At 66.9% G+C, this 54868-nt stretch carries 54 protein-coding genes and 1 pseudogene (1 of these 55 running past the window's edge); 28 read left to right on the plus strand and 27 right to left on the minus strand.

The features are described from left to right. A pseudogene (locus F3K02_RS27690) lies at window positions 1-167 on the minus strand (SAM-dependent methyltransferase); the annotation flags it as partial. 198 nt (window positions 168-365) lie between these two features. Between F3K02_RS27690 and F3K02_RS21710 the strand changes: the two are divergent. Further along, window positions 366-1370, plus strand: coding sequence for an AraC family transcriptional regulator (locus F3K02_RS21710; protein ID WP_177137806.1), 1005 nt, complete (start codon window positions 366-368; stop codon window positions 1368-1370). A gap of 12 nt (window positions 1371-1382) precedes the next feature. Here the strand turns inward: F3K02_RS21710 and F3K02_RS21715 are convergent, their stop codons facing one another. Next, on the minus strand, window positions 1383-2126 hold the full coding sequence (locus tag F3K02_RS21715) for a 2OG-Fe dioxygenase family protein (protein WP_177137808.1): 744 nt from the start codon (window positions 2124-2126) through the stop codon (window positions 1383-1385). Window positions 2127-2267: 141 nt separating this feature from the next. On the opposite strand from F3K02_RS21715, the gene F3K02_RS21720 reads away from it, so the two are divergent. Beyond that, window positions 2268-2714: a bacteriohemerythrin gene (locus F3K02_RS21720; protein ID WP_177137810.1), complete on the plus strand. Its 447-nt coding sequence runs from the start codon at window positions 2268-2270 to the stop codon at window positions 2712-2714. A gap of 128 nt (window positions 2715-2842) precedes the next feature. Beyond that, window positions 2843-3703 carry a DUF2189 domain-containing protein gene (locus F3K02_RS21725; protein WP_177137812.1) on the plus strand — a complete coding sequence of 287 codons (861 nt, stop codon included), beginning with the start codon at window positions 2843-2845 and terminating at the stop codon, window positions 3701-3703. Window positions 3704-3706: 3 nt separating this feature from the next. Here the strand turns inward: F3K02_RS21725 and acuI are convergent, their stop codons facing one another. The 3 genes from acuI to F3K02_RS21740 are packed head-to-tail and all read right to left on the minus strand — an operon-like array spanning window position 3707 to window position 6716. After that, window positions 3707-4708 (minus strand): acrylyl-CoA reductase (NADPH), encoded by a 1002-nt coding sequence (gene acuI / locus F3K02_RS21730; protein WP_177137815.1) that lies wholly within the window; start codon window positions 4706-4708, stop codon window positions 3707-3709. Next, window positions 4674-4946: a hypothetical protein gene (locus F3K02_RS21735; protein WP_177137817.1), complete on the minus strand. Its 273-nt coding sequence runs from the start codon at window positions 4944-4946 to the stop codon at window positions 4674-4676. Before F3K02_RS21735 ends, acuI begins: the two co-directional genes overlap by 35 nt. Window positions 4947-4994: 48 nt before the next feature. Then, the gene (locus tag F3K02_RS21740) at window positions 4995-6716 is read right to left on the minus strand and encodes a long-chain fatty acid--CoA ligase (protein ID WP_177137818.1); all 1722 of its coding nucleotides are present in this window, start codon (window positions 6714-6716) and stop codon (window positions 4995-4997) included. A gap of 337 nt (window positions 6717-7053) precedes the next feature. On the opposite strand from F3K02_RS21740, the gene F3K02_RS21745 reads away from it, so the two are divergent. The 5 genes from F3K02_RS21745 (at window position 7054) to F3K02_RS21765 (ending at window position 11392) form a co-directional block, all read left to right on the plus strand. Next, window positions 7054-8052 (plus strand): amino acid ABC transporter substrate-binding protein, encoded by a 999-nt coding sequence (locus tag F3K02_RS21745; protein ID WP_246309711.1) that lies wholly within the window; start codon window positions 7054-7056, stop codon window positions 8050-8052. Window positions 8053-8159: 107 nt separating this feature from the next. Continuing rightward, window positions 8160-9359, plus strand: coding sequence for an amino acid ABC transporter permease (locus tag F3K02_RS21750; RefSeq protein WP_246309709.1), 1200 nt, complete (start codon window positions 8160-8162; stop codon window positions 9357-9359). Window positions 9360-9361: 2 nt separating this feature from the next. Next, a complete protein-coding gene (locus tag F3K02_RS21755) occupies window positions 9362-9499 on the plus strand; it encodes a hypothetical protein (protein WP_177137822.1) in 138 nt (45 codons plus the stop codon). Between the two features lies 1 nt (window position 9500). Then, window positions 9501-10604 (plus strand): amino acid ABC transporter permease, encoded by a 1104-nt coding sequence (locus tag F3K02_RS21760; protein WP_177137823.1) that lies wholly within the window; start codon window positions 9501-9503, stop codon window positions 10602-10604. Between the two features lie 32 nt (window positions 10605-10636). Next, window positions 10637-11392, plus strand: a complete 756-nt coding sequence (locus tag F3K02_RS21765; protein WP_177137826.1) for an amino acid ABC transporter ATP-binding protein — start codon at window positions 10637-10639, stop codon at window positions 11390-11392. 57 nt (window positions 11393-11449) lie between these two features. On the opposite strand, the gene F3K02_RS21770 is transcribed toward F3K02_RS21765, so the two are convergent. From F3K02_RS21770 to F3K02_RS21785, 4 genes are all read right to left on the minus strand, one after another. Further along, window positions 11450-11995: a hypothetical protein gene (locus F3K02_RS21770; RefSeq protein WP_177137828.1), complete on the minus strand. Its 546-nt coding sequence runs from the start codon at window positions 11993-11995 to the stop codon at window positions 11450-11452. A 7-nt stretch (window positions 11996-12002) separates the two neighbouring features. Then, on the minus strand, window positions 12003-12626 hold the full coding sequence (locus F3K02_RS21775; protein WP_177137830.1) for a hypothetical protein: 624 nt from the start codon (window positions 12624-12626) through the stop codon (window positions 12003-12005). Window positions 12627-12807: 181 nt separating this feature from the next. Next, window positions 12808-13212 carry a hypothetical protein gene (locus F3K02_RS21780; protein WP_177137832.1) on the minus strand — a complete coding sequence of 135 codons (405 nt, stop codon included), beginning with the start codon at window positions 13210-13212 and terminating at the stop codon, window positions 12808-12810. Between the two features lie 126 nt (window positions 13213-13338). Further along, window positions 13339-13809, minus strand: a complete 471-nt coding sequence (locus F3K02_RS21785) for a Cd(II)/Pb(II)-responsive transcriptional regulator (RefSeq protein ID WP_177137833.1) — start codon at window positions 13807-13809, stop codon at window positions 13339-13341. A 75-nt stretch (window positions 13810-13884) separates the two neighbouring features. Here F3K02_RS21785 and F3K02_RS21790 point away from each other — a divergent pair, with 75 nt between their 5' ends. From F3K02_RS21790 to F3K02_RS21835, 10 genes are all read left to right on the plus strand, one after another. Continuing rightward, window positions 13885-14550 (plus strand): cation efflux transmembrane domain-containing protein, encoded by a 666-nt coding sequence (locus tag F3K02_RS21790; protein WP_177137834.1) that lies wholly within the window; start codon window positions 13885-13887, stop codon window positions 14548-14550. Window positions 14551-14597: 47 nt separating this feature from the next. Then, window positions 14598-15380, plus strand: coding sequence for a DUF1223 domain-containing protein (locus F3K02_RS21795; RefSeq protein ID WP_177137835.1), 783 nt, complete (start codon window positions 14598-14600; stop codon window positions 15378-15380). Window positions 15381-15447: 67 nt separating this feature from the next. After that, entirely contained in the window at window positions 15448-15831 is a 384-nt protein-coding gene (locus F3K02_RS21800) for a hypothetical protein (RefSeq protein ID WP_177137836.1), read from the plus strand. Window positions 15832-15912: 81 nt separating this feature from the next. Further along, window positions 15913-17319, plus strand: coding sequence for a TolC family protein (locus F3K02_RS21805; RefSeq protein ID WP_177137837.1), 1407 nt, complete (start codon window positions 15913-15915; stop codon window positions 17317-17319). A gap of 2 nt (window positions 17320-17321) precedes the next feature. Next, entirely contained in the window at window positions 17322-18731 is a 1410-nt protein-coding gene (locus F3K02_RS21810) for a multicopper oxidase family protein (protein WP_177137838.1), read from the plus strand. Window positions 18732-18763: 32 nt separating this feature from the next. Beyond that, window positions 18764-19291, plus strand: a complete 528-nt coding sequence (locus tag F3K02_RS21815; protein WP_177137839.1) for a cupredoxin domain-containing protein — start codon at window positions 18764-18766, stop codon at window positions 19289-19291. 28 nt (window positions 19292-19319) lie between these two features. Beyond that, window positions 19320-19796 carry a DUF411 domain-containing protein gene (locus tag F3K02_RS21820; RefSeq protein ID WP_177137840.1) on the plus strand — a complete coding sequence of 159 codons (477 nt, stop codon included), beginning with the start codon at window positions 19320-19322 and terminating at the stop codon, window positions 19794-19796. Window positions 19797-19821: 25 nt separating this feature from the next. After that, a complete protein-coding gene (locus tag F3K02_RS21825; protein WP_177137842.1) occupies window positions 19822-20187 on the plus strand; it encodes a copper-binding protein in 366 nt (121 codons plus the stop codon). A 196-nt stretch (window positions 20188-20383) separates the two neighbouring features. Then, the gene (locus tag F3K02_RS21830) at window positions 20384-21970 is read left to right on the plus strand and encodes a methyl-accepting chemotaxis protein (RefSeq protein WP_177137852.1); all 1587 of its coding nucleotides are present in this window, start codon (window positions 20384-20386) and stop codon (window positions 21968-21970) included. A gap of 43 nt (window positions 21971-22013) precedes the next feature. Then, window positions 22014-23345: a TAXI family TRAP transporter solute-binding subunit gene (locus F3K02_RS21835; RefSeq protein WP_177137855.1), complete on the plus strand. Its 1332-nt coding sequence runs from the start codon at window positions 22014-22016 to the stop codon at window positions 23343-23345. Between the two features lie 10 nt (window positions 23346-23355). On the opposite strand, the gene F3K02_RS21840 is transcribed toward F3K02_RS21835, so the two are convergent. The 6 genes from F3K02_RS21840 to F3K02_RS21865 form a co-directional block, all read right to left on the minus strand. Further along, complete coding sequence (locus F3K02_RS21840; RefSeq protein ID WP_177137857.1) at window positions 23356-25440, minus strand: DUF1631 family protein; 2085 nt, start codon at window positions 25438-25440, stop codon at window positions 23356-23358. Window positions 25441-25545: 105 nt separating this feature from the next. Then, window positions 25546-26100 carry a DUF1415 domain-containing protein gene (locus tag F3K02_RS21845; protein WP_177137859.1) on the minus strand — a complete coding sequence of 185 codons (555 nt, stop codon included), beginning with the start codon at window positions 26098-26100 and terminating at the stop codon, window positions 25546-25548. Between the two features lie 199 nt (window positions 26101-26299). After that, window positions 26300-26731, minus strand: coding sequence for a GNAT family N-acetyltransferase (locus F3K02_RS21850; RefSeq protein ID WP_177137861.1), 432 nt, complete (start codon window positions 26729-26731; stop codon window positions 26300-26302). A 207-nt stretch (window positions 26732-26938) separates the two neighbouring features. Further along, the gene (ettA, locus tag F3K02_RS21855) at window positions 26939-28600 is read right to left on the minus strand and encodes an energy-dependent translational throttle protein EttA (RefSeq protein ID WP_177137863.1); all 1662 of its coding nucleotides are present in this window, start codon (window positions 28598-28600) and stop codon (window positions 26939-26941) included. Between the two features lie 55 nt (window positions 28601-28655). After that, window positions 28656-29201: a hypothetical protein gene (locus F3K02_RS21860; protein ID WP_177137865.1), complete on the minus strand. Its 546-nt coding sequence runs from the start codon at window positions 29199-29201 to the stop codon at window positions 28656-28658. A 55-nt stretch (window positions 29202-29256) separates the two neighbouring features. Then, window positions 29257-31383, minus strand: a complete 2127-nt coding sequence (locus F3K02_RS21865; RefSeq protein ID WP_177137867.1) for a DUF1631 family protein — start codon at window positions 31381-31383, stop codon at window positions 29257-29259. Window positions 31384-31711: 328 nt separating this feature from the next. On the opposite strand from F3K02_RS21865, the gene F3K02_RS21870 reads away from it, so the two are divergent. Then, a complete protein-coding gene (locus tag F3K02_RS21870; RefSeq protein WP_177137869.1) occupies window positions 31712-33520 on the plus strand; it encodes a DEAD/DEAH box helicase in 1809 nt (602 codons plus the stop codon). Between the two features lie 92 nt (window positions 33521-33612). Here F3K02_RS21870 and fdhF read toward each other — a convergent pair whose 3' ends face one another. Next, a complete protein-coding gene (gene fdhF / locus F3K02_RS21875) occupies window positions 33613-36459 on the minus strand; it encodes a formate dehydrogenase subunit alpha (RefSeq protein ID WP_177137872.1) in 2847 nt (948 codons plus the stop codon). Then, window positions 36456-38276 (minus strand): NADH-ubiquinone oxidoreductase-F iron-sulfur binding region domain-containing protein, encoded by a 1821-nt coding sequence (locus tag F3K02_RS21880; RefSeq protein WP_177137874.1) that lies wholly within the window; start codon window positions 38274-38276, stop codon window positions 36456-36458. The genes fdhF and F3K02_RS21880 overlap by 4 nt, the downstream gene beginning before the upstream one ends. 125 nt (window positions 38277-38401) lie before the next feature. Here F3K02_RS21880 and F3K02_RS21885 point away from each other — a divergent pair, with 125 nt between their 5' ends. The 4 genes from F3K02_RS21885 to F3K02_RS21900 are packed head-to-tail and all read left to right on the plus strand — an operon-like array spanning window position 38402 to window position 42635. Then, entirely contained in the window at window positions 38402-39472 is a 1071-nt protein-coding gene (locus tag F3K02_RS21885; protein ID WP_177137876.1) for a substrate-binding domain-containing protein, read from the plus strand. A gap of 34 nt (window positions 39473-39506) precedes the next feature. Continuing rightward, the gene (locus tag F3K02_RS21890; protein ID WP_177137878.1) at window positions 39507-40625 is read left to right on the plus strand and encodes an endonuclease/exonuclease/phosphatase family protein; all 1119 of its coding nucleotides are present in this window, start codon (window positions 39507-39509) and stop codon (window positions 40623-40625) included. Next, window positions 40606-41268, plus strand: a complete 663-nt coding sequence (locus tag F3K02_RS21895) for a response regulator (protein WP_177137880.1) — start codon at window positions 40606-40608, stop codon at window positions 41266-41268. Before F3K02_RS21890 ends, F3K02_RS21895 begins: the two co-directional genes overlap by 20 nt. Next, complete coding sequence (locus tag F3K02_RS21900) at window positions 41265-42635, plus strand: sensor histidine kinase (RefSeq protein WP_177137882.1); 1371 nt, start codon at window positions 41265-41267, stop codon at window positions 42633-42635. The genes F3K02_RS21895 and F3K02_RS21900 overlap by 4 nt, the downstream gene beginning before the upstream one ends. Window positions 42636-42668: 33 nt before the next feature. Here F3K02_RS21900 and F3K02_RS21905 read toward each other — a convergent pair whose 3' ends face one another. From F3K02_RS21905 to F3K02_RS21925, 5 genes are all read right to left on the minus strand, one after another. Further along, window positions 42669-43583: a 2OG-Fe(II) oxygenase gene (locus tag F3K02_RS21905; protein WP_218179546.1), complete on the minus strand. Its 915-nt coding sequence runs from the start codon at window positions 43581-43583 to the stop codon at window positions 42669-42671. Window positions 43584-43761: 178 nt separating this feature from the next. Continuing rightward, complete coding sequence (locus F3K02_RS21910) at window positions 43762-44856, minus strand: WD40/YVTN/BNR-like repeat-containing protein (protein ID WP_177137884.1); 1095 nt, start codon at window positions 44854-44856, stop codon at window positions 43762-43764. A gap of 28 nt (window positions 44857-44884) precedes the next feature. Then, on the minus strand, window positions 44885-45154 hold the full coding sequence (locus F3K02_RS21915; protein ID WP_177137885.1) for a MoaD/ThiS family protein: 270 nt from the start codon (window positions 45152-45154) through the stop codon (window positions 44885-44887). A 102-nt stretch (window positions 45155-45256) separates the two neighbouring features. After that, entirely contained in the window at window positions 45257-45640 is a 384-nt protein-coding gene (locus F3K02_RS21920; RefSeq protein ID WP_177137886.1) for a cupin domain-containing protein, read from the minus strand. A 136-nt stretch (window positions 45641-45776) separates the two neighbouring features. Next, window positions 45777-46409 (minus strand): DUF4148 domain-containing protein, encoded by a 633-nt coding sequence (locus F3K02_RS21925; RefSeq protein ID WP_177137887.1) that lies wholly within the window; start codon window positions 46407-46409, stop codon window positions 45777-45779. A 290-nt stretch (window positions 46410-46699) separates the two neighbouring features. On the opposite strand from F3K02_RS21925, the gene F3K02_RS21930 reads away from it, so the two are divergent. The 4 genes from F3K02_RS21930 to F3K02_RS21945 all read left to right on the plus strand — a co-directional run bounded on the left by F3K02_RS21930 (window position 46700) and on the right by F3K02_RS21945 (window position 50541). Further along, the gene (locus F3K02_RS21930) at window positions 46700-47632 is read left to right on the plus strand and encodes a LysR family transcriptional regulator (RefSeq protein ID WP_177137888.1); all 933 of its coding nucleotides are present in this window, start codon (window positions 46700-46702) and stop codon (window positions 47630-47632) included. Between the two features lie 103 nt (window positions 47633-47735). Next, complete coding sequence (locus tag F3K02_RS21935) at window positions 47736-48635, plus strand: hypothetical protein (RefSeq protein WP_177137889.1); 900 nt, start codon at window positions 47736-47738, stop codon at window positions 48633-48635. Window positions 48636-48949: 314 nt separating this feature from the next. Next, a complete protein-coding gene (locus F3K02_RS21940) occupies window positions 48950-49489 on the plus strand; it encodes a sigma-70 family RNA polymerase sigma factor (protein ID WP_177137936.1) in 540 nt (179 codons plus the stop codon). Beyond that, the gene (locus F3K02_RS21945; RefSeq protein ID WP_177137890.1) at window positions 49486-50541 is read left to right on the plus strand and encodes an ankyrin repeat domain-containing protein; all 1056 of its coding nucleotides are present in this window, start codon (window positions 49486-49488) and stop codon (window positions 50539-50541) included. Before F3K02_RS21940 ends, F3K02_RS21945 begins: the two co-directional genes overlap by 4 nt. Before the next feature lie 13 nt (window positions 50542-50554). On the opposite strand, the gene F3K02_RS21950 is transcribed toward F3K02_RS21945, so the two are convergent. Both F3K02_RS21950 and F3K02_RS21955 read right to left on the minus strand, forming a co-directional pair. Then, window positions 50555-51544 (minus strand): 2-hydroxyacid dehydrogenase, encoded by a 990-nt coding sequence (locus F3K02_RS21950; RefSeq protein WP_177137891.1) that lies wholly within the window; start codon window positions 51542-51544, stop codon window positions 50555-50557. A gap of 148 nt (window positions 51545-51692) precedes the next feature. Then, a complete protein-coding gene (locus F3K02_RS21955; protein WP_177137893.1) occupies window positions 51693-52040 on the minus strand; it encodes an FKBP-type peptidyl-prolyl cis-trans isomerase in 348 nt (115 codons plus the stop codon). Window positions 52041-52229: 189 nt separating this feature from the next. Here F3K02_RS21955 and F3K02_RS21960 point away from each other — a divergent pair, with 189 nt between their 5' ends. After that, window positions 52230-53036 (plus strand): hypothetical protein, encoded by an 807-nt coding sequence (locus tag F3K02_RS21960; RefSeq protein ID WP_177137896.1) that lies wholly within the window; start codon window positions 52230-52232, stop codon window positions 53034-53036. Between the two features lie 116 nt (window positions 53037-53152). On the opposite strand, the gene F3K02_RS21965 is transcribed toward F3K02_RS21960, so the two are convergent. The 3 genes from F3K02_RS21965 to F3K02_RS21975 all read right to left on the minus strand — a co-directional run. Then, on the minus strand, window positions 53153-53887 hold the full coding sequence (locus F3K02_RS21965; protein ID WP_177137898.1) for a nitroreductase: 735 nt from the start codon (window positions 53885-53887) through the stop codon (window positions 53153-53155). Between the two features lie 81 nt (window positions 53888-53968). Continuing rightward, a complete protein-coding gene (locus F3K02_RS21970; protein ID WP_177137899.1) occupies window positions 53969-54412 on the minus strand; it encodes an acyl-CoA thioesterase in 444 nt (147 codons plus the stop codon). Beyond that, window positions 54409-54868: the end of an arginase family protein gene (locus tag F3K02_RS21975; RefSeq protein WP_177137901.1), read on the minus strand. The gene runs 542 nt beyond the window's last position; 460 of the gene's 1002 nt are visible here — the last part of the coding sequence; its start codon lies off the right edge, out of view; it ends in the stop codon at window positions 54409-54411. The genes F3K02_RS21970 and F3K02_RS21975 overlap by 4 nt, the downstream gene beginning before the upstream one ends.

Consider the following 54868-nt stretch of genomic DNA (forward strand, 5'->3'; position numbering starts at 1 on the left):
TCGAGCACGCGCTCGCCGGCGCGCACGTCGGCCGCTTCGGCCAGCGTTTCGCCGACGATCTGCAAGGTGGTGCCGATGGCGGCGTAGTCGCCGCTGGCCCAGGTGGCCTGCTGGCGCTGTTTGATGGCGGCGTAGTCGGGAACGGGTTTGTCGAGCACGGTGTTCATGGGCTTGTCTCCTGTGGAAGTGGGGGGCATCGGCGCGGGTTTGCGGCGACGGGCCCATTCTTCGGAAAGCGGGGCATTGACGCTTCTCCGGGCGTCCTTCAGACTTGTCTGTTCGTCCTGGAATGCGTCTGGTCAACCGCGACCCTGGCCGGGAATCCACCCCGCTTGATCGCGGCTCCGGATGTGGAGGCCCTGTCCATGCACCACGATCCCTTGTCCGACGTGCTGCGCAGCGTGCGCCTGCGCGGAGCGGTCTTCTACTACGTGAGTTTTGGCGACGAGTGGGCCGCGGAAACGCCGGCCTCACCCGATCTGGCGCGCGCCCTGATGCCGGGTGCCGAACACGTGCTGGCCTACCACCTCATCGTCCGGGGCGCGGGCTGGGCCGCCACCGACGGCGAACCGCCGGTGCGGCTGGCGCAAGGCGACATCGTGATGTTCCCGCGCGGCGACGGACACGTCATCTCCAGCGCGCCGGGCATGCATGCGCAGGAAGACCGCAGCGACTGGCGCTTCACCACCCGCAACGACCCCAAGCCCATCGCGGTGGCCTACCACCGCGGCGTGTTGCGCCCGGGTGCCGCGATCCCGGCCGAGGAGGCGAAGTCGGTCGTCGTGTGCGGGTTCATCGCCTGCGACCTGCTGCCCTTCAACCCCTTGATTTCGGCGTTGCCCCGCCTGCTGCATCTCGAATCCAACGGCCTGGGTGCCTGGGTGGTGCATCTGCTGGACCAGGCGGTGGCGGAATCGCGCGAGAGCCGTGCCGGCAGCGCCGCGGTGCTGGAGCGGGTCAGCGAAATGGTGTTTGTCGACGCGGCGCGGCGCCACCTCGAATCCTTGCCCAGTGGCGCCTCGGGCTGGTTCGCTGCGCTGCGCGATCGCCATGTGGGGCGGGCGATCCACCTCATGCACGAGAAGCCGGCCCATCCGTGGACGATCGACGAACTGGGGCGCGAGGCCGGGCTGTCGCGTTCGGCGCTGCACGAACGTTTCGTCGAACTCGCCGGGCAACCGCCGATGCAATACCTCACGGGCTGGCGCATGCAGCTGGGCGCCGGCCTGCTGCGCAACAGCGACACCAAGGTCGCAACGATCGCGCAGGAGGTGGGCTACGACTCCGAGGCCGCCTTCTCCCGTGCGTTCAAACGCAGCGTGGGCCACCCGCCGGCGGCGTGGCGGCGCAAGCAGCGCGTGGGTGCCTGAGGCGGCGCGGTTTCATTCGCCCTGGAAGCCGCCCGAGCGGTAGGTCAGCACCAGTGTGTCGCGCCAGCCCAGTTCGCCGTTCACCAGCGGCTGGATCGGCGTGGTCTCGTGGATCACGCGCGCATCGTCCAGCAGCAGCAGCGACCAGGGTTCGGTGAGCGTGAAGCGCTGACCGCTGGGGCCGTCGGCCTCGAACACCCGGCTCTCGCCGCCCTTGACGCGGTGGCGCCCAAGCATGAACACCGCCACCAGATCGACGCCGTCGCGGTGCGCGCCTTCGGGCGTGGGCCGGCCAATGCCGTCGGTGGTGTCGATGCGAAACGGATGCGCCTCGACAAACCAGGGCTGCGTTCCGCGCAGGGCACACACCGCCTCGCCCACCCGCGTCAGCAGGCGGCTCCACACCGGCAGTGCCACGAGCTCGGGCTGCATGGGCTCGAACATCCGCTGCATGCCGCCGTGCAGCGCGTTGTATTCCAGCGGTTGCCAGTGGGCGCGGTGCGGCGCCTGCTGCACCGACTGGCCATCGACCACGAAGCAGCTGTGGCGCCGGCGCCGGTAGTGCCCGCCGTCCTTCAGGAAGGCGTCAGCCGGCAGGTGATCCCAGCCGGCGTGCAGCGCATCGAGCTCGGCCACGTCGGCCGGCAGCCACCGCCGCACATCGGCGGCTGCGATCAGCGCAAAGCCCTGCGATTGCAGGGCGGCATCAAGCCCGTCAAGGGGCACACAGGGAGGAGGGAAAGCACTGGTGGTCATGGCGGGGCAGTGTAACGGTGCCGGCTGTGCCCGCATCCGCATCCGGGTTCACCCGCGGTGGGCCCTGCGGAGTTTCTGCGCTGGATCAAAACGCGGCCGTTTGCACGCTGTCAAGCTGTTGGCAAAGTCAAGGAGGTTGATATGAATATTGTTGAATGGTCCGACGCTTTGCTGCTGGATTTTGAGCCCATGGACGGCGTGCACCGCGAGTTTGTGGACCTGCTGGCGCTGGCACAAAGCGCACCCGACGCCACCCTGCCGCAGGCCTGGGCCGCGGTCGTGGATCACACCGTGGAGCATTTCGGTCGGGAGGACGACTGGATGCGAAAAACCCGCTTCTCCGCGGCCGAGAACCACATCATCCAGCACCGGGTGGTGCTCAACGTGCTGCGGGAAGGCCTGGCGATGGCGCGCGCTGGCCAGATGGATGCAGTCCGTGAAATGGCCGGTGAACTGGCGGTCTGGTTCGCCAAACACACCCAGTCGCTGGACGCCGCCCTGGCGCTGCACATGCGCCGCGAGCCCGCTGGCGGCGGAGCGCCCAGACACGCCCGGGGTGGCGGCACGACCGCCCACGCGCACCTCTAGGAGGCCCCTCGGGCGTGGCCATGGCGGGTGATGCGGACAGAACCCGAACGACCCTACCGCGCATGGGGTAAACCATGTAAGAACAATATTCGGCCTTGTTTATATTGTTTCCACTACAGGAGACAACCATGGCCGAAGCCATTCAAGCGAGCGCTATCGAAGGCGAGGATCGGGCGCGCGAGAACCCGGACGCTGATCAGCGCCAGAAAGACGCCGAACGCGGACCTTCGGTGTTCGCCCTCCCGCTCGCCACCCTGCGCCCATCCGACCCGATCCGCTGGCTCCAGCTGGGGTGGCAAGACTTCCAGCGCTGCACGCGCATCGGCCTGTTCTACGGTCTGTGTTTCTTCGCCATGGGGCACGCGCTGCTGGCGGTGTTCCAGAACGCACCGGCCTACGTGCTGGCGCTGAGCGCCGGCTTCCTGCTGATGGGACCGTTCCTGTGCCTGGGTCTGTACGACGCCAGCAAGGCCATGCAGACCCACGACCACCGCCCCTCGCTGCGCGCCTCCCTGCAGGCCTGGCGACCGACCAAGGGCACGATGGGCATCTTTGCCGGCGTGCTGCTGATACTGGAACTGCTCTGGGGCCGGGCTTCGCTGGTGGTGTTTGCCGTCACCTTCAACACCATGCCCTCGACCGAGAAGCTGCTGCCGCAGCTGATCAACCCCGAGAACATCGGCTTCCTGATCACCTACACCATCGTCGGCGGCCTCTTCGCCGGCCTGATCTTCATCACCAGCGTGATCTCGATCCCGATGATCATGGACCGCAAGACCGACGCCGTCTCGGCCGGTCTCACCAGCATCCGCGCCTGCCTGCAGAACCCCGGTGTGATGCTGATCTGGGGCGCGCTCATCACGGTGCTGATCGGCCTGGCCATGCTGCCGGTGTTCCTCGGCCTGCTGATCGTGGGCCCGGTGATCGGACACGCCACCTGGCACGCCTACCGGCACATCGTGCCCGAGCAGACCGAAGGCAGCGCCTGATCCTCAGGCGTTGACGTTCACCACCAGCCGCCCGCGCACCTGGCCCGCCAGGATCTCGCTGGCCGCACCGATCGCATCAGCCAGACCGATTTCGTGCGTGATCGCGGCGAGCTTGCCGCGGTCCAGGCCGGTGGCCAGTTGTGCCCAGGCGGCCTCGCGCCGGGCCAGTGGCGCCATCACGCTGTCGATGCCGTAGAGCGTCACACCGCGCAGGATGAACGGGGCCACCGACGCCGGCAGGTCCATGCCCTGCGCCAGACCGCAGGCCGCCACCGCGCCACCGTAGCGTGTGCTGGCACAGGCGTTCGCCAGCGTGTGGCTGCCCACCGAATCGACCACGCCGATCCAGCGTTCCTTCTGCAGCGGCTTGCCCGCGGCGCTCAGCGTGCTGCGGTCGATGACCTCGGCCGCACCGAGGGCCTTGAGAAAGTCCGCCTCGCCCAGCCGGCCGGTGGACGCCACCACCGTGTGGCCCAGGCCCGCGAGCAACGCGATGGCGATGCTGCCCACACCGCCGTTGGCGCCGGTCACGAGCACCTCGCCGCTGCCGGGTTTCACGCCCGCCTCGGCCCAGTGCCGCTGCAGCGCCATCACGCACAACATGGCGGTGTAGCCCGCGGTGCCGATGGCCATGGCGTCGCGCGCATCCAGACCGTCGGGCAGGGCCACCAGCCAGTCGCCCTTGACGCGCGCCATTTGCGCCAGGCCGCCCCAGTGCGACTCACCGACGCCGAAGCCGTTGAGAATGACGCGGTCGCCGGCCTTCCAGCGTGGGTGTTCGCTGGCCGTCACGGTGCCCGCGAAATCGATGCCCGGCACCAGGGGAAAGCTGCGCACCACGGGCGACTTGCCCGTGATCGCCAGGCCGTCCTTGTAGTTGAGGGTGGACCAGTCCACCCGCACCGTCACGTCGCCATTGGCGGGCAGTTGCGCCTCGTCGAGTTCGGTGAGCGCGCAGCGGTAGCCTGCGTCATCGGTCTTGTTGATCAGCAGGGCCTTGAACATGGGAGTCTCCTTGTGAAGCGGGCGCGGTTTCGCGCCAGAGGCGGGCCAGCAGCCACCAGCCGGCCAGGGTATTGAGCACGGCGAACAGGGTCAGCAGACCCCGCATCGCGCCGGTGGGCTGCATCACCATCAAAGCCGACGTCATGGCAGAAGACATCAGATTGAGCACGATCACCAGCCAGAAAAGGGGCATTCGCGGCTGCCAGAGCCTGCGCAGCGGAGAGATGGCGTTGGTCATGCAGACGATTGTGCCGGGAGGCGCCTGCACCGGGGAGCCATCAACCCTTCAGGCCGCGGGTTCCTGCTCCTGCAGCAATCGCCACATCACCTTGCCGCTGCCGCTCTTGGGCAGGGCATCGACGAACTGCACCACACGCGGGCACTTGTAGACCGCCATGTTCTCGCGGCACCAGTCCAGGATGTCCTGTTCGCTGGTCTGGCCACGCGCGCTGTCGCGCAGCACCACCACGGCTTTCACGCTTTCGCCCCGGTAGGCGTCTTTCGTGCTGATCACGCAGGCCTCGGCGATCGCCGGGTGGCGGAACATCAGCGCCTCCACCTCGGCCGGCCAGACCTTGAAGCCGCTGGCGTTGATCATGCGTTTGAGTCGGTCGGTGATGAAAAAATAGCCGTCTTCGTCCACCTTGCCGAGGTCGCCGGAGCGGAAGTATTTTTCGCCGTTGAACTCGATGAAGGCCGCCTCGGTCGCATCCGGCCGCTTCCAGTAGCCGGCAAACACCGACGGCCCGCGGATGATGATTTCACCCGCCTCGCCCACCGGCATTTCCTGCAGCGTCTCCGGGTCCACCACGCGCGCATCGGTGCTCAGGAACGGGATGCCCAGGCATTGCTGCTTGGGTGCATCGGGCGGGTTGTTGTGCGAGGGCGCGGCGGTCTCGGTGAGACCGTAGCCCTCGGCGTAGCGCAGGCTGAACTGGTCGAACAGGCGCTGTGCCACGGCCTGCGGCATGGCCGCGCCGCCGCCGCCGATGAAGACCAGGCTGGAGAGGTCGTACTGGTCGAAGCGCGGGCTGGCCAGCAGGTCGATCACCATGGTGGGGATGTTGCTCCAGTGTGTGACGCGCCAGGCCGAGATCTGGCGCCCGGCGAGCTCGCGGTCCCAGCGCGGCATGATGACCAGCGTGGCACCGGTGTAGATGCCCGCGTGCATGCCCACCACCATGCCGGTGATGTGGAACATGGGCACCACCACCAGCGACACGTTTTCGGGTGTGCCGCCGGTCCACAGGCTGCAGGCCACGGCGTTGTGCATGATGCTGGCGTGCGTGTGCATGCAGCCCTTGGGCAGGCCGGTGGTGCCGCTGGTGTAGGGCAGCACGCACAGGTCGGCGGGTTGGCGGTCGTGCACAGGTGCGGTGTGGCTGCTGGCCAGCGCGTCGGCCCAGTCGGCCACGCTGCCCCCCGGCAGGGCCGGCAGCGGATGGCGCTTCGCCAGCCAGTCGACCCACGCGGGCGGGATGTCGGCCTGCGGGCCGATGGCGTCGTGGTAGTGCGCCACGACCAGGTGCGACAGGCGCTGCGCCTCGGGCAGATCGGCGTTGGCCTTGAGCAGATCGCCCGCGAGGTCGGCGGCGCAGACGGCGACCTTCACGTCGGGGTCGGTGATGTAGTGCTTGAGCTCCTCGGCCCGGTTCATCGGGTTCACCGGCACCACCACCGCGTTGGCCCGCAGGATGGCGTAGTGCGCCACGATCCACTGCGGACAGTTCTGCATCAGCAGCACGACGCGGTCGCCCGCCCGCACGCCCTGCGCATGCAGATGGCCCGCCAGCCGCTCGGCCTGCGCCTGCAGTTCGCGGTAACTGAGCTGCTGATCGAAGAACACCAGGGCCGGCTTGTCCGGGTAACGCTGCGCGCTCACCACGAGGTTGTGCCAGAGCGAGGTCACGGGCGGACTGATGCGGTGCGGCAGGCGCTTCGGCCAGAAGCGGTGGTGGGGGCGCGGCTGAACATGAACGGCCACCGGGGCGGCGTTTGCAAGGCTCATCGGTTTGTCTCCTGGTACTTCTTTTCAACGCAAGCATACGGGGCTGCGCTGCAAAAAGAAAAGCAGCCATGTCGCGCCTGGGACCGCTGGCGCGCATGGCAGGTGGCACGGAACATGCTGATACCAAGACACGGTTTTGTCGTGGGTCAAAGGCGATACGGTGATACCTTTTACGCATAGTTTTCCCACGTAAACCCCGATGTCGTGGCCCTGACGGCGGTAATACAGTCGCTCTGCGGGCCAGATATGCCTTCTTCTGGTGCACATTGCCCGAATCATCAACTTTTAGACCAAAACGGAGCTACCGATGAAATTGAATGCCCTGAAATTGACCGTGATGGGAATGGGCGCTGCAGCCGCCCTGATGAGCCTGCCGGCCCACGCTGGCAAGACCGTGGACGCCATCAAGGCCCGCGGCCAGCTGGTCTGCGGTGTGAACGTCGGCCTGGCGGGCTTCTCCGCCGCTGACAGCAATGGCAACTGGACGGGCCTCGACGTGGACTACTGCAAGGCCGTGGCCGCCGCCCTGCTGGGTGACCCCGCCAAAGTCAAGTGGGTGCCGCTGACGGCCCAGCAGCGCTTCACCGCCCTGCAGTCCGGCGAAGTGGACATCCTCTCGCGCAACACCACCAACACCCTCTCGCGCGACGCCTCGCTCGGCCTGCACTTCGTCGGTGTGAACTACTACGACGGCCAGGGTTTCCTGGTCAACAAGGGCAAGATCACCAGCGCCAAACAGCTCAAGGGCGCCACGGTGTGCGTGCAGTCCGGCACCACGACCGAGAAGAACCTGACCGACTTCTCCCGCGCCAACAAGCTCAACATCAAGGCCGTGGTGTTCGAGAAACTGGAAGCCTCCACCGGCGCCTACTTCGCTGGCCGCTGCCAGGCCTACACCACCGACGCCTCGGGCCTGGCCTCGATCCGCGCTAAGGAAGCCAAAGTGCCGGCCGATCACGTGATCCTGCCCGACCTGATCTCCAAGGAGCCTCTGGGCCCGATGATCCGCCGCGGTGACGACGAGTTCTTCGCCGTCACCAAATGGGTGCTCAACGGCCTGATCGAAGCCGAGGAATACGGCATCACCCAGGCCAACGTGGACGAGATGAAGAAGAGCACCGATCCGCAAGTGGGCCGCATGCTGGGCTCCACCGAAGACCTCGGCAAGCACCTCGGCCTGGACAAGGAATGGCTGGCGCGCTCGATCAAGGCCGTGGGCAACTACGGCGAGAGCTTCGAGCGCAACGTCGGCCCCAAGACCCCGATCAACCTGCCGCGCGGCAAGAACAACCTGTGGAGCGCAGGCGGCTTCATGTACGCAGCGCCGCTGCGCTGATCCGGCACCCTCGGCACTTGGCCGTCGCAGGCACAAGTGTTCTATGAACTCCGTTTCGTAGGGCACTTGTGCCATTTTTTTAGCCCCTCTTCTTGGGAAACGACTCCATGTCCAATCAGTCCATGATTGAAGCGCGGCCGCTACCCGCTAAAACACGACGCTCGATTTCGTGGAACAGCCGCGAAGGCCGCAGCGTCATCTACCAGGTGGTCGCCATCGCCTCGGTGATCACCCTCGTCTGGCTGCTCGTGCGCAACACGCTGCGCAACATGCGCGAGCGCGGCATCCAGAGCGGTTACGACTTCATGGGTCAGCCCTTCGGTTTCGACGTCAGCGAAACCATGATCCCGTACGACGTGATGAGCACGTACTGGACGGCCTTCTCCATCGGCATGCTCAACACGCTCAAGGTCGCCCTGATCGGCATCGTGCTGGCCACGATTCTCGGCACGCTGATCGGCGTGGGGCGTTTTTCGCCCAACCTCCTGCTGCGCAAGATCTGCTACGGCTATGTCGAATTCTTCCGCAACGTGCCGATCTACCTGCAGTTGCTGATCTGGTACATCGTCTTCACCGAAATCCTGCCCAGCTTCGAAGAGGCCTGGCAGGTCGGCCACTTCTACCTGAGCAAGGGTGGTCTGTCCTTCCCCTGGCCGATCTGGAAACTGGGGCAGACGCTGGCGCTCATCGGACTGCTGCTGGGCGCGGTGGGGGCCTGGCTGTATGCCCGCAAGGCCAGCAAACACTTTGACCTGACGGGTCAGCAGAGACCGGTGATGCTGGTGTCGCTGGCACTGATCGTCGGCCTGGCCGTGCTGGGCTGGCTGGCCGGTGGCGCGCCCACCGGCTGGAGCCTGCCAATGAAGGGGGCCTTCCAGATCGAGGAAGGCGCTGCGTTCAGCCCCGAGTTTCTCGCCCTGCTGCTGGGTCTGGTGCTCTACACCGCGTCGTTCATTGCCGAGATCGTGCGCTCGGGCATCGCTTCGGTCTCACTCGGCCAGCATGAAGCCGCTGCATCGCTCGGCCTGGGCAAGCGCCAGGCCATGCGGCTGGTCGTGCTGCCGCAGGCGCTGCGCGTGATCATCCCGCCGCTGACCAGCCAGTACCTGAACCTGACCAAAAACTCCTCGCTTGCGGTCGCCATCGGCTACCCCGATCTGGTCTCCATCGCCAACACCACGCTGAACCAGACCGGCCGCGCCATCGAGGCCCTCTCGATCGTGATGCTGGTCTACCTCACGCTCTCCCTCATCACCTCGGCGCTGATGAACTGGTTCAACGCCAGTGCAGCCATCCAGGAGCGTTGAAGATGAAACACCCCCGCAGCGCTTCGCGCTACCCCCTCAAGGGGGCGGCACTGGCCGTCCGGCAAAGCCGGCCCGGCAGTGCCTCCCGGCTGGACCCATTCACGCGTGGCGGATCACACGCCGGCACGGTAGAGAACTGATATGCAGCAAATTTACCAACCGATAGACGCACGCCCGATGCCGGGCCTGAGCACAGGCGTCCTGGCCTGGCTCAAGATCAACCTGTTTTCCAGTCTGGGCAACAGCATCAAGACGCTGATCGTGCTGGGCATTGCCTTGTGGGCGCTGTACGGCGCGATGGGCTGGACGCTGACCAACGCCGTCTTCGGCGCCAACCTCGAAGCCTGCAACAGTCTGCGTGGCATCGGCGCCTGCTGGGGCGTGGTGACCGAAAAAGGCCGGCTCATCGTGATGGGCCGCTACCCCGACACCGAACACTGGCGCCCGGTGATCGCCACCGCGCTGATGTTGGGCGTGGTGGGCATCAGCTGCATGCCGCGTTTCTGGAGCAAGTCGCTGCCCCTGATCTGGGTGGTGATGCTGGTGATCTACTTCACCCTCATGAAAGGTGGCGTGCTCGACCTGACGCCGGTGGACACGGACCAGTGGGGTGGTCTGCCGCTCACCGTGATGTTGACCGTGGTGTCGATGACGATGGCCTTCCCGCTCTCGATCTTCGTGGCGCTGGGACGGCGCTCCAACATGCCGGCCATCAAGACGCTGTGCACGCTCTACGTGGAGCTGATCCGCGGTGTGCCGCTGATCACAGTGCTGTTCATGGCCTCGTTCATGCTGCCCCTGTTCATGCCCGAAGGCGTGAGCATCGACGTGTTGATCCGCGTCGTGGTGGGCATCACGCTGTTCTCGGCCGCCTACATGGCCGAGGTGGTGCGCGGTGGCCTGCAGGCCCTGCCCAAGGGCCAGACCGAGGCCGCGGCCACGCTGGGCCTGAGCTACTGGCAGACGCAACGCAAGATCGTGCTGCCGCAGGCGCTGTCCATGGTGGTGCCTTCGCTCATGAACACCTTCATCGGCATGTTCAAGGACACCTCGCTGGTCACCATCGTCTCGCTCTACGAGCTTACCGGCGCGCTGGCCCTGGCGCTCAACGCCGACGCCGACTGGCGCCCCTTCAAGCTCGAAGCCTATTTCTTCATCACGCTGATCTATTTCGTGTTCTGTTTTGCCATGTCGCGCTACAGCCTGTGGGTTGAGAAACGCACCGCCGTCAGCAAAGTCCGCTGAACACAGAACATCCCAAAATCAGAAAGCCTCTCATGAGCCAATCAGAAGCCCCCATCATCCAGTTCGACAACGTCAACAAGTGGTACGCCAGCAATGGCTACCACGTGCTGCGCGACGTCAACCTCAGTTTCGCCAAGGGCGAAAAAGTCGTGATCTGCGGCCCCTCGGGCTCCGGAAAATCGACGCTGATCCGCTGCATCAACGCGCTGGAGGAATACCAGCAAGGCAAGCTCACGGTGGACGGCACCGTGATCGGTGACGACCTCAAAGGCATCGACAAAGTGCGCCGCGAAGTCGGCATGGTGTTCCAGCAGTTCAACCTGTTCCCGCACCTCACCGTGCTGGAGAACCTGATCCTGTCACCCACCTGGGTGGCCAAGCTGCCGCGCAACGTGGCGATCGAAAAGGCCATGGTGCAGCTGGAGCGCGTGCGCATCGCCGAACACGCCAACAAGTACCCGCTGCAGCTCTCCGGTGGTCAGCAGCAGCGCGTGGCGATTGCGCGCGCGCTGTGCCTCACGCCCAAGATCATGCTGTTCGACGAGCCCACCTCGGCGCTCGACCCGGAGATGATCAAGGAAGTGCTGGACGTGATGATCGGCCTGGCCGACCAGGGCATGACCATGTTGTGCGTGACGCACGAGATGGGCTTCGCCAAGGCCGTCGCCGACCGCGTGATCTTCATGGACCAGGGCCAGGTGGTGGAACAGAACACCCCCGAGGAGTTCTTCAACAACCCGCAGACCGACCGCAGCAAGGACTTTTTGTCCAAAATCCTGGGGCATTGAGCGCGCTCCCCCTGGGGGCCTCGGATCATGATCGGTGGGGCATTGCTGCCCCATCGTCTATTGCTTTGTCGCGAAACGGCTCATGTTGAGCGTGGTCGGATAACCCTCTGCATTCTTCGGGCTGTTGATCGACGGGGTGTACAGGCGTTTGCCATCGATCCAGGCCATGCTCTTGTACCGCCCCTTGACCAATGGATCAACCAGGTCCTCCGTGGTCAACTTGTCAACCGTGCGCCCAGCGCTGTCAAGCATGGTGCCGTCGATGATGGAATAGCCCCTGCCCTGCGATTCCACAACATAGGCACCCGTGCAATTGTTCGTTGTGTAGTCTCTGGACTCTGCCGAGTAGTCCACCGTGTTCGTACTGGTCTTGGTGAAGGTGACTGTCTGGCCCGTCGACATGGCTCTCCCGTTGAGCGTCAGGTCCTGGCAACCACGCACCCACGACCCGACGTATTTGTCGGCCGGGTCCGCGCCCTTAACGGCGGCATCATTGTCGCTGTCTCCGCCGCCGCAGGCGCCCATAAAGACCGTCAGGGTCAGCAAGGAAAGACAGGTTGCGCGTTGTGTTTTGGTCATGTGATTCAGGTATTTGATGTTCATGCGCTTCTCATCCGATGGATCGGCTCACACACAGACTCGAAAATTCCGGGCTGGACTGATACTCCTTGAGCACACGAAGCAGCATCTGCTCAAACAGGCGCTCAAAAGCGGTTTGAAGCGGCATGGTTTCGATTCCTTCCGGGGTCTCTGCCCGACCAATCACTGAATGCAGGGCATGTTTCACCGCCGTTCGCGTGAAAGTTTTCCCACCTACTTTGATCGTCACCTGCATTTCATAGGCATCGGTGACCAAGGACCCTGCCAAACCAAAGGTCAAGCCTGTTCCCAAGCCCTTGCCAACAGCGCCGCCAATGTCAGCGATGTTGTTGAGAACCACGTGAATCGCGCCATCCGCGCTATCACCGCCCGGAACTGCAAAACCCGATGCACGCAAGATGCGTTCGGTACTGTCAGAGATGGTTTGGTCCACCTTTTCCAGATGTTCTCCATTTCGCTGAAATTCAGCCGTTACCTTGAACTTCTTTGGCTGCAATGGCTTTTTCAGTTCCTCATATGAAATTTTTGGAAACGAAGGATCCAGAAAAGATTTTGTGGACATGCAGGCCGTCAGAGCAACGGACATCATCACCAGAAAAATGGTCTTGAAATAACGCATGGAAGAGGCGGTCATGGATTTAATTCATGAGAAACGAATGATTTGATGTCCGGACTTTTTTTGAAGCGTGCTCAACCACAATGCAAGACCACGTCAATAGAGCCGGCTAGCCAGAGGCAGGAAACGTGACGAAATTTTGGGCTGATAAGAATCCTCCCTGAATGGATAAAAAGGTTTGGGATGGCGTAAGAAAAAGTCAGACGCAGCGAAAGGAAACGTCATTGCTGTTGATGCCACCGCTGGCGAGCAGGTCGATGCTTTTGCCCTGCATCCTGCACAGCACGTCGGTGATGCTGCCGACGTAGATGGCCAGGCGCGCGCTCAGGGTGTGCGAGTTAAGCAGACCGTTCAAGAGCTTGATGTTCATGCCGTTGGCCGAGATCAGACTGGACGCAAGGGCGTTGCTTGACGGATCAACCAGAGCGTAGAGCTGGGGCACCAGCGCGCGCCGGGCGGCCTCGTTGTCTTGCTGACGCCGCAACCCCACACTCGGATCCGGCAAGGCCTGCTGGGCAAAGGCACTCGGCGTGGCCGCCAGCAGGCCGCAGATCAAACAGTCCTGCGCCCTGCGGCGCAGACCTCCCTCGTATTCACTTTTCATTCTTTTGAACCACCAACAACAAAGCGCGCGAGTCTAAGGTAGTTCAATGGACCTCTATTTTTTAGACCTGCCGATTTTTTTCAACCGTGAAAAATTGCACGCCTCACCGCCAGCGGCTCACGCCGTTCAGACGTGGCGCCGGGGCACAGGCCCCGCGGATTCGGGCAGCGCCGCGTCGGCCCGCTGGTGCAGCGCCTCGATGATGTGGCAGTGGTCGTCCGAGCCGTCGCAGCGTTTGCGCAGCGCGAGCAGGTCTTTTTCCAGCGCGCGCAGCTCAGTCAGGCGCTGGCGCACATGGCCCAGGTGTTCGTCCAGCGCCGCGCTGGCGGTGGCGCAGTCGGCCTTGTTGTTCAGGTCGAGCCCCAGCAGGGTGCGCACCTCGTCGAGCGACATGTCCATCGCACGGCACTGGCGCACGAAGCGCAGTCGGTGGATGTCCGATTCGCTGTAGAGGCGGTAATCGTTGCCGGCCCGCGCCTGTGGCTGCAGCAGACCCTCGCGCTCGTAGTAGCGGATGTTGGCCGCGCTCACGCCGGATCGCCGGGCGGCCTCGCCGATGCGGTGCTGTGGCGTCGTGGACAAAGGCGCTGCCGTCATGCTTGACCTTCAAGTGGCTTCAAGGTTTCCAATCATGACACGCCGCCTCGCCCACTCCCAACGAAAGCCCCTTTCATGGCCTGCACCTCCTGCCATTCCAGTTGCTCCACCACCGCCGCCACCGCCGCCCAGACCATCGACCCGCGCTGGCGCAAGGCACTGTGGATCGCGCTGGCCGTCAACGCCACCATGTTCTTCGTCGAACTGATCGCCGGCCTGCAGGCGAACTCCGTCTCGCTGCTCGCCGACGCGGTGGACTTCGCAGGCGACGCCGCCAACTACGCGCTCTCGCTGGCCGTGCTCAGCATGGCCCTGGTCTGGCGCAGCCGCGCCGCACTCGTCAAGGGCGTGACCATGTTCGCCTATGGCGTCTTCGTGCTGGCCCGCGCGGGCTGGATGCTGCACGTCGGCAGCGTGCCCGAGCCGCTCACCATGGGCGTGGTCGGCTTCATTGCGCTGCTGGCCAACGCCGGCGTGGCCGTGCTGCTGTACGCCTTTCGCACCGGCGACGCCAACATGCGCAGCGTCTGGCTGTGCTCGCGCAACGACGCGTTGTCCAACCTGACGGTCATGCTCGCCGCGCTCGGTGTGTTCGGCACCGGTTCGGCCTGGCCCGACCTGGCGGTGGCGGGTGTGATGGCCGCGCTGGCGATCTCGGCCGGGGTCTCGGTGGTGCGCCAGGCACGGGGTGAGCTGGGTGGCCTGCCGGCCCACGGTCACGCGCATGGAGCCGGGCTGTAAGGTCTGGCGCTGGCTGGCGACCCATCTCCATGCCACAGGAGACCGCCATGCCGCACCACCGGAAACTTCACCCGACCTCTGCCCAGATATCGCTTCGACGCCTTCGCCCACTCTGGCTGGGCCTGCCGCTGCTGGCCAGTGCCGGCTGGATGCCACCCGCGGCCGCGCAAACCTGCCAAGCTAGCGCGGGCAACACCCCGCCGGCGGTGGTGGAGCTCTACACGTCTGAGGGCTGCAGCTCGTGTCCGCCGGCGGACCAATGGCTCTCCACGCTGAAGCCCGAAGACGGCGTGCTGGCCCTGGCCTTTCACGTCAGCTACTGGAACCACCTCGGCTGGCTGGACCCCTTCGCCACCCCGGAGACGACCGCACGCCAGCACCGCATCAAGGCCGCGCTCGGCGGCGCCTATGTCTACACGCCACAGGTGGTGCTCAACGGCCGGGACCACCGCGGCTGGCATGGCCAGACCGCGAAACAGCTGCCCCCCTTGCCAGCGGCGCAGGCACCGGCCTTGCGCCTGCGCCGGACGGGCAATCAGGTCACGGCCCACGTCGGCCCCAGCCGTGCCAACACGTCGCTGGCGGGCTACTGGGCGGTGTTGCAGGACGGGCTGGGCAGCCAGGTCACGCGGGGCGAGAACGCGGGCGAACACCTCAGACACGACCATGTGGTGCGGCTGTACCAGCCCCTGCCCGCCTGGCCCGCCGCTCAGGCCCACACCGTGCAGATCACCCTGCCCGCCGGCACGGCCGATCAGCGCGTGGCTTTTGTAGTCACCGACAGCGGCTGGACACGCCCCCTGCAAGCGCTCGCCCTGCGTTGTTCGTGACGCTGCCCTTCATCTCCTTGCACCCGTCCGTGGAACTTCTGCACCACCCGCCGTATCATCCCCCTCCATGCGCCATTTCCTCATCGCCCTCATGATCGCCCTGCTGCCCGTGCGCGGCTGGGTGGGCGAGGCCATGGCGTTCTCCATGCAGGCGAACCCCGCCAGCCCGGCGGCCCACGCCGGCTGCCCGGACCACGCGCCGCCGTCCGCATCGCTCACCGCACAGCCGACGCCACCTTTGTTGGAGATGGCCAGCCAGGCCACCGACGCCGGAACCGATGACGATGGCACCCACCAGCACGGCGCCTGCGACATCTGCAACGGCCCGGCGATGGCCGCATCGGCCACCGCGCTGCTGACCCTGACCGCCATGCACCCCCAGCACGCCTCGCGCGTCGAACGCTTCGCCAGCTCCGAGCTGCGGCAAGGCGTCAAACCCCCCATTTCCTGAAGATCCACGCCACAGGTGCGTCCGCCGCCGGCCAGTGCCGGTGCGCAGGCAGACGCCGTTCCGGGTTTTCAGGAGAACTTCATGACCGTTTTTCGGTGGCAGCCGCCACCTTTGTCCCCATCCACAGAGGGCTGGCGACCCGCGTTCGCTGTGCTCGCCCTCGCGCTGAGCCTTCCGCTGCCGGCCCTGGCGCAGACGCCCTCGGCGGCGCTGGTGGCGTCCGACCCCGCAACGCCCAGCACGCCGCCCGCCTTGATGGCCCTGCCCGCCCCGGAACCCGCTGCCGCCCCTGAACGGCCGACCGACATCGAAGCTGCCCGCGCCATCTGGCAACGCGCCAACCAGCGCGTGGCCGAGTTTCCGCGCGGCCATATCGACCTGCTGCGCTGGGAGGCGCAAAACCCCGCGCGGCCCTCAGGCGGAGCCGGTGAAACTGCCGCGAACACGCCAGCGCTGGACATGGCCGGCGCGTTGCGCCAGTCGCTGCGCCACCGGCCGGGCCTGTTCACCCACGCCGGCATGAACGACCTGGAACGAGTCACCGTGCAGCGCGCCTATGCGGAACACGTGCGTGCGCTGCAACGCGCCTGGATCGACGCGGTCAGCGCACGCCAGCGCTTGCGCCTGATGGGTGAGTCGCTGGAAGCGGCAGCCACCGGCGCCGAACTCGGCCGGCGCATGGTGCAGGCCGGCAACTGGAGCCAGGCCCGTCTGCTGCGCGAGCAGCTCACCGAGGCCCAGGCTCAGCAAGCCTGGACCCGCGCCGCGCAGGCGCAACAGGCCACCACCGAACAACTGGCCCGTCTGCTGGGCGTTTGGGACGCCCAGGCGGTGGCGCAGCTGACGCAGCGTCTGCCGGCCCAGTTGCCCGAACCGCCGGCCCAGCTGTCAACAGGCGCCGCGGAGGTGGAGGCCACCGTTTTGCGCAGCCAGCCCCTGCTGGCCCAGCAACGCCTGAGAGCCCAGCGCTCGCTCGTGGCCGTGAGCCCGGAGCGCCTGACCGCCTGGTCGCAGGCGGTGGACGAAGCCCTGAAAACGCCCGCCACGCCGGCCGGTGCAGCGCCCTGGCTCGCACCGCAGATCGGCGACCTGCGGCTGGTCCGCGACCACTCGCTGGAAGCCGCCGTGGAAGCCGAATCGGCGCTGCTCATGGCCGCCGCCGAACGCCGCTCGATGGCGCGAGAAGCCTGGCGCCAGCTGCACGCTCAACACACTGGCGCCCTGCAAACCCAACACGCGCTGCGCCTGCAGACCGCCCAGGAACAGGAAACCCTGCTGCGCTACAACGGCATGCTGCAGAGCAGCTGGGACCTGCTCGCCAGCGCAGGCGAACGCCTGGGCGCGCTCGACGCCGCGATGATGGCCCGGCGCGACTTCTGGCTCGCCCAGGCCAACTGGGACGCCCTGCTGGCCGGTGCCGATGTGGACCCCGCCAGCCCGGGCGCGAGCAGCGACAACAACAAGCGCGCTGCCGCGGGAGGACACTGAACATGACACCCCCCCTCAACCGAAGACACTTTTTTGCTGGCACCGCCACCGCCGTGGCCGCCGCCAGCGTGAGCCGCGTGGCGCTCGCCGCCCTGCCCGAAGCCGTGCAACAGACCTCGCCCGACACGGCTGCGCCCTGGACACCGCCCGGCGTCACCGGCGCGGGCCGGCCGTACAACCCGGTGGTCACGCTCAACGGCTGGACCCTGCCCTGGCGCATGGCCAACGGCGTGAAAGAGTTCCACCTCGTGGCCGAGCCTGTGGTGCGCGAGATGGCGCCCGGTTTCCTGGTCAACATGTGGGGCTACAACGGCCAGAGCCCGGGCCCGACCATCGAGGTGGTCGAAGGCGACCGCGTTCGCCTGTTCGTCACCAACCGCCTGCCCGAGCACACCACCATGCACTGGCACGGCCAGCGCCTGCCCGCCGGCATGGACGGCGTGGGCGGGCTCACGCAACCGCAGATCCCGCCCGGCAAGACCTTCGTCTACGAGTTCGTGGCGCGCCGGCCCGGCAGCTTCATGTACCACCCGCACGCGGATGAGATGACGCAGATGGCGATGGGCATGATGGGGATGTGGGTCACGCACCCGAAGGCCAAACACCCGCTGATCGACGACGTGGGGCGCGACTACTGTTTCCTGCTCAACGCCTTCGACGTCGAGCCCGGCAGCATGACGCCGCAGGTCAACACCATGCTGGAGCACAACATCTGGGCCTGGAACAGCCGCGTCTTCCCCGGCATCAGCCCGCTGGTGGCGCGGCTGGGCGAGCGGGTGCGCGTGCGCATCGGCAACCTGACCATGACCAACCACCCGATCCACATCCACGGCATCGAGTTCGAGGTCACCGGCACCGACGGCGGCCCGGTCCCGAAGACCGCGCGCTGGCCCGAGGTGACGACCGACGTGGCCGTGGGCCAGATGCGGCAGATCGAGTTCATCGCCGACGAACCCGGCGACTGGGCCATGCACTGCCACAAGAGCCACCACACCATGGGCGCCATGGGCCACGGCGTGCCGACCATGATCGGCGTGGACCACAGGGGCCTGGTGGGCAAGCTGCAGAAGGCCTCGCCCGACTACATGGTCATGGGCGAACGCGGCATGGCCGACATGGGCGAGATGCAGATGGAGCTGCCGGCCAACACCTTCCCCATGATGACCGGCACCGGTCCCTACGGCGCCATTGAAATGGGCGGCATGTTCAGCACGCTCAAGGTGCGCGCCGACCAGAAAGCGGGCGACTACAGCGACCCGGGCTGGTACACCATGCCGCCCGGCACCCAGGCGCGCGAAGTACCCACGCCCGTGGCCAGCCCGGCGAAGCCCGCCGCCAGCGTTGCGCCCAACCAGCCCGCACCCAGCGCCACCGTGCGCAAGCCCCAGGGCAGCGGCGGCCACCCGCATTGACATTCCTGTACACCGCAAAGGACCCACCACCCATGACACACACAGCACCCACCCGCCGCCGGTTCCAGCAGCTGCTGGCCCTGGCCCCCCTGGCCGCCTGGCTGGTCCACCGCCCGGCCAGCGCCCACGGAGAGAAACACGAGCGTGGCGCTGCCGCGGCTCCGGTCGTGAAGGAGCAGAAACCCTGGGGCATCGCCGCTGAAACCAGGGAGGCGAAACGCAGCATCGAGATCCGCATGAGCGACAACATGCGCTTCACGCCCAGCCACCTCGACGTGCGCGAAGGCGAGACCCTGCGCCTGCGCGCGGTCAACCGCGGCAACGTGCTGCACGAGATCGTGATCGGCACGCCCGAAGAACTGCAGGCGCACGCCGAGATGATGAAGAAGCACCCCGGCATGGAACACGACGAGCCCTACATGGCCCACGTGCCGGCCGGCCAACGCAGCGACATCACCTGGACTTTCAACCGCGCAGGCGATTTCGAATTCGCCTGTCTGCTGCCAGGCCACTTCGACGCGGGCATGCGCGGCACCATCCGCGTCACGCCCCTGGCCTGATCCCTCATCCGTTTTAAAGGAGCCCACCATGCAACGACGTTCCCTTCTCCTCACCGCCCCGGCCCTGCTGGCCGCCGCCACCCTGCCCGCCTGGGCTGCCTCACCCACCGCAAAAGACCTGCCCGTGCTACAGGTCTGGAAAGACCCGAGCTGCGGCTGCTGCAAGGACTGGATCAGCTACCTGCAGCGCGACGGCTTCCAGGTGCAGGTCTTCGAGACCGGCAACACGGCCATGCGCCAGCGCCTGGGTCTGCCGCAGAAATACGCCTCGTGCCACACGGCGCTGATCGGCGGCTACGTGGTCGAGGGCCACGTGAACGCGCGCGAAATCCGCCGCCTGCTGGCCGAGAAGCCCAAGGCCATCGGCCTCTCGGTGCCGGGCATGCCGATCGGCAGCCCCGGCATGGACGGCCCCGAATACGGTGGCCGCAAAGACCCGTACGACGTGGTGCTGGTGCTGCCCGACGGCAAGGGCCGCGTCTACCAGTCGTACTTCCGCAGCTGATCACACCCCCCTCAGGAGAGTCCCCATGCACCAGCCTTCCAGCCGCACCCTGCACCGCCTCGCGGCCAGCCTGGCCACCACAGTCCTGATCGGGAGCGCGACCATCGCCCACAGCCAGACGGCCCCGCCGGCTCCGGCATCGCCGGCCGCGTCCCCCGCGGCCAGCCTGCCGCTGGTGGCGGCCGAGGTCCGCAAGGTGGACCTGCGCGCCGGCAAGATCACCCTCAAACACGGCGAGATTCCCAACCTGGAGATGCCGCCCATGACCATGGTGTTCGTGGTCGAAGACGCGGCCCTGCTGGAGCAGCTCAAACCGGGCGACCGCGTGAAGTTCACGGCCGACAAGCGCCTGGGCAGCTACAAGGTGCTGACGCTGCAACGTGACGAGTGACGCGCTTGGGCGGCGTCGACACGCCGCCGGTGAGGTCCAAAGCGCTCATTTGTTGAACATGGGGAAGGATTGACCGCCGTATGTCGCCCAATTCGGGGGTTTTGACCGGAAAGACCGCCCGTAGACTCAAGTTCAGCCACGCTGGGTTCGATACAGAACACAGCCCGTCCACCGTCCCCACTCACCGAGTCCAGCCATGCGCACCAACCTACCCGTCACACAACAGGAATTCGTCATTCCGGACGGGGTCACGCTTGTTTCCACCACCGACCTGCAAAGCCGCATCACCTACTGCAACCCGAACTTCGTGGCGGTCAGCGGCTACAGCCGCGAGGAACTGATCGGGCAGCCCCACAACATCGTGCGCCACCCGGACATGCCGCCCGAAGCCTTTCGCGACATGTGGGCCACGCTGCAGAGCGGTTCACCCTGGTCCGCGCTGGTGAAGAACCGGCGCAAGAACGGCGACCACTACTGGGTCATGGCCAACGCCACGCCCATCGTTCAAAACGGCCAGCCAGTGGGTTACATGTCGGTGCGCACCAAGCCCACCCGCGAACAGATCGAAGGCGCTGAAACTCTGTACCAGCGCATGCGCACCGAGGCCGAAAGCGGCCACCCCGGTGTCGCGCTGCACCGCGCCCGCGTGGTGCGCACCGGTTGGCGCGGCACCTTGCAGCGCTGGACCCGCCCGACCCTGGGCCGCAAGATGGGCGCGATCACGATCGCGCTGGCGTTTCTCGTGCAAGCCATCGAAAGCGCCACCGAAGGTCAGCCCGACGCCGTGCACTACGCGGCGTTTGGCGCTACCACCCTGCTGGCCATCGCTGCCGCCGCCTTCATGCGCCGCCTGATGGTGCGCCCAGTGGAAGATGCGGTGAACTTTGCCAACCGGATGGCAGCGGGCGATCTGTCGGCCCGCTTCCAGGGGCAGACCTCCGGCGAACTGGGCGACCTGGCGCGCGCCCTGAACCAGCTCAACGTCAACCTGCAGGCCGTGGTCACCGACGTGCGCCACGAGGTGGAAGGCGTGCAGGTCGCCTCGGGTGAAATCGCCAGCGGCAACCACGACCTCTCGGCCCGCACCGAAGCACAGGCCAGCAGCCTCGAAGAAACCGCCGCCTCGATGGAGCAACTCACCAGCACGGTGGAGCAGAGCGCCAGCTCGGCGCGCGAAGCCGCGCTGCTGGCCTCGCGCGCCACCGAAGTCGCCCGCGAGGGGAACGACGCCATGGGCGCGGTGGTCTCGACCATGGACCAGATCAGCCGCTCGTCCAGCCGCATCGGCGAAATCATCCAGGTGATCGAAGGCATTTCCTTCCAGACCAACATCCTGGCGCTCAACGCCGCGGTCGAAGCCGCGCGCGCCGGCGAACAGGGCCGTGGCTTCGCGGTGGTGGCGGCCGAAGTGCGCAGCCTGGCCCAGCGCACCTCGACCGCGGCCAAAGAGATCAAGCTGTTGATCGACGAATCGGCCAGCCAGGTGTCGCAAGGCGGCCAGCTGGTGCACAACGCCGGCAAGACCATGAGCAACGTGGTCACCGCGGTGCAGCAGGTCAACGGCCTGATCGCCGGCATCACCGGCGCCTCGCAGGAACAGTCCATGGGCCTGTCGCAGATCAACCAGGCGGTGGTGCAGCTCGACAACGTGACGCAGCAGAACTCGGCCATGGTCGAGGAGCTGGCCGCCGCGGCCAGCTCGCTGCAGGGCCAGGCCCAGGTGATGCACGACGCGGTGCAGATTTTCCGTCTGAGCGACCAGCGCAGCCCCGGCCACGGGTGAGCGCCGCCACCGGCGCGCAGCAGCTGCGTGCTAAGGTAGCGCAATGTCCAAAAACATCCGCTACACCCTGCTGTCGCTGCGCGACCTGGCGGTCTCCATCGGCCCGTTTGCGCTGCTCACGCTGGCGCTGCTGGCCCTCACCTACTGGTGGCTCGACCCCAATCCGCCGAAGCGCGTGGTGCTCGCCACCGGCCCGGCACAGAGCGCCTACGACGAGTTCGGCAAACGTTACGCCACAGCCCTCGCGCGCTACGGCATCACCGTCGAACTGCTGCCCTCGGAGGGCTCTTCGGCCAACCTGGAACTGCTGCGCGCCGGCAAAGCCGACATCGGCTTCGTGCAGGGCGGCAGCGCCGACATCGGCTACGACGACGAAGAATCCATCGTCTCGCTGGGCAGCCTGTTCGTCGAACCGCTGTGGCTGTTCTACCGCGAAGACGCCGCGCAACGCCTGAAGAAGTCGCCCACGATCGCCAACCTGAGCGAGTTGCAGGGCGGGCGCGTGAACGTGGGCACGCCCGGCAGCGGGGTGCCCCGGCTGTTCAACACGCTGCTCGACGTCAACCGGATCGACCACGGGGCCATGCGGCTCAGCGAGCTCGAACAGACCCCTGCCACGGTGGCTTTTCTCGACGGCGAACTCGATGCCCTGGTGTTCGCCTCGGCCCCCGAGTCGCTGATGGTGCAGATGCTGCTGCAGTCACCGGGTGTGCGTCTGCTCGACTTTGCGCAGAGCGAGGCCTACTCGCGCCGTTTCGCCTACCTCACGCCGGTGGTCATGCCCCAGGGCGTGGTGGACCTCTCGGCCAACGTGCCGGCGCAGGACGTGCGCCTGGTGGCCTCCACCACCAGCCTGCTGGCCGGTGCCAAGACCCACCCCGCCATCCTGCAGCTGTTTGCCCAGACCGCGACCGACCTGCATGGCGGCGGCGGCTGGTTCAGCCGGGCGCGCGAATACCCGAGCCTGGAGCACAGCGAAGTGCCGCTGTCGCCGGAAGCCGTGCGCGCGATCCGCAACGGCCCGCCCTTCCTGCAACGCTACCTGCCGTTCTGGCTCGCCAACCTGGTCGAGCGCATGTGGCTGGCCATGGGCCTGATCCTGGCGCTGGCCCTGCCGCTCTCGCGCATCGTGCCGCCGCTCTATGCGTTCCGCATCCGCTCGCGCGTGTTCCGCTGGTACGGGCAGTTGCGCACCATCGAACAGCGCAGCCAGGACAACGATGGCCCGCTGCCGCTGTCGGAATTGCTGGAACAGCTCGACGCGCTGGAGGACAAGGTGGAACAGGTGGTGGTGCCGCTGTCCTACACCGATGAGCTCTACGCCCTGCGCAACAACATCGCGCTGGTGCGGCAGAAGCTGCTGCAACGCACCTGAAGCAACCCGCTCAGCCCTTGCCGGAGTTGAATAGCGCCTGGCGCGCAACCGCGTCCAGCGCCTCGTCCACCACGCCGTGATCCGCCACCACGTGCAGACGGCCCAGCTCCTGCAGCCGCTCCAGCCCGCGTTTCGTGAGTGAAATCGAACGCCCGTTGGCGGCTGCGAAGAGGAACATGGTGCCGTGCGGACTGGCCCAGCTCAGCCGGCAACGCAGCGTCTGGCCCTGCTCCATCAGGTCCACCCAGCACCCCACGGTGAGCGATCCGCCGGACGACAGGGCGGGTTCTTCCCGGGTCAGCTCATCGCGCATCGACACCGGCTGGGTGTCCAGGAACGCCGGCTGGGTGTCGATCGCCAGGTCTTCCATGAACCCGGTGTCGCGCGCCTCTTCCGGCTGCATCCACATCTCATGCTCGTCCAGGTCTTGCTGGCTCGGCGGATCGTCCTGCGGCTGTGACCCGCTGCGCTGGGTCTTGTAGGCCGCTTCATGCAGGCCCATCAGGGTCGCGAAAAAACTCTCCGCCTGCGGGCGCGGATAGTCGATCGCGTCCAGCCCTTCGCGCAAGGTGCGCAGCAGGCCAGGAATGACCTTGATCAGCCGCGGCCGGTTGAGGCTGGCCAGGGCGAGCTGGCTGGACCACAGCAGATCGGGCAGCACGCTCATGTAGCGGTGCGCCGCGGCGTCCGCCGGCAAAGCCTCGCCCTGTTCGGCCGAATCCATGCGGGCCTGCGCCACCACCTGCGCCCAGGGCCCGGTCAGGAAGCGCCGCACCACACCGGGCGCACGCGCAAAATCGTTGCGCGCCTGGAACTCGATGGCCACCCGCTCGGCCAGCAGATGGCGCTGCTCCACGCGCACCAGCGTCTTCATCGCCAGACCCCGCTTGGGCGCCTGGCGGCTGGCGATGGCGGCGTCGGCCTCGGTGAAGCGCTGCAACAGCACGGGCATCAACTCCGGCAGGCTCTGCGTCGGCGCCTGCAGGGCCATCACGGTTTCGTGCACGCGCTGCGCGTAGGCCATGAACCCGCGATCCTGCTCGCTGGTGAAGGCCAGACTCTGTGTGGTGATGGCGTCGAGCAGGCGGCGCGCGGGGTTGTGCCGGTCGGCAAAAAACCGCGGATCGGTGCGTGCCAGCTGCAGCAAGGCGGGCTTGAGGCGCTGCACCATGTCGCGCACCGGTTGCAGCAAGCGCTGGTCTTCGGCAATGCGCCGCAGCATCAGCGTGACCACCTCGGCCGCGAGCGTGCGCACCATGGCGTTGCCCGACCCCGACGTGCCCTGGTCGGTGACCGCACCACCGCTCTGCTCCAGGTTGCCCACCAGCAACTGGTGCAGGTGGTCCAGCGTGAGCAGCGCATCGCTGCCGAGCATGGAGGTCGCGGGCACGCTGTCCGATCGCGCCGCCGACGGCGCTGCAGACGCTGCGGGCCGGACCTTGGCGGCGTGCACCACCACGTAACCTGCGGGCTCCACGCCCATGCCGTCGAGCAGCAGGGTCAGTGTTCGGTAGAACTGTTGCAGCTCGTTGCCCAGCGTCACGGCACCGGCGTGCAACCAGCGCGCGCGAACGGCTTCGTCCACATGCAGGCCCGACAGCGCTTTCATGAGCGCACCCACCACCGCCTCGGGCCGCAGCGGGTTGGTTTCGATGCGCACCACGTCGTACCCTTGGGCACGACACAAACGGGCATTGAAGGCGACCAGCTCCTCGTCGGCGGCCATCTTGACGACCTGCTGCACGCGTGCGAGCTCCACGGTCTCCTGCACCTGCTGGTGGTCCATCAGCTCCAGATCGTCAAAGCTCAACGATCGGAGGCTGCGCGCCGGGCCGGCATTCCCCTGGGGCGCTGCAGAGCCCTGCACCACCTCGGCGATCTCGGCAATGAAGCGGCTGGCCAGCAGATCACGGTAGCCGACCAGCGCGGTACGCGCCTGGGAAAACACCTGTTTTTCATTCAGGTTGCCCGCCGACGTTTCGCGCTGGTGCAGCGTCTCCAGCAGCTTGCCCAACCAGCGCGGCACCCAGCCACGCGACAGCACAAGCGCCTCGCTCAGACAGACATCAAAAGGGGAATCAGCACTTGCGCTCATGGCAGTGGGTGGATGTGTCGCCAGAAAAGAAAGTATTCACTTGTCCGGATTATGGGCAGGCCCCTTGCCCCCAAAGCCCGAAGGTAACCAAAAAAACTGCGCAGTTCATGGTTTTGAGAGCAGGGTTTGCCAGCCGGCCGAGCCCAGTTCACGCAGGGTCGCGATGTTGCGCTCCACGATCTTCTCGGCGCCACCCGCGTCGGAAGCCACCGCCCGCTCCACGCTCTCCTCGCGCAACAGATGCAGGGTGGGGTACGGCGCGCGGTTGGTCGCGTTGCTGATGTCGTCCGCTTCGACGCCCTCGAACTGGAACTGCGGGTGAAAGTTCGCCACCTGGATCACACCCTCCAGCTCGTGTTCGGTCACGACGTCGTCCACCACGTTCATGAAATCGTTGAAGACGAAGAAGTCCTGGAACAGCGTGGGGTGCACCAGCAGCGTGGTGTCGACCTCCTCGGCCGGCGTGTTCACCAGCAGGTCCAGCTCGTGGTCCAGCTCGTCGAGGAAAGCGTCAAGGTGCCGCGCATGGCTCACCACGATGCGCACCTGGTTCTTCACATAGACCGAACGCGCAAACGGGCACAGGTTGAGCCCGATCACCGCCTTCTCGATCCAGTGGCGGGTGTCGGCAAGGATGGTGGCGTCGTCGGGCGTGGTCATGGGTCGGTGCGGTGTTGAGCGGTTGGGCTGGCGGGGTGCGCCATGGTAAACGTTGGGGGAGGTCGATTTCGGGCTGGTACAGGGCGTTACACCACCGCCCGAGGCTGGCGGTCAACGCGCAGCGCTCCTCCGCCCGGCAGTGCCCGCGCGCGGTCAGGCACCGGCCCGTCGGCGGTGCCGGCAAAGGGCTGTGGGCGGCTCAGGGTTCATCAATGTAGCCGCGCTCGGCCGCCAGCGCCTGATTCTCGAAAATGGCCATGGCGGTGCGCATGCGCCGAAAGCCGAACTTCTTGTAGAACGGCTCCTTGCCGGGGACGGCATAGAGGATGATCTTCTTGTGGCCGGCAGACAAGGCCAGCAGTTTGGCGACGATTGCTTTGCCCAGGCCGGTGCCTTGGTGGCTGGGCATGACCGCCACGTCGCAGATATAGGAGCAGTCCGTCCCGTCGGCCAGCGCCCTGCCAACGCCCACAAGAACGCCGTTTTCACGAACGAAGCACCGGAACATGCTGTTGGTGAACGCAACCTGCAGGGTTGCGGGCAGCTTGTTCCCGAGCGGGGCGGCACGGTAGAGCGCCGCGAGCTCGCTCCAGTCGAGGTTGTCAATGGAATCGGACCATGCCAGCTTCATGTGTGCCCCTGTGAAATCTTCACGCTCAGAATGAGTCGCACCGTTGCGCAGCGGAAGGTACCCACAGCGACGTTGCTGATGCCGGTTTGAACACCCGTTTGACCGGAAATCGATGCCCCATGGAAAAAGCCCATCGGTGACCGATGGGCTTTTGGTTCTCTGATCTGGCTCCCGCACAAATCGGCGCAACCCGGTCGCTGAACCGCCTTATTTCAGTGCCTTGTAGCGGAAGCGGTGCGGCCGGGCACCCTCTTCGCCCAGGCGCTTCTTCTTGTCGGCTTCGTACTCCTGGTAGTTGCCGTTGAAGAACACCCACTGGCTGTCGCCTTCGGCGGCCAGGATGTGGGTGGCGATGCGGTCGAGGAACCAGCGATCGTGGCTGATGACGAGTGCGCAGCCGGCGAATTCGAGCAGCGCGTCTTCCAGGGCGCGCAGGGTTTCCACGTCCAGGTCGTTCGAGGGCTCGTCCAGCAGCAGCACGTTGCCGCCTTCGGCCAGGGTCTTGGCCAGGTGCAGACGACCGCGTTCACCACCCGAGAGGCTGCCGACGCGTTTCTGCTGGTCACCGCCCGAGAAGTTGAAGCGCCCGCAATACGCGCGGCTGGGCATCTGGAACTTGCCCACGGTGATCATGTCCAGGCCGCCCGAGATGTCTTCCCACACGGTCTTTTCGTTCGCCAGGTCGTCACGGCTCTGGTCCACCACGGCCATCTTCACGGTCTGGCCGATCTTGACTTCGCCGCTGTCGGGCTGCTCCTTGCCCGAGATCAGCTTGAACAGCGTGGACTTGCCCGCGCCGTTGGGGCCGATGATGCCGACGATCGCGCCGGCCGGGATCTGGAAGCTCAGGTTGTCGATCAGCAGGCGGTCGCCGAAGCTCTTGGAAACGTTCTTGAACTCGATCACTTCGTTGCCCAGGCGCTCGGCCACGGGAATGAAGATCTCATTGGTTTCGTTGCGCTTCTGGTAGTCGACGTCGCTCAGCTCTTCAAAGCGCGCCAGACGCGCCTTGCTCTTGGCCTGGCGGCCCTTGGGGTTCTGGCGCACCCACTCCAGTTCCTTCTTCATGGCCTTGGTGCGCGCGTCCTCGGTGCGCTGCTCCTGCTCCAGACGGGCTTCTTTCTGCTCCAGCCAGGTGGAGTAGTTGCCCTTGTAGGGAATGCCGTGGCCGCGGTCGAGTTCGAGAATCCACTCGGCCGCGTTGTCCAGGAAGTAACGATCGTGGGTGATGGCCACCACGGTGCCCGGGAAGCGCTTGAGGAACTGCTCCAGCCACTCGACCGACTCGGCGTCCAGGTGGTTGGTGGGTTCGTCGAGCAGCAGCATGTCGGGCTTGGACAGCAGCATGCAGCACAGGGCCACGCGGCGTTTTTCACCGCCGGAGAGCAGGCCGATCTTGGCTTCCCAGGGCGGCAGGCGCAGCGCGTCGGCGGCGATTTCGAGCTGGTGTTCGCTGTCGGTGCCTGCCGTGGAGATGATGGCTTCGAGCTGGGCCTGTTCGGCCGCCAGGGCGTCGAAGTCGGCATCCTCTTCGGCGTAGGCCGCGTACACCTCCTCCAGGCGCTTCTGCGCAGCGCGCACGCCACTCATGCTGGCCTCGACCGCTTCGCGCACGTTCTGCTCGGGGTCGAGCTTGGGTTCCTGGGGCAGGTAGCCGATGCGGATGCCCGGCATCGGGATGGCTTCGCCCTCGATTTCCTTGTCGATGCCGGCCATGATCTTCAGCAGCGTCGATTTGCCCGAGCCGTTGGTGCCGAGCACGCCGATCTTGGCGCCGGGGAAGAAGGACAGCGAGATGTCCTTGAGAATCTGGCGCTTGGGCGGCACGATTTTGCCGACCTTGTTCATGGAAAAGACGTATTGAGCCATTGCTGTCCTGTCGCTGGAGACGGTCTGAGAAAAGTCTTCGATTATCGCCGGCCCGTCAACTTTCATCCAGATCGTCGGGCAGGGGCCTGTTGACCAATTCCTGCAGCGATGCGGGCAGGACACCCGCACCCAGCCATTCGGGCAGGCGTTCGGGCAAATCCCAGCGGGCCTGCCTGAGCACCATCACCAGCCCCTGAAACCACAGGTGCGTGCCTTTGCGGCTCATGCGCAGGAGCATCGGGCCCGTTTCGGTGTCAAACGTCATCACGACCGACTGGCTGTTTGTGCGCGTGGTGATCCGGGTGCAGAGGCGCTCCTGGGCACCGCTCTGCTCACCGGGCAACACACGACCCGAGCGGATCTGCGCCGGGCGCTGGCCGGGCGCGACTTCGTTTAGAGACAGATCGTGCTCGATGGCAGCCCGGGTTGCCGCCGTCGCCCCACCCTGCTCGCCCGGCGTGGCCGCCTCGAAGGCCTTGAGCAACGGCCCCAGGATGTTGGCGACCATGCGCCGCGTGAGCCAGACCATGGCGTCCTGTTCGTGCACACGCATCCAGATGCGGTCCTGGGTGGCACTGTAGCCAAAGGTGGTGGTGGTCAATGAGCGATGTCCGGTCAAGGGCTGTTGGGGATGCGGCGGACAGGCGGATCCGGCTTCAGGCCAGGTCGTCCGGATCGTGGGCGTTGCGCAGGGCCTGCTGGGCCACGGCATCCAGCGCACCCTCGACCACCCCGCCCCGCGAGACGATCCTCAGCGCATCGGTCCCGAGCAGCCGGTCCAGCGTGCGGCGGGTCATGGAATGCGCCAGGCCGCTGGCGGAGATGAACATGAACAGGCTGCCGCGCGGGCTGGTCCAGGTGAGCTGGGCCCGCACCCACTGGCCCTGGGTCAACAGGTCGACCCAGGCGCCGGTCGACAAACCGGACTCGGCCGACTGCGCTGTGTCCGGCTCTTCGGGTTGCGGTGTACCCGCCACAAAACCGGCTTCGGCCGCCTCGCTGTCCGCCATCCAGAACGATTCCGCCGCATCGGCCGGAGCGCTGTCAGCGGTGGGCGCCGGGGTGGGGTGCGCGGTCAACACGGGCAGGACCGGGCTTTCAAAGGCCTGTTCGTGCAGGGCGACCAGGGCATCAAAAAACTGCCCCATGCGCTCGTCCGGGTACTCGATGCGCTGCAGGCCCTGCCGCAATTGCCCGAGCAGCCGGGGCACCAGCTTCAGCAGGCGCTCGGCGTCCCGGCGGATCAGCGCCGGCTGCGCACTCCAGATCAGATCGTCGGCCACGCCGTCCATGGCGGCCGCCTCATCGCCCTGGGCAGGGGATACCAGCTGCGATTCGGCCAAGGCCTGGGCCCAGGGGCCAGACAGAAAACGCTGCACGAACTCCGGCACCTCTTTGCCCTGCATGCGGTGCTGGAAGTCGGTGGACAGGCGCTCGGCCAGCATCTGTCGCTGCTCGGCATGCAGCAGGGCCCGGGTCGCCTCCTCGCGCAGCTGGTTCTTGCGCATGTCGTCTTCTTCCCAGCGCCGGCGCAGGCGCTTGAGCAGTCGCGCAAAAACTTCTTCGGAGGCCTGGACCCGGTTGATGGACCGGACCGCCGCCGTGATGGAACGCAGCAGGTCGGAGAAGCCTTCTTCGTTCGGGCTCAGGTACCCCAGGCTGCGCTGCGTGATGCTCTCCAGCAAGAGCCGGGCGGGGTGCTGCCGCTCGCTGAAGAAGCGCGGGTCGGCGAGGGCGAGCTGGATCAGTGCCGGTTCGAGCAGCCCGATCTGCTGGCGGATGACGGGCAGGAGGCGCTCGTCCCGGGTGAGGTTCTCCAGCATGAGGCGCACCACCTCCTGCCCCAGCAGGCGACCCAGGTTGTGCCCGGACACGACCGGCAGCTCGGCCACCGGTGGCTGCGCCGCGGGCGCGCTGACCCGCTGGCGCAGGCGCTGTATCAGCGGCTCGATCAGGTCCATGTCTTCCAGCGCGTTCATGGACAGCGGCATCGTGTGGATGAAACCCTCGCCCGCGTCCTGCGAGCTGAAATCGCCGGCCAGCAGCTGCCTCAGGTGTCCCAGGGTGAGCAGCGTTCGGCCGACCGCGTTGCGGGGGGTCTTGTCCTGCAGCAGCGTTTGGGGACTCTCCAGCGGCTCGACGCCGTGCGCGTGCAGCCACTGGATCAGCTCGCGGTACACCTGCCGCAGGCTCTCGCCCAGGATGCCGGCCACGGGGACGAACAGGGCGCTGCGCTGCGCCGGATCGGGCACATGCACCAGCAGGACCGCCCGCAAGGCGCGCGCGTAGGCGGCCGGCCGCAAGGGGTTGAGATCGGGCTGCACCGTGAGCCAGCCCATGAGACTGCTCATCAAGGCATTCAGCCTCGGCAGCAGGCCCGCCGTGGCCCGCGAGAGCTCCTGCTCGACCATCGCGAACTCGATGCTGGCGTCGATGTGCCGGTCGTCCAGCTGGCGCAGGTCGTCAAACCGGACGGTCAACTGGCTTTCGTTTTCGTGCCCGCCACCCTCGAAAAACTGGCGGCGCAGCTCGCGGTCCCAGGTCGCCTTGAGGGCGTCCGAATGGAGCACCAGTTGCTCCACCTGATCCGGGTCGATGGCGGCCAGCTCCTGCGGCAGGTTCGTCAGCCGCCCGGGGTCGGTCACCAGGGACAGGTGCACCAGTACCTCGTCGATCATCGAGTCGGAAACCGACAGGGCCGCCTCCAGGCCATGCTGGAGGGAGGGCCGCAACTTGCCGGTGTCGTTGGCCACACCGGAGCGGATCAGCTTTTGGGTGTTCATTCGCTTTCAGGGTCCATGAATCGACTCGCCCGGATGGGGGATTCACCGGGCGCTTGCGCACGGCGTGGGCCAGCGCGCCATTATGAAATCGGCCGTCGCCGGGTGCGGCGACGGCCCTTCCCAGCGCCCATTCTGCAAGACATGCGACAATACGCGGGTTGCGCTGCATCAGTGACTCGCAACACCAGCAGCCTGCTGGAGGTTCAGCGTCTCGCCCTGTCGAGCCCGCCGGCCCACCTTGTTGACCCTGTCTGCCTTCAACTGAACGGACGCTTAGGCGCCCGACCAGGCAGATGTCCCCAGCGCCCTGGATGGGCGCCTCACCTTAATGAACTTCGAAGAACTGAACCTGGCCCCGGCCATTGTCCAAGCTGTGCGCGAGCACGGTTACGAAACCCCCACCCCCATCCAGGCCGAGGCGATCCCCGCCGTGCTGGCCGGGCGCGATCTGCTCGGTGGTGCCCAGACCGGCACCGGCAAGACCGCCGCCTTCACCCTGCCCATGCTGCACCGGCTGAGCATCGGCGAGCGCGCCAAGAGCAAATTCGGCGGCATCGCGATCCGTGCCCTGGTGCTCACGCCCACCCGCGAACTCGCGGCCCAGGTCGAAGAATCGGTGCGCACCTACGGCAAACACCTCTCGCTGACCTCCACCGTGATCTTCGGCGGCGTCGGCATGAACCCCCAGATCAACGCCATGAAGCGTGGCGTGGACATCCTGGTGGCCACGCCCGGTCGCCTGCTCGACCTGCAGCAGCAGGGCTTTCTGGACCTCTCCGGCGTGCAGATGCTGGTGCTGGACGAAGCCGACCGCATGCTCGACATGGGCTTCATCCACGACGTGAAGAAAATCCTGGCCCTGGTGCCGAAAGAAAAGCAGAGCCTGCTGTTCTCGGCCACCTTCAGCGACGAGATCCGCGACCTGGCCAACAACCTGCTCAAGGACCCACTGAGCATCCAGGTGACCCCGCGCAACACCACGGTGCAGCGCATCACCCAGGTGATCCACCCCGTGGGTCGCGGCAAGAAAAAGCAGTTGCTGGTGCACATCATCAACCAGCACAACTGGAGCCAGGTGCTGGTATTCACGCGCACCAAGTTCGGCGCCAACAACGTGGCCGAGTTCCTGACGAAAAACGGCATCCAGGCGATGGCGCTGCACGGCAACAAGAGCCAGGGTGCCCGCACCCAGGCGCTGGCCGGCTTCAAGAGCGGCGACATCCGCGCCCTGGTGGCGACCGACATCGCAGCGCGCGGCATCGACATCGACGAGCTGCCGCACGTGGTGAACTACGAAATCCCGAACGTCAGCGAAGACTATGTGCACCGCATCGGCCGCACCGGCCGCGCGGGCAAGAGCGGTGAAGCCGTCAACCTCGTGAGCCTCGATGAAGAAGGCTTCATGATGGACATCGAGCGCTTCACCAAGCAGCAGATCCCGGTGCAGATCTTCCAGGAGTTCATGCCCGAGCCGGGTGAGAAGGCGGAGCCCATCGCCATGGGCCGCCAGACCATCTGGGGCGGCGCCGGCAAGCCGCCGAGCCGCGACGTGATGGCCGCTGCCGCCAAGGCCGCGCGCACCGAGATGCTGCAGCGCGTGCGTGAGAAAAAAGCCGATGCACCGCAAGGCGCCCGCGGCAACGGTGGTGGCCAGCGCCAGCGTCCGGCGGCGCAAGGTGACGGTCAGCCGCGTGGCGAAGGCGCCCGCGACGGTCAACGCGCCGACGGCCGCCGCAATGCCGGCCCAGGCCGCAATGGCCCGGCCAACGGTCCCCGCAACGGCCCGCCGCGCAGCGGTGGCAACGCACCGCGCAATGCCGAGCGCGCCGACCGTGGACCTCGTGAAGACCGGGGCCCGCGCGAAGACCGTGGTGACGGCAGCGAGCGCCAGCCCGGCCCGAACGCGCACCTGGGCAGCCTGCGCATCCGCGAGCCGCGTGCCCGCGCCGCGGCACCGGGTGGACAGCCCGATCCGCTGCGCACCAGCATCGACTCGATCGGTGGACGTGGTCGCGGCAACGGTGGCGGTGGTGGCAATGGCAACCGCGGTGGCCGCGGCGGCCCGGGTCGTGGCGATGGTCCGCGTGGTGGTGGCCCGGCCGATCCGCTGCGCACCAGCTTCGGTCGCATCCGCTGATCTGAACATCGGCTCCCTGCCCTGAACCTCGTGTTCAGGGCCCCATCACAGCGGACTTCGGTCCGCTGTTTTGTTTGTGAGCCTCGTGCCTTTCAGGCAGTCAGCGCAGGTGTGGCTTCGCCACCGCCGTAGCCGACGCCCGCGTGCAGATCGCCCCCCGCGCTCACCGCGACCGCGCAGTACTTGAACTCCGGGATCTTGCCGAACGGGTCCAGCGCAGGGTTGGTCAGCAGGTTGGCGGCCGCTTCGGCGTAGGCAAAGGGGATGAACACCGTGCCGGGCGGCATGCCGTCGTCGCGGCGCGCGTGCAGCGCCACCGTGCCACGGCGCGAACGCACCGTCACCACGCCGCCGGCCGGCACACCCAGGCGCGCCAGCTCGCTGCCGTTCAGGCTCACGGTGGGGTGGGGCTCCACGGCGTCCAGCACCTGGCTGCGGCGCGTCATGCTGCCGGTGTGCCAGTGTTCGAGCTGGCGGCCGGTGATGAGCACGAAGGGATAGTCGGTGTCCGGCAGTTCAGCGGCGGGCTTGAAGCCGGCCGGTACCAGTTGCACGCGGCCGTCGGCCGTGGCGAAGTGTTCGGTGAAAACGATGGGCTGGCCCGGGTCTTCCGCGCTCAGGCAAGGGTAGGTCACGCTGTCTTCGCGCTCCAGGCGCTCCCAGCTCACACCCGCGATCACGCCGTGCATGGCCTGGCGCATTTCTTCGTAGACCGCGGCCACACCGGACTCTTCGCCTGCGTAGTTCCACGCGAGCCCGAGGCGTTTTGCGAGTTCCTGGATGATCCACAAGTCGGGTTTGGCCTCCCCCGGCAAATCCAGAGCGCGCCGGCCCATCTGCACCATGCGGTCGGTGTTGGTCACCGTGCCGGTCTTTTCGGGCCAGGCGCTGGCGGGCAGCACCACGTCCGCCAGCCAGGCGGTTTCGGTCATGAACAAGTCCTGCACCACCAGGTGCTGCAAGCTGGCCAGCCCTTCGCGTGCGTGGTTCAAATCCGGGTCGCTCATGGCGGGGTTCTCGCCCATCACGTACATGCCCCAGATCTTCTGCGGATCGCTGGCGGGGGCTTTGGCCTTGTGCAGGATTTCGACCACGGTCAGGCCGGGCTGGTCGTCCAGCTCGGTGTTCCAGAACGCTTCGAACCAGTCGTGCACCTCGGGTGTGTTCACGCGCTGGTAGTTGGGGTACATCATCGGAATCAGGCCCGCGTCGCTCGCGCCCTGCACGTTGTTCTGGCCACGCAGCGGATGCAGACCGGTGCCGGGCCGGCCGATCTGGCCGGTGATGCTGGCCAGTGCGATCAGGCAGCGCACGTTGTCGGTGCCATGCGTGTGCTGGCTCACGCCCATGCCCCAGAGGATCATCGACGCCGGGCTGGTGGCGTAGGCCCGCGCCACCTCGCGGATGGTCTCGGGCGTGATGCCGCAGATCGGCGACATGGCTTCCGGCGTGGTGAGCTGCACCTGCGCACGGAGGGCCTCGAAGTTGTCCACGCGGCGGGCGATGAAGTCGGCGTCGGTCAGGCCTTCTTCAATCACCACGTGCAGCATGGCGTTGAGCAGGGCCACGTCGGTGTCGGCCTTGAACTGCAGGCTGCGCCAGGCGTGGCGGTGCAGGTCGGTGCGGCGCGGGTCGGCCAGCACGATCTGCGTGCCGCGCGCGGCGGCGTTCTTCATCCAGGTGGCGGCCACCGGGTGGTTGCTGGTGGGGTTGGAGCCGATCACCAGCACGAACGCGGCGTGTTCCACATCGTTCACGGGGTTGCTCACCGCGCCCGAGCCCACACCTTCGAGCAGCGCGGCCACGCTGGACGCGTGGCACAGGCGCGTGCAGTGGTCCACGTTGTTGCTGCCAAAACCGGTGCGCACCAGCTTCTGGAACAGGTAAGCCTCTTCGTTGCTGCCCTTGGCCGAGCCAAAGCCCGCCAGCGCCTTTTTGCCGTGCGTGTCGCGCAGGTGCTTCAGGCCACCAGCCGCCGCCTCCAGCGCTTCGTCCCAGGTGGCTTCACGGAACACGGCGCGCCAGTCACCGGGCCGGGCCGTGGAGTTCGGATCCTTGGGCACACCGGCCTTGCGGATCAGCGGCTTCGTCAGGCGCTGCGCGTGGTGCGCGTAGTCAAAACCGAAACGACCCTTGACGCACAGGCGCCCCTGATTCGCCGGGCCGTCTCGGCCTTCCACGGCCACAATTTTGTTGTCCTTGACCTTGTAGATCAGCAGGCAGCCGACGCCGCAATACGGGCACACCGAATCCACGCTCTTGTCCACGCGCTGGTCGCCGACCAGCGTCTTCGGCATGAGCGCGCCGGTGGGGCAGGCCTGCACACATTCACCACAGGCCACGCAACTGCTCTCGCCCATGGCGTCACCGAGATCAAACACGATCTGCGCATGACCACCGCGGTAGGCCACGCCGATCACGTCGTTCATCTGCGTTTCGCGGCAGGCGCGCACGCAGCGCGTGCACTGGATGCAGGCGTCCAGGTTCACCGCCATGGCCGGGTGACTCAGGTCGGGCGCCGGCGCGGGCGCGCGCAGCGCTTTCAGTTCGGGGCGCGCCGTCACGCCCAGGGCGTTCGCCCAGTGGCTGAGTTCGCCGTGAGGCTGCTCGCCTTGCTCGTCGGCCCACTTGTGGCCCGCGTCGGGCCGGTCGGCCAGCAGCAACTCCAGCACCAGCTTCTGGCTCTTCAGGGCGCGCTCGCTCTTGGCCTTCACCTCCATGCCGTGCGTGACCGTGCGGCAGCACGACGGCGCGAGCGTGCGCTCGCCCGCCACCTCGACCACGCAGGCACGGCAGTTGCCGTCGGCGCGCAGCCCGTCGGAAAAACACAGGTGCGGGATGTCCACGCCGTGGCGCTGCGCGGCCTTGAGCACGGTCTCGCCCGCCTGGGCCTGCAGTTCGACGCCGTCGAGCTTGAAGGAAATGGTGGAAGTTCTCATGTCGAAGCCTTTGCGCCAGCTGCCTGCACTTCGTGCGGAAAGTATTTCAAAACACAACGCATCGGGTTGGGCGCGGCCTGGCCCAGGCCGCAGATCGACGCATCGGTCATCACCACGGCCAGGTCTTCCAGCGTGAGCGCATCCCAGTCGCCCGGCTGCGCCATCAAGGCCGCGGCTTTTTCGGTTCCGACGCGGCAGGGCGTGCACTGGCCACAGCTCTCGTGCGCAAAGAAACGCATGGCGTTGAGTGCGGCGTCGCGCGCGCTGTCGGCCTCGCTGAGCACCACCACCGCCGCCGAGCCGATGAAGCTGCCGTGGGGTTGCAGGGTGTCAAAGTCCAGCGGCTCGTCCGCCAAAGAAGCCGGCAGGATGCCGCCCGACGCACCACCAGGCAGGTAGGCGTAGAGCGTGTGCCCCTCGACCATGCCGCCGCAGTATTCGTCCACCAGTTCGCGCAGCGTGATGCCCGCCGGCGCGAGCTTGACGCCGGGTTGTCGCACGCGACCGCTCACGCTGAACGAGCGCAGGCCCGTGCGACCGTTGCGCCCAAAACCGCTGAACCAGGCCGGGCCGCGCTGCACGATGTCGCGCACCCAGTAGAGCGTTTCAAAGTTGTGTTCCAGCGTGGGCCGGCCGAACAGGCCGACCTGCGCGATGTAGGGCGGCCGCAGGCGCGGTTCGCCGCGTTTGCCCTCGATGCTCTCGATCATGGCGGATTCTTCGCCGCAGATGTAGGCGCCCGCGCCGCGCCGCAGCTCGATGTGCGGCAGCGGAAACGGCGGCTCGGCCTGCAGCCGCTCCAGCTCGGCGGCGAGGATGGCGCGCGCGCCGTGGTACTCATCGCGCAGGTAGATGTAGACGGCCTCAATGCCCACCACCTGCGCCGCCACCAGCAGACCTTCCAGAAAACGGTGCGGATCACGCTCCAGGTAGGTGCGGTCCTTGAAGGTGCCGGGTTCGCCTTCGTCGATGTTGACCGCCATCAGGCGCGGTGCGGGTTGCTCGCGCACGATGCGCCACTTGCGCCCGGCCGGGAAACCGGCGCCGCCCAGTCCACGCAGGCCCGAGTCTTCCATGGCTTTGAGCACCGTTTCGGTGGTGCACGCGTCGGTCTGCACCGCCGTCGCCAGCGCGTAGCCGCCTTGCGCGCGGTAGGCGGCGTAACCCACGTACGCGGGCGCCACGTCCTGCAAGCCCGCCGTGATCACACAGGGTGCCACCGCCGCCGGGTCGAAGGCGCCGTCGTCGCGCGCAGCGGGGTGCGTTGTCACCCCAGACGCAAACGCGTTCTGCACAGAGGCCACATCGGCCAGCAATACGGGCGACTGCCCCACCACCGCCACCGGCGCCTGCTCGCAGCGGCCCACGCAGGGCGCGGGGATCACGCGCACATCTGGACCCAGGATCGCGGGCAATTTCGCCAGCAGGGCCTGCGCACCGGCCATGGCGCAACTCAGCCCGTCGCACACGCGCACGGTGAGCGCGGCCGGCGTGTCACCCTCGCGCAGCACCTCGAAGTGGTGGTAGAAGCTCGCGACCTCGAACACCTCGGCCATGGACAGGCGCATTTCGGCCGCCAGCGCCACCAGGTGGCGCTCCCACAGGCCGCGGTGCGCATCGTTGAGCGCGTGCAGGTGTTCGATCAGCCGATCGCGCCGGTGCGGACCGGTGCCGATCAGGGCGCGCACCTCGGCGCGCGATGCGTCATCGGGCTGCCGGCCCTTGAGCTGGCCGCGGCGCCGCAGCTGGGCACGCAGGGCATCGGGTGTGGCCACGGGGACCGCGGTGGGGGTTGGCAATGGGCTGGAGGCAATCATGGGCTGGTGGTGGTTCGCGCCGGGCGCTCGGGTCGCGTGGACAATGGTCGCTTGCGCGGCGGCACTTGGCAATATGAGTCGGGTCGCCACAGCCATATGAGCCGCGCCGCATAAAGTTGCCCACGATGAAAAAAATCACCATCAAACCGGTCTGGACCATCCAGGGCGCCGACAACGTGGCCCTGTCGCCGCGGCTGATCGAGCTGCTGAGCGCGGTGCACCAGGAAGGCAGCCTGCTCGCCGCCTGCCAGCGCCTGGGTCTGTCGTACCGCCACGGCTGGGACCTGGTGCGCGCGGGCGAAGCCCACTTCAACACCACGCTGCTGCACATGGAACGCGGCAAGGGTTCCACCCTGTCGCCGCTGGCCGAAAAACTGGTGTGGGCCGATCACCGCATCCTGGCGCGCCTGCAGCCCATCCTCGACTCCATCGCTTCGGAGCTGGCCACGGAGATTGCCCGCGTGTCGCCCACCGGCGGGCAGGCCTTCCGCATCCACGCCAGCTACGGCTTCTCCATCGAAAAACTGGTGGAGTCGCTGATGGCCGAGGGCGTTCCGATCGAGCGCCGTTACGCCACCAGCACCGCCGCCGCCGCGGCCCTGCGCGACGGCGCCTGCGACGCCTGCGGCATCCACATCCCCATCGGTTCGCAGCAGCCGCGAGCGCTGGCGCACTACGCGCAGTGGCTCGACGGCGAAGACCTGCGGGTGATCGACATCGCCACGCGGCGCCAGGGCCTGATGGTCGCGCCGGGCAACCCGCGCAAGATCTACGACCTGCAGGACCTGACCCGCGCCGACGTGAAGTTCATCAACCGGCCGGCGGACTCGGGCACGCGGTTCCTGCTCGAAGGCCTGCTGCGCGAAAAAGGACTGACCGACCGACCCATCCAGGGCTTCGAGCAGAGCGAAGCCACGCACGCCTCGGTGGCCGCCTACGTGGCCAGCGGTCTGGCCGATGCCGGCTTCGGGCTGGAGCGGCCCGCGCGCTATTTCCAGCTCGACTTCATCCCCATGGTCAACGAGCGCTACGTGCTGGTCTGCCGCGCGGCCACCCTGGACAACCCCGCCATGCAGGCGGTGAAACGCACGCTGGCCGACCCCGACTTCAAGCGCACGGTCGACGCACTGCCCGGCTACGACGCGGCGCACTCGGGGCGGATCACGCCCTGGCGCGAGGCCTTCGCCAGCGCCTGAGCACAGGCACCCCTCCGCTGGTTACAGTGCAACCATGCAAGTCCCTGTCCCGCCCAACACTCCGCGTTTTGCCACCTTGATGGTGGCCACCGCCAACGTGCTCAACCTGGCACAACCCGGGCGGCATTTCTACGACGGCCAGGACCCCTACAGCCAGCACGAGTTCGACCGCAAGGTGGCTTGGCTCGGCGAGCGCTTCAAGGCGCTCAACGCCGACGTGCTTGCGGTGCAGGAAGTGTGGGACGAGCTCGCGCTGCGCGCGGCCGTGGCGCGCAGTGGCTTGCAATACGGCTTCGTGGGCGTACCCGGTGCGGAAAACGGCCCCGGGCAACAGGGCGCGCTTGGCACGCCGCGCGTGGGCATCGTGACACGGCTCAAGGTCGAGTCGGTCACATCGCTGACCGACTTTCCCGCCGCTGCGGTGGTGGACGTGCCGGGCCTCGGACAGCACACCCGCTTCGAGCGCCCACCGCTGCTGGCCATCCTGCGCTTGAAGCACGGCCAGGAAGTGGCCGTGATCACGGCGCACCTGAAGTCCAAGCGACCCAAGTACCTGCAGGACGCCGAGGGCCACCCGCTGGAAGACCCGGACGACCCGGCGGTGCAGGCCTTGGGCTCGCTGCGCTCGCTGATCATGCGCGCCGGCGAGGCGCTGGCGCTGCGGCTGAAAGTGGTGGAACTGCTGCACCGCACGCGCCTGCCGCTGATCGTCATGGGCGACCTGAACGACGGGCCGCACAGCGTCACCACCCAGCTGATCGCCGCCACCTCGCAGGTGGCCTACGACAAGGGTGCGCGCGACAACGCGCTCTTCAGCGCCTGGGACGTGATGGGCGAGGCCGCGCTGCGCCGCGACGTGGCCTTTTCCCACATCCACCAAGGCTACCCCGAGGTGCTGGACCAGGTGCTCGTGAGCGAGGAGTTCGTGGCCACCAGCCGCTCATCGATCGGTGATGTGCGGCGCGTCGAGGTGTTCAACGACCACCTGTTCGAAGGCCGCGACCGCAGCCGCAGCGACCACGGTTTTGTGCGCGCGCTGCTGCGACTGCGACTGCCGGAACCGGCACAGCAAGCGGTGGGGGAGCGCATCGGTTCTGGTGTAATTGAGCGCTGGCCAAGTACCACTGACCCCCATGAAACTGCTGCTCGCTGAAGACGATGCCATGCTGGGCGACAGCATGGAAAAAGGCCTGAATCTGGCCGGGTTCACCCTGGACCGGGTGCGCGACGGCCAGCATGTCCTGAATGCACTGGAAAGCCACACCTACGATGTGATCCTGCTCGACATCGGGCTGCCCAAGATCGACGGTCTGGAGCTGCTGCGCCGCATGCGCCAGCAAGGTGTCGGTACCCCGGTGATGTTCGTGACCGCCCGGGACGCCGTTCACGATCGTGTGGCCGGATTGAACCTGGGTGCCGACGACTACCTGAGCAAGCCCTTTGATCTCGATGAACTGACCGCTCGCATCCATGCGCTCGCCCGCCGGCAGATGGGTCAAAGCCAGCCGCAGCTCCAGCTGGGCCGACTGCAACTGAACCCGATCGAGCGACTGGCACGGCTCGGCGAGACCGCCCTGGCGCTGTCGCCGCGCGAGTTCGACCTGTTGGAAATACTGATGCGCCAACCCGGTGCCGTGCTGTCGCTGGACCTGCTCGAAAAGCAGCTCTACACCTGGGGCAACGAAGTCACCAGCAACGCCGTCGAGGTGCATCTGCACAACCTGCGCAAGAAGCTGGGCGAGCCCTGGATCGTGAACGTGCGGGGCGTGGGCTACAAGCTGGTGCAACTCGCTTGAGATCCATCCGGTCACGCCTTCTGCTCTGGCAGATCTCGGCCCTGCTGTTGACGGCGGTGGTGGTCAGCGTTCTGATTTTTCGGCTCGCCTGGGTGGGGTTCAACGATGTGCGGGACCAGGGACTCGAACAGATCGCACAGACCGTGCTGCGACACGATCCTTCGCTGGAGGCCAGCAGCCACCTGGTTCCCTCCCATGCCCAGCAGGATCTGTCCATTCTGGAAAAAAGGTGGTTTGCCGACGACGAATACCTTGACCAGTTCGTCAGCCAGATATGGAGCAACCAGGGCGGGTTGCTCTATTCGTCGTTACCGGAGGTGGGGCCGCCCATGCAGGCGCAGGGGCACCACATCGTCACCTGGCGCGGTCAGAGCTGGCGCCTGTACACCCTGCCGCATGCGGAGCGCGTGGTTCAGGTGGCGGTGACCACCCATATCCGGCGGCAGCACTTCTACGTGCTGATCACCTGGCTCCTGATTCCGCTGGGCGTGCTGGTGCTGGTGCTGGGCCTGCTGATCCATCAGGCGGTGCTGCGCTCGCTGCGCCCGCTCGAAAGCATGCGCCGCGAATTGGGCCAACGTGATGTGGCCGGCTTGCGGCCGTTGTCCACCAGCGAACTGCCCAGGGAACTCGTTCCCCTGGCCGAGACCCTCAATCAACTGCTCACCCGCCTCGACACCCTGCTGGTCAACCAGCGGCGCTTTCTCGCCGATGCCGCGCACGAGCTCAACACACCCCTGGCCGCCGTCAAGCTGCAGGCCCAGCTGGTGCGGCGCGCGCCCGAGACCGACCGGCTCATCGCGCTGGATGAACTGGATCGCGGCATTGCGCGCACCGGTCACCTGGTGTCGCAGTTACTGCTGCTCGCACGGCTGGAACCCGATGCGCGCCAAACCGAACGCTCGCTGGTGCAACTGGATGAACTGGTGCGCGGGGCCGTGGTGTCATTTGCGGCGCGTGCCGCCGAGCAGCACATCGACCTGGGCCTGATCTCTGCCGATCCGGCCCGTGTGTGGGGCGATGAGCAGGCACTGTGCGCCCTGCTCGACAACCTGGTGGACAACGCCTTGCGCTACGCGGGGGAAGGTGCCCGCGTGGACCTGGCCTTGCGCGTGGTCGACAACCAGGCCGTGGTCGAGGTGATGGACAACGGGCCCGGCATTGCACCGGCGGACCGTGAAAGGGTCCAGGAACGCTTCGTCCGGCTGGATCAGGGACAGTCCACCGGCAGCGGGCTCGGTCTGGCCATCGTGCGAAGCATTGTTGAACGGCACAAGGCCCGGCTGGAACTGGGCACAGCGCCGACCGGGGGGTTGCTGGTGCGCATTCGCCTGGCGTTGGCCAAGGACACCACCAAGCCCAACTGAACGCCGCACAGGGCGGCGTGGGACTGGCCGCGCTCAGCCGCGTTTCTGGATCGTCCCGCTGAAGAAGCGCTCACGCATGCGCCTGGCGGTGCGCCACAGAATGGGGGGAGCAAAGTCCTGACCCATACGCCAAAAGACGCCTTTGAATTCCTCGGTGGGACGTGCCTTGAAAATGGTGGTGTGGATACCGTCGGCTTCACCCTTGGGCCGACCATTGGTGTAGAAATAGAGCGCCAACGATTTGCGCGTCATGTCTTCGGGGCAATTCAGGGGATCGGGGTGCCCGTGAAAGGATTCGCTGGTGGTGGAAAAGATGGCCAACCGGTTGAAAACCGGCAGGATCTTGTCACCGCAGAACGACGTGTCCTTGTTCCACAACTCCAGATTGCCGCCGTATTCCTCTTTCCAGTCCTTGTTCAAATACAGCAGGATGTTGACGCGCCGGTCCAGAAAGGTGGCGTCGTGGTGATTGAAGTCGGCGTGGAGTTTGAGCAGACCACCGCGGCGGATCTGGTGCAAACCACCACCACGCAATGCCGGATCGGGAATCAGGTTCGGAATGCCCGTGACCTTTTCCAGAAACCGCAGGAAGGGCAGTGAATGCAGCTGGTAGAACAAGTTGCGGGTCACCGGTCCGAACTTCGACTCATCGGCGCAAACCAGCTTGATTTCGGTCTGGCGGTTGTAGTTGTGCCAGTCAATATCACCCGGCTGGGGAAACTCCTTCAGCACGGCGTCTGCCACGTCTTCGGGCAAAAAATTGTCGAATGCGATATGGGGAAAAGGAGACCCCTGTTTGTATTTGACCGCGCCCTCTGTCGCCAGGGCGGCGTATTTCGGGTCATCAAAAATGAACCGATTGGTCAGTCCTTTGGCCGGCATTGTGTGCTCCTCGACACCTGTTCGTGAATACTTCGTGCCGCGAGCCATCACACGATCTGCATCCATCACACCTCCACGTGAATGGAACGCATGTGCCCCCTCGCAGCCAGCCTGAAAATGTAAAGAATCGCCACTTAAGAATCACTTAAGACAACGCGGCAACTGGGGGGGTTGCACACTGGCTGCTTCGGGACACCCCGGGGGAAACGGCGATCGCAACACGCCGCGAGGGGAAGCGGTTGCCTCAAACCAACCGCAGCATCGCCACCGGCGGCAGGTCGTTCGACACCGCCGTCCAATGTTCACCCGCGTCTGCGCTGATCCACAGGCCGCCCGTGGTCGAGGCCATGGCCAGGGTCTGACCGTCAGCGCTCACGTCCAACCCGTGGCGGTAGACCAGGTGGTAGGCGTGGCTCTGAGGCAGGCCGCTGGAGAAAGTCTGGAAGCGGGCACCGCCGTCGTCAGTGCGGTTCACCACCATGCGCCCGTCCACCGGGATGCGGCAGGCATCGGCCTGCGCCGGCACGAACCAGGCGCGCTGCGGGTTGTGCGGGTCGCAGGCCACGGCGAAGCCAAAGCCCGAAGGCGCCGGTGCGGTGATGCCGATCCACCGCTGGCCACCGTCGTCCGAACGGTAGATGCCGCAGTGGTGCTGCAGCCACAACACATCGGGGTTGGCCGCGCACTGCACCATGCAATGCGGGTCCTGCGCGTTGCCATCGTCGGCGTTCTCGGGCGGCAGGTAGTCGGCCTTCATGCCACTGGCGGTGAGGGTCCAGCTTTCGCCGCCATCGCGGGTCTGCCAGACACCGCCACAGGACACGGCCAACGTCACATGGCGCGAATCCCTCGGGTCCACGACGATGGAGTGGATACCCGCGTGGTCGTAACCGCCGCCCATCCAGTCGCGGCGCCTAGGCTGCTCCCACAGCGGGGTGTTGAGCGACCAGCTGGCGCCGGCGTCATGGGAGCGGAACAGCCCGGCCGGGATGCAGCCGGCCCAGAGCGTGCCGGGCTGGTCGGGTCCGCCTGCCGCGAGTGCCCAGATCAGGTCCACGCTCCAGGGCGTGGTGTCATCGGCCCAGGGGCCTTCGGTGGGTTTCGGCGGAAAAGCGGGAGCGGCAACTTCCTGCCAAGTCTGACCGCGGTCGGTGCTGCGGTGCAGCTTGACGCCGAAATGGCCCAGGCGCAACGCCGCGGTCCAGGCGCCGTCGCGCGCATCGGCCAGCACGGCGGTGACCGGTTCGCCGGGAAAGTGGTGGGCGGCGATGGCCCAGTCCGTGCCCGCACCGTGCAACACGAACAGGCCCTTGCGGGTGGCGAGCAACAGCGTCTGCATCTCGATCTCCTGGCATGGGTGGAGGGGTTCAGCCGCCGCTCAGCGCCTGGACCACCAGCACCCGGTCGCCCGCGGCCAACGGCTGGTTCAACACGGCGCGGTCCCTCACCATCTGACGGTTGACGAACACCGCCACGTGTTTGCGCACCGCGCGCTGGTCATCGAACACGTAGTGCGCCAGCTCGGGTGCGGCGAGCAGTGCCGCTTCCAGCACTTCGCGCAGTGCGCCGGGAGCGACGAGCTGGGGCGCGCAGTCCACATGGCGGCGCAGGGTGGGGGCAAATTCGACCGTGACCATGGCGATGAACGGCCCGCCAGTTTCCGGCAGGCACGTGCCCGGCGCAAGCGCCACCCCGGCGCGCTCAGGGTTGTCGCGCGGATGGCCCGGCGGCGCGGCAGATCAACCGCGCACGAACAGCGTCACCAGCGGTTGATCGCCCACCTGGCGGCTCCAGTGCCCGTGCACCGCGGGGTTGAAGGTCGCGCCTTCGGGCAGGGTGTCAGCCGAATAGAAATGATCGCCCGGGCCGAAGGTGCGCGAGCTGCCGTCCTGCAGACCGATCTCCATCTGCCCGCGCAGCACGAACAGCCACTGCGGTGCGCCGGTGCAATGGAACTGGCTGCGAAAGCCCACCGGACTCTCGCGCAGCTGAAAACCTTCCGAGGACATCAGCGGCGACAGGCGGGCCGCGGGCGAGCCCTCGCTCAAGGCCACGGTCTCTTCGCGGAATCGCGCGCGGCCATCGGTGTCGGTGAACAACACCACTTTGTTGAACGTGCTCATGGGTCTCCTGGGTTGTGCCGTTGGTTGGCCCCGGTTTGTACCAGATGGCCCACGGCCCTTCGATGGCCATCGCACACAGAAAAGCGGCCTGGCAACACGAAGGTCACCAGGCCGCCATCGCGGGATCCGACGGGGATCAGTTCATCGACGAGACAGGGTAACGGCCGGGGTTCAGATCCTTGAGCGTCTGGCCACTCTCCGAGTTGGCCATCACGTCGCCATTGCGTTGCGCTTCGCGCAGCTCGGCACGCACCTGCTCGCGGGTCTTGCCCTGGGCCACAGCGGTGTTGGCATAACGGCCGGGGTTCAGGTCTTTGGCGGTCTGGCCGGTTTCCGAGTTGGCCACCACCTCACCACGGGCCTGGGCTTCGCTCAGTTCGACCTTGACCTGGTCGCGGGTCTTCGCGGCGGCCACGGCGCGGTCCGGGAAGTTCTGGGGCGCCACTTCAGCCAACGTCTGACCGGTTTCGCTGTTGGCCACGACGTCGCCGTTGCGCTGGGCCGCCAGCAGCTCGGCCTGCACCTGGGCGCGGGTCTTGGCCTGCACGGCCACTGCAGGGTAGGCGCCCGGGTTCAACTGGCGCAGGGTCTGGCCCGTCTCGCCGTTGGCCAGCAGGTCGCCATTGCGCTGGGCGTCCAGGTATTCGGCGCGGACCTGTTCACGGGTCTTGGCATCGGCCGGGTCGGCGGCAAGGGCGTGGCCGGCGCTCAGGGCAGCGATGGCGAGGGCGACGGAGGAGAGAACGGTGGAGCGGTTTGCGAATTTCATGGTGCGTTTCCTTTCGGGGGAGTGAAAAAGTGGGTGACGGATGGATCGTGCCGGGCCGCCCCTGGGGTGTCTTCTCAGCGAGGTTTCGCTGTTTTTCGGTTTGTTTCGTTGCCGTTGACAGTTCAGAAACACCGGTCAGGTCGGTTGGGCTTCGTAGCGGTTTAAGGGGTTGTTTCGCTGCGATGGGTGAACTTTAAAGTTTCTGTTTCCAAAGAAAAATCACCATATCAACGTCAATCTATTTCGTTTTCAGCAACAATAAAGCCATTGAATCTCTGGAGCGCCACCTCATGGACCGTCTGACTTCGATGCGTGTTTTCCTGCGGGTGATCGACGAAGGCAGCTTCGCGGCCGCGGCCCGGGCACTGGACATGTCGCCCGCGGTGGTGACCCGCCTGGTCGCCGATCTCGAAGACCACCTGGGCACGCGCCTGCTGCACCGCACCACCCGGCGCCAGTCGCTCACCGAAGCCGGCGAGCAGTACCTGCAGCGGGTGCGCCACATCCTGCAGGACCTGGACGAAGCGGACGCCGTGGTCAGCTCGCACACCCACACGCTCTCGGGTGTTCTGCGCATCCTCGCGCCCCCTGTGCTCGCCACCTACGTGCTCGCGCCGCTGATCACGGGCTTCCGCCAGGCTTACCCGGACATCCGGCTCGACATCGAGGTCGAGTCGCACCGTGATCCACCGATCGAAGATTTCGACATCACCCTGCTCGGCGCCAGCGATGGCTTTGACGGCGATGTGATCGCGCGCAAGGTGATCAGTACCGAGGCCATCCTGGTCGCTTCACCGGCCTACCTGGCACGTCGCGGCGTGCCACAGACACCGGCCGACCTGCAACAGCACGACTGCCTGCGCATCAAACCCGATGGCCTGCGCAGCCGCTACTGGCGCCTGTTCCGCTCCGACGACGAGAACGAGCAGGTCGAGCTGGATGTGACGCCTGTGCTTTGGGCCAACCACACCGACACCCTGCAGCGCGCCGCGCTCGACGGTGCGGGCATCACCGGCGCCACGGTGGAAATCGCCGCCCCGCACCTCGCCAGTGGCGCCCTGGTGCGCGTGCTTCGTCCCTGGATTGCCGGCCGCTACACGCTCTACGCGGCCTTGCCCAGCCGCAAGTTCATGCCGCAGCGCACGCGGGTGTTTCTCGACTACCTGACCGAGCAGACCCGGCTCGGTGTGGCCCAGGCGCTGAGCGCCTGCGAGCGCTGCTGAGCGGCACGCGCGCACACGCTGTTACACAAAACCCGGGGCACGCCAACCCCGTCGGGCGTGGTTCTTCGTTTCAGTGGGCTCCACCTTTTTTTCAGGAGCCTCCATGACCCCCCATCGCCCAGCCCTGCGCCGCCTGGTCCTGCCCGCGTTCGCGGCCCTCTCCCTCTTCAGCGCCCTGCCCGCCCACGCCCTGGGGCGGCTGAGCGACATCCAGGTCATCGACCGCGACAGCGGCGAAACCCTGCCGGTCTACCAGCACCGCGGCGAACACTGGGTGGCCGGGCGACCCGGCGCGCGCTACGCCGTGGCCCTGCGCAACGCCACGCACGGCCGCGTGCTCGGGGTCGTGTCGGTGGACGGCGTCAACGTCGTCTCGGGCGAAACCGCCGCCTGGCACCAGACCGGCTACGTGCTGAGCCCCGGGCAGCGCTACGAGATCACCGGCTGGCGCAAGAGCGACGCCGAGGTCGCCGCTTTCCACTTCACCGCGGCCCCCGCGTCCTACGCCGCGCGCACCGGCCGTCCGGCGCAGGTGGGCGTGATCGGCGTGGCCGTGTTCCGCGAAAAGACGCCGCCCCCGCCGGTCATCGCACCTCAACCCGAGCCCTACAGCCAGTCATATCCATCACGCGAACGCCTGTCCGACGCCGAATCGGCAGCGGACTTCAAAGGCCGCGCCGAGGCGGCAGGGGCCCCGGCACCTGCCGCCTCGGCCGACAGCGCCAACGCGATGGCCCGTGAAGCCGCGCCGGCTTTGCGCCGCATGGCCCCGGCCAGCCCGGCACCCCGCCTGGGCACCGGTCACGGCGAGCGCGAAGGCTCGTGGGTGGGCCACACCAGCTTCGAGCGCCGCAGCGAACGGCCCGACGAACTGATCCGCATCCGCTACGACAGCCGCGAAAACCTGATTGCCATGGGCATCCTGCCGACCACGGCCGTGCCCCCGCGGCCCAACCCGTTTCCCGGTGCACCCCACCCTGGCTACGCGCCCGACCCTTACTGAAATGAACACCCCCGCCGCGCTTCGCGCGACCCCCTCCAAGGGGCTGAGGGCTGCGGCTCCAAGCCTGCCTGCGCAGGCTTGGACAGCCCGAAGAGGCTGCGACTCTGGCGCAGCCGGGGCCTACAAGGCACACCAGCCGTCTGGCAAAGCCAGCCCGGCGGTGTCTCTTGGTTGAACCGTTTCATGCGCTGCGGATCACGCTCCGGCATGTTGGATCACCTGGTACAGAAGCGCATGGCAGGCCGCACGCTGCGCGCCCGCTCGCCATAATCCACCGCATGTCCGCGGTGAATGCGCCCTCTGATGAGCAGCTCATGTTGGCCTTTGCGGCCGGAGACGCGCGCGCCTTCGAAACCCTCTACGACCGCCACGCCCTGCCGGTGTGGCGCTTCGTGATGCGCAGCGTGAACGACAAGGCCCTGGCCGACGATCTGGTGCAGGACGTGTGGTTCAGCCTGGCGCGGCAGGCGCCGGCCTATGAAGTGCGCGCCCGCTGGCGGACCTGGCTGTTCACCCTCGCCCACCACCGGCTGGTGGACCACTGGCGCACGCACAAGCACCACGCCAGCCTCGATGCGGCCACCGAAGACGGCGCCAGCCTGGCCGACACGCTGGCGGCCGAATCCGGCTTCGGCCCCGAGCGCCGGCTGACCTCGCGCGAGCAGGCGCAGGCGCTGCTGGACGCGCTCGCCGCGCTGCCCGCCAACCAGCGCGAGGCCTTCCTGCTGCAGGCCGAAGGCGGCCTGAGCCTGGCCGAGATCGCACAGACCACCGGCGTGAGCCCCGAAACGGCCAAGAGCCGCCTGCGCTATGCCCGCGCCCGCCTGCGCGAAACCCTGGAGGCGCATGCATGAACCGTTTTCCCCCACCGCCCAGCGGACCCGACGACGGCGGCGAAGACCGGCTGCTGCGCCGCTACCACGAAGCCAATGCGCTCGACGACGCGCGTCCCGGTCCCGCGCTGCGCGAGGCCGTGCTGGCCCATGCGCGCAGCGTGGCCGCCGCGCAGAAAGACGGGGCTTCTTCCAAAGGCCGCCAGCCCGCCAGCAACGACCCTTCGTGGACCCTGCGCGCCCTGGGCAGCCTGGCCGTGCTCGGCCTCGTGGGTCTGCTCGTGCTGCAGTTCGACCGCGGGTCGCCCGAGGAGCGCGAGGCCGCGTTCGGCGCACCTCCAGCGCCGGCTGCCACAAGACCAGCACCCGCCGCTGCGACAGACAGCCGGCCCGCGGGTGAACCGGCTGCAGGCCCGACGGACAGCCGCGAGGCGGGCGCAGCCCCATCGCTGAAAACCCTGCCCGCGCCACCGCCCGTTCCCGATGTCGCCCGGGAAGCCGCGGCCGCGGCCACGCCGCCATCCGCCAAGGTCCGGCCAACGGCACCACAGCGACCGGCGGAGCCCGCTGCCGGCCCGGCACCAACACCCGTGGCAACTGACTCGGCAGGCGCTTCGATGGCCGGTGCACCGGCAGCGCCAGCCGCGGCTCCGTACGCCGAGCGGGCGGCACCCGGCGCCCTGACCCAGGTGGCCCCGGATTCGTCGAACGCCGATGCAGCCGTGGCACCCGCCGCCCGGGAACCGGCCCGCAACGCAGCGACGCTGCGCCGGGAAGCGCCTGCGGCCGACCGCGCTCGATCAGCGGCCGCCCTGCCACCCCTGCTCGCGGCCACCGCGCAGGGGGATCCTGGTGCCGTGCGCCGCCTGCTCGCCACAGGCACCGATGTCAACACCCGCGATGCCACAGGACGCACGGCCCTCATGCTCGCGGCGCAGCGCGGCGATGCGGCATTGATCCGATTGTTGCTGGTTGCGGGCGCCGAGCCTGCGCTGCGCGACAGGGAGGGTCTGAGCGCCAGCGACCACGCCACGCAAACCGGTCAGACAGCGGTGCTGCCACTGCTGCGTTAGACCCGCGCGGTTTTCAGCGCGGGTTCGGCAAACCGGCGTTCAGCGGGGTCAGCGCCTCGCCGCGGGTCAGGTAGGCGATCAGGTTGTCCGCGGCCAGATCGGCCATGGCGCGCCGGGTCTTGAGTGTGGCGCTGGCGATGTGCGGCGTGAGCACCACGTTGGGCACGTCGAGCAGGCCGGGGTGCACGCAGGGCTCGCCTTCGAACACATCCAGCCCGGCCGCCGCGAGGCGTTTCTCGCGCAGCGCCACGGCCAGCGCCGCGTCGTCCACGATGCCGCCGCGCGCGATGTTAACCAGCGTAGCCGTGGGCTTCATCTGCGCGAGTTCGGCGGCGCCGATGGCGTGGTGCGATTCGGCGCTGTAGGGCAACACCAGCACCAGGTGGTCGGCCTGCTGCAGCAGCTCGGCCTTGCTGACGTAGCGCGCACGGCAGGCGGCTTCGCTCTCGGCGTCAAGCCGGGAGCGGTTGTGATAAATCACGTTCATGCCAAAACCGTGCGCGCCGCGCCGCGCAATGGCCTGGCCGATGCGGCCCATGCCCAGGATGCCCAGCGTGCTGCCGTGCACCTCGGCGCCGGCGAACATGTCCAGCGCCCAACGGTTCCATTGGCCTGCGCGCAGAAAATGTTCGCTTTCGGTGATGCGCCGCGCCGTGGCCATGAGCAAGGCAAAGCCGAAGTCGGCCGTGGTCTCGGTCAGCACGTCGGGCGTGTTGGTGCCGAGCACACCGGCCGCCGTCATGGCCGGCACGTCGAAGTTGTTGTAACCGACCGCGATGTTGCAGACCACCTTGAGCTGGGGGCAGGCGGCCAGCAGCGCCGCGTCGATGCGCTCGCTGCCGGTGGTGAGCACGCCCACCTTGCCCTGCAGCCGCTCGATCAGTTGCGCGGGCGTGAACGGCGCGTCTTCGTCGTTGGTTTCAACTTCGAAGTGCTCGCGCAGGCGCGCCACCACCTCGGGAAACACGGCACGGGCGATCAGGATGGCGGGGCGTTGGTTCATGTCGGCTTTCAATGGAAACACGCGCACCCTCAAAGCGATGAGGCGGAGCGCGAAGGGGAGCCACCCAGCACACGCCGAGGATCCGGCTTCGCCGGTCCAAGGGCGTGGTCCCCCTGGGGGGAAGCCGCGAAGCGGCGCAGGGGGAGTCTTATACAGCGAGGAGGTCGACTTCGAACAACAGGGTTGCGTTGGGCGGAATCACGCCGCCCGCACCGCGTGCGCCGTAGCCCAGCGCGGCCGGGATGACCAGGCGGCGCGTGCCGCCCACGGCCATGCCCTGCACGCCTTCGTCCCAGCCCTTGATGACGTGGCCGGCACCGAGCGGGAATTCGAAGGGCTGGCCGCGGTCTTTGCTGGAGTCGAACTTGGCGCCCTGCGCGCCGTCGTTGAAGAGCCAGCCGGTGTAGTGCACCTGCACCGGGCGACCGGCCTGGGCGACTTCGCCGTTGCCGACCACGGTGTCTTCGTATTGCAGGCCGCTGGGGGTGGTGATCATGGAAAGTCCTTGCTGTGGTTAAAAGGGAAGTGGCGATTATTCCAGCCCTGGTGCGACCCGCCGCTGCGCCCGCGCGTTGCACCATTGGCAACACGGGTTTACACAAGCTTTTCATGAAGCACGATCAGCGTTTACGCGCGCCGTTTGTACTGCAGGCTCCCATCCACCCCTGGCATCAGGAGAGCCTCCATGAACCCCAACACCACCACCCTCACCCGCCGCATGGCGCTGGGTGCCATCGCCGGCACGGCCTTGCTGTCGGCGCTGCCCGCCATGGCGCTGGGCCAGCTGGCCGACGTGCGCATCATCAACCGCGACAACGGCGAAATCCTGCCGTTCTACCACCACCAAGGTGAACTCTGGATCGCGGGCGAACCGGGCGCACGCTACGCCGTGGAGCTCTACAACCGCTCGCGCAGACGCCTGCTCAACGTGGTGTCGGTGGATGGCGTGAACGTCATCACCGGCGAAACCGCCGCCTTTGACCAGGCCGGCTACGTGTTGACGCCGGGGCAACGCTACGACGTGAGCGGCTGGCGCAAGAGCCGCCGCGAGATCGCGGCCTTCGAGTTCACCCGCCTGTCACGCTCCTACGCCGCACGCACCGGTCGCCCGGACGATGTCGGTGTGATCGGCGTGGCGGTGTTCCGCGAACGGCCTGGCTACCGGGCACCGGAAGCCGAGATCTACGGGCGCAGCGCGCCGGTGCCACAGGGCGAAGAGTCCTTCCAGGGCAAGTCGCACCGCAGCGACGGGCCTTCGGCCGCCGGCCCGCAGCTGGGCACGGGCCATGGGGACCGCGAACGCGACCGCGTGGGCCAGACCGAGTTTGAGCGCCGCAGCACACGGCCCGATGAGATCGTGCGCATTCGATACAACAGCCGCGCCAACCTGATTGCGATGGGCGTCATTCCAGCTCATCAGCGCCCGGCGCCCGACTACCGTCCTCGTGCATTCCCAGGCGCACGCCCGGGCTTTGTCCCAGATCCCTATTGAGTCTCAAAAAACCCGGCACCAGAGGCAAAGGCAACCCAGGCCACCGCCGGGCTGGCTTTGCCAGACGGCCAGTGGCGTCCCCTGGGGGGGTGACGCGAAGCGGCGCGGGGGGACTCCTATTCGAGCCATTTGGTGAAGCTATCGACGGGCTCGCGCGGTGTGATGAAGGTGTTGACCTTGTCGGCCGGGTTGGCGTAACCCAGCGACATGCCGCAGACCAGCATTTCGTTCTCGCCCGCGCCGATGTGCGGCAGGATGATCTTCGAAAAACCGTTCCAGGCCGCCTGCGGGCAGGTGTGCAGGCCGTGGCCGCGCGCGCCGACCATGAGGTTCTGCATGAACATGCCGTAGTCCACCAGCGAGCCGCGGCCCATGACGCGGTCGAGCGTGAACATCAGGCCCACCGGCGCGTCGAAGAAGCGGAAGTTGCGCTGGTGCTGCGCGTGCATCTTGTCCTTGTCGCCCTTGGTGATGCCGAGCAGGCCATAAAGCCCCCAGCCGTTTTCGCGCCGGCGGTCGATGTAGGGGCTGACCCATTTTTCCGGGTAGTAGTCGTATTCCTCCCGGTACTCGGATGCCAGCGACGGATCAGCGCGCAGGGCGTCGTGCGCGGCACAGCATTTGTCGACCAGGCTGTCGCGGCTCGCACCCTGCAGCACATACACCTTCCAGGGCTGGGTGTTGGTGCCCGAGGGCGCGCGGCTGGCCAGCTGCAGCAGGTGTTCGATGGTCTCGCGCGGCACCGGTGTGGGCAGGAAAGCGCGGGCCGACATGCGGCTGGTGATGGCAGCGTCGACGCTGTGGGCGTCGATCGGGGTCAAGGCACCAGCCGAGGGGGGATTGAAGCTCATGCGGGGTCTCCGTGTTGTATTGACGTTTACGTCAACGTCAACGTCAATTATGGCAAGAACCCCGCCAGCGCGCTGCCGCCTTCACAGGATCGTCTCAAGCACCGTCTTGAGCGCCGTCGGCAAGGGCACCGGCCGGCGCGTGCGGCGGTCCACGTACACATGCACGAAGTGTCCGCAGGCAGCGGCCAGCTCGCCGCCTTCGGCAAACAGGCCCACCTCGTAGCGCACGCTGGAACTGCCCAGATGCGCCACGCGCAGGCCGGCGTGCACGGTCTGCGGAAAGGCCAGCGGGGCAAAGTAGTTGCACTGTGTCTCGATCACCAGACCGATGACCTCGCCGCCGTGGATGTCCAGCGCGCCCTGCTCGATCAGCCAGCCATTGACCGCGGTGTCGAACCAGCTGTAATACACCACGTTGTTCACATGGCCATAGACGTCGTTGTCCATCCAGCGCGTGCCGATGGTGCGGAAAACGCGGTAGTGACCGCGCGGGCGGGCCTGGGGACGGGTGGCGGGCGTGCTCATGGCGCGGGATTTTGCCAGTGGGGTGTTGCCGGGTCTGTCGCAGAACGGTCAGCCGGCCACACACCGGCCATCCCCTGCCAGCGGTGGTGGTAATCGAGCGCGGTGCGGTAGGTGTTCATCTGGATCTGCACCGTGGCCTCCATGTCGGTGCCGTAGCCGCCGGCCATGGTGAACGCCAACGGCAGGCGGCGCTGCCAGGCCCAGTCCATCACGCGTCGGTCGCGCGCTTCCAGACCGTCGAACGTGAGTTTCAGGCGTCCGAGCCGGTCGCCCTCGTGCGGATCGGCACCGGCGAGGTAGATCACCAGACCGGGATCGAAGCGCTGCTCCAGCTCTTCCAGTGCGCGCTCCAGCGCTTCCAGGTATTCGGTGTCGCCGCAGCCGTCGGGCAATTCCACGTCGAGGTCGCTCGGCTCCTTGCGGAACGGGAAGTTGCGGGCGCCGTGCAGCGAGAGC

Source organism: Hydrogenophaga aromaticivorans (assembly GCF_013387465.1).
Lineage (GTDB): Bacteria > Pseudomonadota > Gammaproteobacteria > Burkholderiales > Burkholderiaceae_C > Hydrogenophaga > Hydrogenophaga aromaticivorans.

Excerpts from the sequence above, each read along its gene's own strand:
- F3K02_RS21905 (WP_218179546.1), bottom strand. The coding sequence starts at position 43,583 with ATGGATGCAGATCGTGTGATGGCTCGCGGCACGAAGTATTCACGAACA.
- F3K02_RS21920 (WP_177137886.1), bottom strand. The coding sequence starts at position 45,640 with ATGAGCACGTTCAACAAAGTGGTGTTGTTCACCGACACCGATGGCCGC.
- F3K02_RS21925 (WP_177137887.1), bottom strand. The coding sequence starts at position 46,409 with ATGAAATTCGCAAACCGCTCCACCGTTCTCTCCTCCGTCGCCCTCGCC.
- F3K02_RS21715 (WP_177137808.1), bottom strand. The coding sequence starts at position 2,126 with ATGACCACCAGTGCTTTCCCTCCTCCCTGTGTGCCCCTTGACGGGCTT.
- F3K02_RS21760 (WP_177137823.1), top strand. The coding sequence starts at position 9,501 with ATGCAGCAAATTTACCAACCGATAGACGCACGCCCGATGCCGGGCCTG.
- F3K02_RS21790 (WP_177137834.1), top strand. The coding sequence starts at position 13,885 with ATGGCCTGCACCTCCTGCCATTCCAGTTGCTCCACCACCGCCGCCACC.
- F3K02_RS21785 (WP_177137833.1), bottom strand. The coding sequence starts at position 13,809 with ATGACGGCAGCGCCTTTGTCCACGACGCCACAGCACCGCATCGGCGAG.
- F3K02_RS21870 (WP_177137869.1), top strand. The coding sequence starts at position 31,712 with ATGAACTTCGAAGAACTGAACCTGGCCCCGGCCATTGTCCAAGCTGTG.
- F3K02_RS21800 (WP_177137836.1), top strand. The coding sequence starts at position 15,448 with ATGCGCCATTTCCTCATCGCCCTCATGATCGCCCTGCTGCCCGTGCGC.
- F3K02_RS21955 (WP_177137893.1), bottom strand. The coding sequence starts at position 52,040 with ATGATCACCACCCCCAGCGGCCTGCAATACGAAGACACCGTGGTCGGC.
- F3K02_RS21970 (WP_177137899.1), bottom strand. The coding sequence starts at position 54,412 with ATGAGCACGCCCGCCACCCGTCCCCAGGCCCGCCCGCGCGGTCACTAC.
- ettA (WP_177137863.1), bottom strand. The coding sequence starts at position 28,600 with ATGGCTCAATACGTCTTTTCCATGAACAAGGTCGGCAAAATCGTGCCG.
- F3K02_RS21710 (WP_177137806.1), top strand. The coding sequence starts at position 366 with ATGCACCACGATCCCTTGTCCGACGTGCTGCGCAGCGTGCGCCTGCGC.
- F3K02_RS21745 (WP_246309711.1), top strand. The coding sequence starts at position 7,054 with ATGGGAATGGGCGCTGCAGCCGCCCTGATGAGCCTGCCGGCCCACGCT.
- fdhF (WP_177137872.1), bottom strand. The coding sequence starts at position 36,459 with ATGAGAACTTCCACCATTTCCTTCAAGCTCGACGGCGTCGAACTGCAG.
- F3K02_RS21865 (WP_177137867.1), bottom strand. The coding sequence starts at position 31,383 with ATGAACACCCAAAAGCTGATCCGCTCCGGTGTGGCCAACGACACCGGC.
- F3K02_RS21930 (WP_177137888.1), top strand. The coding sequence starts at position 46,700 with ATGGACCGTCTGACTTCGATGCGTGTTTTCCTGCGGGTGATCGACGAA.
- F3K02_RS21890 (WP_177137878.1), top strand. The coding sequence starts at position 39,507 with ATGCAAGTCCCTGTCCCGCCCAACACTCCGCGTTTTGCCACCTTGATG.
- acuI (WP_177137815.1), bottom strand. The coding sequence starts at position 4,708 with ATGTTCAAGGCCCTGCTGATCAACAAGACCGATGACGCAGGCTACCGC.
- F3K02_RS21795 (WP_177137835.1), top strand. The coding sequence starts at position 14,598 with ATGCCGCACCACCGGAAACTTCACCCGACCTCTGCCCAGATATCGCTT.
- F3K02_RS21775 (WP_177137830.1), bottom strand. The coding sequence starts at position 12,626 with ATGACCGCCTCTTCCATGCGTTATTTCAAGACCATTTTTCTGGTGATG.
- F3K02_RS21845 (WP_177137859.1), bottom strand. The coding sequence starts at position 26,100 with ATGACCACGCCCGACGACGCCACCATCCTTGCCGACACCCGCCACTGG.
- F3K02_RS21830 (WP_177137852.1), top strand. The coding sequence starts at position 20,384 with ATGCGCACCAACCTACCCGTCACACAACAGGAATTCGTCATTCCGGAC.
- F3K02_RS21935 (WP_177137889.1), top strand. The coding sequence starts at position 47,736 with ATGACCCCCCATCGCCCAGCCCTGCGCCGCCTGGTCCTGCCCGCGTTC.
- F3K02_RS21960 (WP_177137896.1), top strand. The coding sequence starts at position 52,230 with ATGAACCCCAACACCACCACCCTCACCCGCCGCATGGCGCTGGGTGCC.
- F3K02_RS21765 (WP_177137826.1), top strand. The coding sequence starts at position 10,637 with ATGAGCCAATCAGAAGCCCCCATCATCCAGTTCGACAACGTCAACAAG.
- F3K02_RS21915 (WP_177137885.1), bottom strand. The coding sequence starts at position 45,154 with ATGGTCACGGTCGAATTTGCCCCCACCCTGCGCCGCCATGTGGACTGC.
- F3K02_RS21840 (WP_177137857.1), bottom strand. The coding sequence starts at position 25,440 with ATGAGCGCAAGTGCTGATTCCCCTTTTGATGTCTGTCTGAGCGAGGCG.
- F3K02_RS21945 (WP_177137890.1), top strand. The coding sequence starts at position 49,486 with ATGAACCGTTTTCCCCCACCGCCCAGCGGACCCGACGACGGCGGCGAA.
- F3K02_RS21725 (WP_177137812.1), top strand. The coding sequence starts at position 2,843 with ATGGCCGAAGCCATTCAAGCGAGCGCTATCGAAGGCGAGGATCGGGCG.
- F3K02_RS21720 (WP_177137810.1), top strand. The coding sequence starts at position 2,268 with ATGAATATTGTTGAATGGTCCGACGCTTTGCTGCTGGATTTTGAGCCC.
- F3K02_RS21805 (WP_177137837.1), top strand. The coding sequence starts at position 15,913 with ATGACCGTTTTTCGGTGGCAGCCGCCACCTTTGTCCCCATCCACAGAG.
- F3K02_RS21880 (WP_177137874.1), bottom strand. The coding sequence starts at position 38,276 with ATGATTGCCTCCAGCCCATTGCCAACCCCCACCGCGGTCCCCGTGGCC.
- F3K02_RS21735 (WP_177137817.1), bottom strand. The coding sequence starts at position 4,946 with ATGACCAACGCCATCTCTCCGCTGCGCAGGCTCTGGCAGCCGCGAATG.
- F3K02_RS21810 (WP_177137838.1), top strand. The coding sequence starts at position 17,322 with ATGACACCCCCCCTCAACCGAAGACACTTTTTTGCTGGCACCGCCACC.
- F3K02_RS21895 (WP_177137880.1), top strand. The coding sequence starts at position 40,606 with ATGAAACTGCTGCTCGCTGAAGACGATGCCATGCTGGGCGACAGCATG.
- F3K02_RS21770 (WP_177137828.1), bottom strand. The coding sequence starts at position 11,995 with ATGAACATCAAATACCTGAATCACATGACCAAAACACAACGCGCAACC.
- F3K02_RS21910 (WP_177137884.1), bottom strand. The coding sequence starts at position 44,856 with ATGCAGACGCTGTTGCTCGCCACCCGCAAGGGCCTGTTCGTGTTGCAC.
- F3K02_RS21820 (WP_177137840.1), top strand. The coding sequence starts at position 19,320 with ATGCAACGACGTTCCCTTCTCCTCACCGCCCCGGCCCTGCTGGCCGCC.
- F3K02_RS21885 (WP_177137876.1), top strand. The coding sequence starts at position 38,402 with ATGAAAAAAATCACCATCAAACCGGTCTGGACCATCCAGGGCGCCGAC.
- F3K02_RS21755 (WP_177137822.1), top strand. The coding sequence starts at position 9,362 with ATGAAACACCCCCGCAGCGCTTCGCGCTACCCCCTCAAGGGGGCGGCA.
- F3K02_RS21740 (WP_177137818.1), bottom strand. The coding sequence starts at position 6,716 with ATGAGCCTTGCAAACGCCGCCCCGGTGGCCGTTCATGTTCAGCCGCGC.
- F3K02_RS21965 (WP_177137898.1), bottom strand. The coding sequence starts at position 53,887 with ATGAGCTTCAATCCCCCCTCGGCTGGTGCCTTGACCCCGATCGACGCC.
- F3K02_RS21835 (WP_177137855.1), top strand. The coding sequence starts at position 22,014 with ATGTCCAAAAACATCCGCTACACCCTGCTGTCGCTGCGCGACCTGGCG.
- F3K02_RS21780 (WP_177137832.1), bottom strand. The coding sequence starts at position 13,212 with ATGAAAAGTGAATACGAGGGAGGTCTGCGCCGCAGGGCGCAGGACTGT.
- F3K02_RS21815 (WP_177137839.1), top strand. The coding sequence starts at position 18,764 with ATGACACACACAGCACCCACCCGCCGCCGGTTCCAGCAGCTGCTGGCC.
- F3K02_RS21750 (WP_246309709.1), top strand. The coding sequence starts at position 8,160 with ATGTCCAATCAGTCCATGATTGAAGCGCGGCCGCTACCCGCTAAAACA.
- F3K02_RS21825 (WP_177137842.1), top strand. The coding sequence starts at position 19,822 with ATGCACCAGCCTTCCAGCCGCACCCTGCACCGCCTCGCGGCCAGCCTG.
- F3K02_RS21950 (WP_177137891.1), bottom strand. The coding sequence starts at position 51,544 with ATGAACCAACGCCCCGCCATCCTGATCGCCCGTGCCGTGTTTCCCGAG.
- F3K02_RS21940 (WP_177137936.1), top strand. The coding sequence starts at position 48,950 with ATGTTGGCCTTTGCGGCCGGAGACGCGCGCGCCTTCGAAACCCTCTAC.
- F3K02_RS21850 (WP_177137861.1), bottom strand. The coding sequence starts at position 26,731 with ATGAAGCTGGCATGGTCCGATTCCATTGACAACCTCGACTGGAGCGAG.